Consider the following 57,671-nt stretch of genomic DNA (forward strand, 5'->3'; position numbering starts at 1 on the left):
AGAACGGATAGCTGGCGGCAGCGAGCTTCTTCGCCTTGTCGGCAGACACCAGCTTGTCGCGGAATTCGCCTTCCGGGTCCACCATGCCGATATGCACCGACCGGGCGCCGATTTCCTGCAGTCTGGCTTCAAAATTCACTGTCGTATCACTTGTATTAGGCATAGCTCTCTATCTCGGTAATCAACGAAGGTTAGGCGCGCTTCCCAGGCAATAAAATATCCCGTTTGGGATAGACGCAGATGCGCAAATCTGCTCACCTGATCGCGACCTGATTGCAGGAAAGGGAAGTCTTGAGCAGGGGATTTGCGGCATGGAACAGCGCGATCGCTGACGCGATCGAGGCCTTGGGAAAGAGCGACTTTCCAAGAAGGATCGAAGCCGCGCTGAGAACCATCGTGGATTTCGACATCCTGATGGTGTTTGCCTATGCCGGGGCAGCAAAACCCGTCTGCTGCCACCACAACATTGATCAGCAACGCGCCGCGACGGTCATCGATGCCTACTCCAGAGGGCCTTATCTGCTGGATCCCTTTTTTGGCGCAGCAACCGACCCCAAGGTCACCGGCGTGAGACGGCTCCGCGACATGGCGCCGGACCAGTTCTACAGTTCGGAATACTTCCGCCAGCATTACGGTCTGACAGGAATTCGCGACGAAGTGGGCATCGTCTGCCGCCCGGTCAACTGGACGGGCCTCGTCATCAGCTTCACCCGCCCCGTCACGGCACCCGCCTTCGGCCGGCGGGATCTCACGGCAATCCGGGAAGCGGAGCCGCTCATCCGAACCCTCGCAGAACGTCACTGGGGTCACGAAAGCCCCGCACCGGCGCCTGCGGAAACTGGAAAGATGTCGCGCAACCCGATAAACGATTCGCTGAACCGCATGACGGACGGGATCCTGACGCCGCGGGAAATCGAGATCACCGCCCTGATCCTCAGGGGCCATTCCAACGTCTCGATCTCCCATCGCCTTGGCATCACCGAAGGTACGGTGAAGATCCACCGTAAGAACATCTACCAGAAGCTGGACGTGTCGAGCCAATCAGAGCTTTTTGCGATGTTCATCATGCAGTTGTCCTCGGCGTCCGAACCGGCTTGACCGATCCCACCGTGGCCTGTCAGGCAACGGCCTGCAACAACGCACCATTGGCGATCTGCCGCAGCCTGCGGCAACGCAACGCCTCGTGCATCAGCACCTCGTCGGCGAAGGCCCGTGCATTCTCCCGCGCCTTTTCCAGGTTGCTGACCCGCCCGGAAGCGAGGGTGTGCAGCGTCCCGCCGCAATCGAAGACGTCGCGGAATGCGGAACGCTCGATGATCGGTGTATCCATCACGTGAACACTCCGCTCGGCGAGGAGCGCCTTGACGGTCTGCAGCGCGCGGGTGGTCACCATCGAATTGACCCGCGTCAGCACGACCGAATACGGAATGTGAATATCGCCCTTCTCGGCGAGATACTGCATCAACTCGATGACATGGGCACCGCCCTGGGCGTCCATCGAGCAACCCTGGATCGGGATGAGGACGTGGTTCGAATAGCCGATCGCCTTGGCGAGCAAAGGCGTCCGGGCGCCCGGCAGGTCGACCAGAACATAATCGGTCTCGGCACGGGCTTCCTGGATATGCTTCTCCAGCGAGGTGGCCGTCACGTAGGGGATGACCTTGACCGCGGTCCTGTCTCCCGAATTCTGCCGCCAGCGGCTGATCCAGTATTGCGGGTCGGCATCGAGCACGGCGACCCTGAAACCCATTCTCTCGAGCTCGGTAGCCAGCAGCAGCACCGCGGTGGTCTTTCCTGCGCCGCCCTTGGTATTGGCAAAGGTGATGACGGGCATTGTCGATCCTCCGGATCTGAAAACGAATCGTAGCCCTTTGAAAATCAGGACTTTTTCCTGACCGGATGTTCGACCGTTATGGTTAACGATTTCTGAACGCGGGGCGCGAATTGTCGGCGCGCGAAAGTCTAGCGGCTGCGGTCGGCGGCCAGGATCTCGTGGGCGATCTGGTCAAGCGGAACGACCTTGTCGACCCCGCCCCGCGCTACGGCTTCTTTCGGCATCCCGTAGACGACGGACGTCGCCTCGTCCTGGGCGACCGTGAAGGCTCCGGCCTCGTGCATCTCGGCCATGCCGCGCGCGCCGTCGTCGCCCATGCCGGTCATGATGACGCCCATGGCATTGGCGCCCGCCGCCCGCGCCGCGGAACGGAAGAGGACGTCGACCGACGGCCTGTGCCGCGAAACGAGCGGACCCGAGCGGACGGAAACGTGATAGCGGGCGCCCTGCCGTTCCAGCAGCATGTGATGATCGCCGGGCGCGATGAGCACATGCCCGCGAAGCACCGGATCGCCGTCGACCGCCTCCTTGACCTCGACGGCACAGAGCGTGTTCAGGCGCTTGGCGAAGGCTGCCGTAAAGCGTTCCGGCATGTGCTGGACGATCACGATACCCGGCGCATTGGCCGGGAGCTGCTCGAGGAAATCGCGAAGGGCCTCGGTTCCCCCGGTCGATGCCCCGACACAGACCACCATCTCGGTCGTCTTGGCCATGGCCCTGCCACTCGGCGGCGGCAGCACGGCATCTGCCGTGAGTTTTGCCGACGGACCGCTCTGGGCCGCGCTGCGTCGAGGTCGGCCGGCGACACGCGCATGGGCCGCACTTTTCACCACCTCGCAAATCCGCATGCCCGCCTCGGCCAGATGGTCGGCCGCACCGATCTTCGGCTTGAGGATGACGTCGACAGCCCCTGCCTCCAGCGCCTGCAGCAGCGTCTCCGATCCCTGCTCCGTCAGCGAGGAGCACATCACCACCGGAATGGGACGCTGCGCCATCAGCTTGCGTAGAAAGGTGATGCCGTCCATGCGCGGCATCTCGACGTCGAGCGTGATGACGTCCGGGATCTCGTCCTGGATCTTGCGCGCCGCCATGAAGGGATCGGACGCCGTGCCGATCACCTCGATCTCCGGGTCCGCTTCGAGAACGCGGCTCAGCGTCTGCCGGACACTGGCTGAATCGTCGATGATGAGAACGCGGACCTTCTTGGCCATCAGGATGCGTTACACCTTCTGGAAGACGGTATTGGCAACCTGACGGATCGGCAGGTCGAAGCCGGAAACCGTCTCGGAATGGCCGATGAACAGATATCCCCCCGGTACTAGGCAGTCGACCAGTCGCGAAAGCACCCGTTGCTGCGTCGGCTTGTCGAAGTAGATCAGCACGTTGCGGCAAAAGACGATGTGCATCGGATCGCCGACCGTGTAGTTCGCATCCATGAGGTTCATGCGCGCGAAGCCGACCTTCGACCGCAAGCGGGGATGGATACGCACCTCGCGCCGGCTGGCGTCGATCGCCTGCATCACGTAGCGCTCGCGAAACTCCGGCGGGACGGGCGCCACCATGTCTGCGTTGTAGATGCCGCGGCACGCCGTCTGGAGCACGTCGGTGCTGAGATCCGTGGCAAGAATGGCATAGTCCTGGGACCCGTTCTCGCCGACGAAGTCATCGAGCACCATGGCGATCGTATAGGGCTCGGCGCCCGTGGAGCAGGCCGAACTCCAGACCCGGATGCGGCGAATGTCGCGTGCCGCAAGCTTCGGCAGCGCCTGGTCCCGCAGATAGGTGAAGTGGTTCGGCTCCCGGAAGAAATCCGTCTTGTTGGTGGTCACCGCATCGATCAGGAAGACCTTCTCCGCCTCAAGCCCGCCATGCTTGAAGAGATAGTCGCAATAGTCGTCGAAGCTGGAAATACGGGTCGCCCGTAACCGGCGGCGCAGCCGGCCTTCCAGCATGGTGAGCTTGGTTGGCGGCATCTTTATGCCGCTGTAATCGTAGATGAAACGCGCGAGCTGGTCGAAGTTCCGCTTGCTGATGTGGTCTTCGACGCAGGCAACGGTGGCGACTGCAGACATTCCCTCGGGCTCCGGTCTGATCAGGCGGCGTTGCGCGACAGGAGCGCAGTGTCACCGCTCGAAAGCAGACGGGCGAGGTCGACGATGACCACGAAGCCCTCGTCACGGCGAACGACGCCGGCGATGTATTCGGAACTCCACCGCACGCCGATCTCCGGAGCCGCCTCGATCTGGTTGCGCCGGAATGGAATAACCTCGAATACCCGGTCCGCCACCATTCCAAGCGACAGCATCCGGTCCGCGAGCGGAATGTCGAGCACGAGAACGCGGGTGTTCGGGGTGGGCTCGGTCCTGGACAGACCGAGCTTGAGACGAAGATCGATGGTCGGCACACCCTGCCCGCGCACATCGCGCAGGCCGATCAGGTAGTCGGGACCGTTGGGGATGCGGAACAGTTCCTCGTAGTCGAGGATTTCGCGCACGACCTCGACCGGAACGGCAAAGACTTCCTTTCCGAGGGCGAAGGTGACGAACTGTGCCTCGTCGGACATGCCGGCCATCATGCGCTCTCCTTGAATTCGCTGTCGGACGCATCCGGTCCGCCCATGTTGAGGTCGAGGGCAAAACCCTTGACCCGCGCCTGCTGGGCCGCAACCGTCGGAGCGACCTTGGCGGTCGAACGGACCGGAGCCTTGGCGGCCGGTGCCGGACGGTTTGCGGAGACAGCAGCCTTCGGCTGGGTGCCGCGGGTTGCCGCGTCCACCCGGAAGAAGGCGATCGAGCTCTGCAGCTCCTCTGCCTGGGCCGCCAGTTCTTCCGACGTCGCCGACATCTCTTCCGATGCACCGGCATTCTGCTGGGTCACCTTGTCGAGCTGCTGGATCGCCTCGTTGATCTGCGAGGCGCCGATATCCTGCTCGCGGCAGGCGGCAGAAATCTCGGCAACCAGTTCGGCGGTCTTGCGGATGTCCGGAACCAGGCGGTTCAGCATCTCGCCGGCATCCTGCGCCGACTGCACCGTTTCGCCGGACATTGCACTGATTTCGGCGGCGGCAGACTGCGAGCGCTCGGCAAGCTTGCGCACTTCGGAGGCGACCACCGCAAAGCCCTTGCCATGTTCGCCGGCACGGGCAGCCTCGACCGCCGCGTTGAGCGCGAGAAGGTCGGTCTGGCGGGCGATTTCCTGGACGATCGAGATCTTCTCGGCAATCGTCCGCATCGCGGCAACCGCGCGGTTCACCGCATCGCCGGAGGTCTCGGCGTCCTTGGCCGACTGGCGGGCGATCTTTTCCGTCTGGGCGGCGTTGTCGGCGTTCTGCTTGATGTTGGCGGCCATCTGCTCCATCGAGGCAGACGCTTCCTCGGCCGAGGCCGCCTGTTCGGTCGCACCCTGGCTCAGCTGCTCCGAGCTTGCCGACAGCTCCTGGCTACCCGACGACACGTTGTCCGATGCCGAAAGCGCATCCGCGACCACTCCACGCAGGCGCTCCACCATGCTTGCCAGCGCGAGGCCGAGCGTATCCTTTTCGGACTGCGGCTTCGGCGTCACCATCAGATCGCCCTCGGCAATCTTCTCGGCAACGTTCGCCATTGCCTTCAGGTTGGACGTCATGCGGTTGATCGTGTCGACGAGGTCCTTGATCTCGTCATTGGTTTTCATCTCGACATTCTGGTCGAGGTCGCCAATGGCAACAGCATCGGCCACGGCCATGATCTTGCGCAGGCCGGCGCTGATGCCGAGCGCAATCCACAATGCGGTTGCGGCTGCGACCAGGGTGGCGATCACGGACAGAGAGACGAGCAACGTGCGGGTCGAATTGTAGTCGGCATCGGTCGTGGCCTTTGCCTCCTGCAGGCGGTCCCGGTTGATCTGCACGCCCTCTTCCAGCTTCTTCGTCAAGGCATTGGCGTCGTCACGACCTTCGTTCGACGACAGCTGCGAGGCAGCGGCCGTGTTCCCGTTGCGAACGAATTCGTGGACGCGGCTGTCGCTGGCCTCGAACTTGTCGACGATCGCACGGAGCTCCTGCCAGAAGTCGCGCGTCGCAACACTTGCGGTCGACGCCATCTCTTCGAAGATCTGACGGAAGTGGGCGCGACTTTCGGCGCTCGCTTCGGCGAAGCGCTGTACTTCCTGCGGGGAGGTCGCAAGGATTGCATTCTTCTGGGCGCGAACGGTCGACAGCGAGATGGCGTTCAGCTGCTGCATCCGGTCAAGGCGGGCAACGGTCACATCGATGACCTCGTCCATGCCCGACTTGGAATTGGCGAGACTGAAGATGCCGTAACCGGCAGTACCGACCAGCATGAGGATGAGAAACCCGAAGGCGATGGCCAGTTTGAGTTTGATCGTGAAGCGCATGTTGCTATGTCCCGCGTGTATCTGTGAAGGCTTTAGGCGACGGCTGTTCCGTTGCCTGCTGGTGGCAAGCCGGCGCTTCAGCGAAACAAGGCGATCCATTCACCTTCATCTTCGTTGGCTTTCCGGCACTTGCGGTCCCAGCGCATACACACGCGGGTCCTGTATGCCGCGCCCGTCCCCCTGGGCGCGACAGCAGTTCAGGCTCCTCCCGAAATCAGGCACTCTCCTTGAACTGGGCGTCGGCCGCATCCGGCCCGCCCATGTTGAGGTCGAGGGCAAAACCCTTGACCCGCGCCTGCTGGGCCGCAACCGTCGGAGCGGCCTTGGCGGCCGAACGGACCGGAGCCTTGGCGGCCGGTGCCGGACGGTTTGCAGGGGCAGCAGCCTTCGGCTGGGTGCCGCGGGTTGCCGCGTCCACCCGGAAGAAGGCGATCGAGCTCTGCAGCTCCTCTGCCTGGGCCGCCAGTTCTTCCGACGTCGCCGACATCTCTTCCGATGCACCGGCATTCTGCTGGGTCACCTTGTCGAGCTGCTGGATCGCCTCGTTGATCTGCGAGGCGCCGATATCCTGCTCGCGGCAGGCGGCCGAGATTTCAGCCACCAGTTCGGCCGTCTTGCGGATGTCCGGAACCAGGCGGTTCAGCATCTCGCCGGCATCCTGCGCCGACTGCACCGTTTCGCCGGACATCGCGCTGATTTCGGCGGCTGCCGACTGCGAGCGCTCGGCAAGCTTGCGCACTTCGGAGGCGACCACCGCAAAGCCCTTGCCGTGTTCGCCGGCACGGGCGGCCTCGACCGCCGCGTTGAGCGCGAGAAGGTCGGTCTGGCGGGCGATTTCCTGGACGATCGAGATCTTCTCGGCAATCGTCCGCATCGCGGCAACCGCGCGGTTCACCGCATCGCCGGAGGTCTCGGCGTCCTTGGCCGACTGGCGGGCAATCTTTTCCGTCTGGGCGGCGTTGTCGGCGTTCTGCTTGATGTTGGCCGCCATCTGCTCCATCGAGGCGGATGCCTCTTCCGCCGAGGCCGCCTGTTCGGTCGCACCCTGGCTCAGCTGTTCCGAGCTTGCCGACAGCTCCTGGCTACCCGACGACACGTTGTCCGATGCCGAAAGCGCATCCGCAACCACTCCACGCAGGCGCTCCACCATGCTGTTCACATAGCTCAAGAGCTCGCCGATTTCGTCACGGCTGGTAATCTCCGCCATCTTGGTGAGATCCCCTTCTGCAACGTCCCGAACCACCGAGACCGCACGTCCGAGGCCGCGGCTGATACCGTAAGCGATCCAGAAGGCCGTGACTGCACCGATCAGGAGAGCTGCAACGGAGACGACGATCATCACCATGCGGGTTTGCAGATATTCCTCGTCCGTGCGGGTCTTGGCTTCCTGCAGGCGGTCACGATTGATCTGCACACCTTCTTCGAGCTTCTTGGTCAGCGCATTGGCGTCGTCACGTCCGCCCTCGGAAGATAGCGCGGTTGCTTCGGCGACGCTGCCGACCCGCACCAGGTTCTGGATGCGCTCGTCGCTTTCCTCGAACTTTTTGAGGACTACACCGAGCTCGTTCCAGTAGGCCTTGGTGGCGGCACTCGCAGACGAAGACATCTCCGAATAGAGGGCGTTAAAATCCGCCTTGGTCGATTTGCTCTGCTCAAGGAAGCCGCTCATCTCGGCCGGTGTGCGGGCAAGGAGAATGTTCTTCTGCGCGCGCACCGTGACCAGCATCAGGGATTTCAGTTGCTGGATCTTGTCGAGACGAACGACCGTAACGTCGATGACCTCGTCGGAGCTGTCCTTGGAGTGACCAAGGCTGACAAGACCGTAACTGGCGACGCCGATGAGCATCGCGATCAGGAAGGCAAAAGCCAGCGACAATTTCAGTTTGATGGAAAGCCGCATTTCAAAAATCCCCCACCCGCGGCCGTTCAAGCAGAGGCTTGAACGTCTCTCTTCGCGGAAAAAATTGTTTTCAGGTTCGGTAAAATCACAAAGTCCGCACCCCGCTTGACGAGGCAGTCGATATAGTCCGCACGCCAGCGCATGCCGACGCTCGGTGGATTTTCCCGCGACGCTCGGCTGAGTGTCGTGACTTCATGGACCTTGTCCGTCCGGACGCCGACAAGCGTCGGCTCCCCCTCGATGTCCAGTTCGACGACGATGATGCGGCTGTCGATGGTCGTTCCCGTCGCTTCCATTCCGAAGGCAAGGCGAATGTCGGCAAGTGGAATGACTTTGCCGCGAAAATTGATGACGCTGCCGACGAAGGGCCTTGCCCCCGGCACCGCAGTTTCGGGCAGGAGATCGAGGATTTCCTGAACCATGGTGGCGTCGAAGGCGAAAGTCTCGCCGGCGAGGTCGAAGGTCAGGACCTCGCGGTCGTCATTGTCGCCCCACTGGTCGACGGTCTGCTGAGCCACTGATTTCATCCGGCCGCGCGCAACTGCGCCTCCTGTTGTTGTCCGGCTGCCACCAGATGGGCGACGTCCAGGATAAGCGCCACGTTGCCGTCGCCGAGAATGGTCGCGCCCGAGAAGGTTGCGACGTCATGATGAAGCTTGGAGAGGGACTTGATCACGGTCTGGTGGTCGCCGATGATCTGGTCGACGACGAGGCCGACGCGCTCAGCGCCTGTCGAGATGACGACGATCTTCTGGAACGGATCCGGTTGAGTCCGCGTAAAGAACAGTTCCCGCAACCGGATGAACGGCACGAGGTTGTCGCGCAGCGAAATGAAGCTGCGGCCACGCGAACGCATGTCGTCTTCCGGCGACAGCTCCAGGCATTCTTCGACGGCAGACAGCGGGATGACATAGGCGCCTGTACCGACGCGAACCAGAAGCCCGTCGATGATCGCGAGCGTCAGAGGGATCCGGAGGGAGATTTCCGAGCCGTTGCCCGGCGTGCTGATGACTTCGATCGCCCCGCGCAGCGCCTCGACCGTCTTCTTCACCACGTCCATCCCGACGCCGCGGCCGGAAAGATTGGTGATCTGCTGGGCAGTCGAGAAGCCGGGCTGGAAGATCAGCTGCAACAATTCCTGATCGGTGAGAGCGGCCCCCGGCTGAATGAGGCCCGAGGCCTCCGCCTTGGCGCGGACCCTTTCGCGATTGATTCCGCGACCGTCGTCCTTGACGGTGATGATGACTTCACCGCCCGACTGGCGTGCCGACAGAAGCACGCGCCCCGCTTCCGGCTTGCCGGCGGCCCGGCGTTCGTCGGGCGTCTCGAGACCATGGTCGATCGAATTGCGCACGAGGTGGACCAGCGGATCGGCCAGGCGGTCGATCACGGTCTTGTCGACTTCGGTCGTCTCGCCCTCGGTTTCGAGCTCGATGACCTTGCCCGTCTCGCGGGAGAGGTCGTGGACGAGGCGGCGGAAACGGCCGAACAGGCTCGCGACCGGCATCATGCGCAGGACCATCATCGTGTCGCGCAATTCGCCGGAAAGCCGTTCGATGTCTTCCGAGACGGCCCGAAGCTGGATCTCGATGCTGGCATCGGCAAGCTGCGACAGCCGCGACTGGGCGATCACCAGTTCGCCGACGCGGTCCATGAGCTCGTCGAGACGCTCTGCCGGGACGCGGACGTTTTCCGAAGCCTTGGCCTGTTTCTGTTCGGCGGCGGCCGGCTGCGATACCGGGGCGGCTGCAACGGATGGCTGCCTTGCCGGCGCAACCTCTGCGACCGGCGCAGGCGGCATGACAGTCGGTTCGATCACCTGGGCGGCCGGCGCCGCAGCGCGAAGGATCGGTTCGATCGACAGCTCCATATCGTCCATGACGAAGATGAAGACGTCCTCTACCGCGGCGCGATCCGCGTCCGTCATCACCTCGACGGTCCAGCCCAGATGAATGTCGGAGGGGTTCAGCGCCTCGAGCGGAGGAAGCTTGCTCTTGTCGACGGTCACGCGGCAGGCGCCGAGATCGCGCAATTCGTCGAGCAGTCCAAGCGGATTGGTTCCGTTGGCCATCGCATTGGCCGGCAGGCGGAAGCGCACGATCCACCCGGCCCTGTCTTCCTCGCGCTTCGTTGGAGCCGCGGCGGACTTGGTCTCGGGGACGGCAGATGTGGAAACCTGGGCGCCACCGTTGACTGCGGCATGAAGCGCATCGAGCAGGGCGCTGCTCTTGTCGTCGTGCTCACCGAGCGGCGTCTCGATCAGGGCCCTCATGTGGTCCTGCGCGGCCAGCACCGCCGCAACCAGTTCCTGGCTTGCGGGGACATCACCCTTGCGGACGCGGTCGAAGGCGGTTTCGCAGTGATGGGTGAAGGCAGCCAGAGCATCGAAGCCGAACATGGCGCCCGAACCCTTGAGCGTGTGAAGGCCGCGGAAGACCGCGTCGATCTGTTCCTTGTCGTCGAGCCTGTGGGTCAGGTCGAGGAGGCCGATCTCGATCTGCTCGAGCAGTTCGGCAGCCTCCGTGAGAAAGACGGCAATCGGATCGGTTCCACTCATTTGCCGAGGACTTTCCTGGTGATCTTGACGAGGTTCTCAGGATCGAAGGGCTTGGTCAGCCATCCCGTCGCGCCCGCTGCCTTGGCTTGGGCCTTGATCTCGCCGTCGGACTCGGTGGTAAGGAAGATGACCGGCACGCCCGTATGCGCCGGCATCTTGCGCAACTCCCGGATCATCGTCAGCCCGTCCATGTTCGGCATGTTGAGATCGGTGACGATCAGGTCGAACGTCCCGGACGAGAGCTTGGCAATCCCGTCGGCTCCATCGACCGCTTCCGTCACCGTGTAGCCGGCATTCGCCAGCGCAATCTTCGTCGTCATCCGGATACTGGCGGAATCGTCGACGGTCAGGATATGTGCACTCATTGGGCGGTTTCCTTGTGAAGCCAGAACAGTGCGTCCTCCTCGAACGCGGTCTCGATGAAGCCACCGCGTTCGAGCACATCGAGCAGCGCTCCGCTGGCAGGCCGAGACATGGAAAGCGACCTGCCGTTCGCCCCGGCATGAAGGCGCGCAGACTCGACGAGTTGCACGAAACTGAGGTCGACCTCGACTGCGTCGGCGACATCGATCTCAACCGATCGGCCGGAAGAAAACGCAGAAATCACATCAGAAAAGAAACTGGATATATTTCGTATATTTGTAGTTTTTTCTAATTTTACTACAATACAATTTTGATTGTTGCCAGACATTACTTCGAATCATCCAACAGAGGATCGATATTTGTCAAAATCTTGGCGGTCGCCGGTTAACGAGATGTGAATGTCGTATGCGACTTTTCAGACCCCAAAACGTGCATGCGAAAACAATGCACGACCCAAGGGTGTTTCATTAACCAAGGCGTTCGTTATTTTCCCATTTTTATCATGATGTTAATTCACGTGGGCGGATGCTGCATCACAGGTTCGTTCAACGGGAAAGCGGCGCCAAATCCTTAACGATAGGGAAGCGGCGCACCAATCACCCTTAAGAATCTATAGTAAAACAAAGCGACCGTTAAATTAGAAAAACAAAAAAGACTATTGCCGCGGAGAAGAAGAAGTGCCGATCATCCAGAAAGTGGCTCTAGCCACAAGCGTCGAATTCGCCACAGACCTCTCCGCAGAGCTGGAGAACGCCCGATCCCGGATCGAAACCCGCTTCCTCGAAGGTGGCACGGTCCTTCTTACCGTACTCGACACTGTGTCCAAGATGATCGACACGCTCGACGCGATGATGGGCCAGTTGAGCGGAGAGGCGGCGGACCGGACCAGGGACGATCTTGCCAGCATCATGAAGAGACTCACCGAGCTCCCGAGACTGGAAGAGAACCGCCAGCGGAGCCTCGCGCGGATTGGCGAAATCGAGCGTGACCTCGCAAACGAAGTGGGACGCATGCGCGAGACGCTGCGTTATCTCCGGACCTTTGCCGTCACAGCCAAGATCACCGGCGCCGGGATCAGCGAATTTGCCGGTTTTGCCGAAGAGATAATCGAACGCATCCGCTACGGCAGCGAACAGGTCGAAGGCTTCTCCGCCAACCTGGTCGAGCTCTCGCAACAGTTGAAGCCGGCCGCAAGCCGTGGCCAGCAGATCCTCAGGAGCTACCGCGACCTTGTACCGAGCATCGCCGCTGATCTCGGACGCGGTTCGGGGCAGCTCGCGGAACACCACAGGCAGCTCGCCGTGGCCGCACAATCGGTACGCAGGCTCGCCGGCGCCGTCCAGGGAAAACTGGCGACCGTTCTGTCCGCAATGCAGATCGGCGACATCACCCGCCAGCGGATCGAACACTGCCAGTCGAGCCTCACCATTATCGATGAATATCTTGATGGTGACGGTGGCCGGGCGCTTTCCGGGGATCAGAAGGCAAGGCTCCGGGCAAGCGTCTTCACTCTCGTGCAGCGGCAGCTCGATCAGACCCGCGCCGATTTTGCCCGCGACACAGCAAAGATTGTCTCGACCGTCGGCAGCTTCAACGCCGACATCGCCTCGATCCTTTCGTTCCACGCGGGTATGAACGACGATGAGGGCACCGGCAACAGCCTGATCCGTCAGCTCGAAGCCGGCGTTGCCAGCGCCCAGGACGTCGTCCGGACCGTCACGTCATCAGCCTTGGAATCCGACGAGTTGAGCCGCAGCACCAGCCAGATCGTCCGCGAACTGCTCGAAGGCATCGAAATCGTCCGCGTCGTACGCACCGATATCCAGTACATGGCGCTCAACACCAATCTGCGCTGCAGCCGGATCGGCGAGGAGGGTCGCGCGATCAATGTCGTGACCGCGGAACTCCGCGCCTTTGCGGGTCAGATGGACGAAAGCGCGGAAAACATTCTCTCCCACCTCCAGGAACTCGGCACCTGCGCCGACGCGCTGTCCGGTGTGGCCGACGCTTCGAGCGAGCCAGAGACGGATCTCGATGCGCAACTCGGCGGCACGCTGGACAGCATTCGCGAGGCCGCCGAACGCATGGAATCAAGCCTCGCAATGGTCGACCAGCAAGGCCAGGGAGCGGCCGAGCAGATGCAGAACACCATCCGCAAGCTCGACTTCCGGGCAGAACTCGGCGAGATCCTCGATCGCTGCGCCGAACAGATCGCCGAGGAAGCGCCGGCGGCCCTCCCCGACACCTCGGATATCGAAGGCCCGATGATCGAAGTCGGCGCCGGCATCGGCCGGCTCTACACCATGGCTGCCGAGCGCGAATTGCATGCCGACATCTTCGGCGCGCCCCCTGCCGCCGCCATCAACCAGGCGACGGCCGTCACAGGCGTGCCTGCATCTGACGAGGAACTCTTCGAAGACGCTCTCTTTTGAGGCCGCCAGGCCGGACCGACTGCCAGGTTCCGCATGATGCGGCCTTTTTCGCCCGAAATGTCGATGTCCCTTCGGCGGACGAGCCATTCAGAAGAATTCATTGCGGAGACCCTCATGCGCGTTATTGCCATTGACGACAGCGCGGCCGTTCTGGCCCTGCTCCGTCATATCGTCGGGCAGATCGACGACTGCGACGTGCGTACCTTCCTGAAGCCGGAAGAAGCCCTGGACCACGTCGCCCGGGAAACGCCGGACCTGGTTCTGGTCGATTACACCATGCCGGTGCTGAACGGTGTCGACGTCATCCGGCGGATCCGAAGCCGGCCGTCGACCGCCGACGTGCCGATCATCATGATCACCTCCGAACGGGAAAATGTGATCAAGATCGCCGCGATCGAAGCCGGCGCGACCGAATTTCTCGGCAAGCCCTTCGACGCCGCCGAGCTGACGCTCCGTGTCAGGAACCAGCTGAATCTGCGTCGCGCCCAGCGCGCCCTTGCTGAACGGGCGCAATCGCTGGAACGCGATGTCGAGGCCGGTCTGAAGCGCATCGAGAGCCAGGAGAAGGAGATCATCTGGCGCCTGTCGAAAGCGATCGGCTGTCGTGACGGCGAGACCGGCAGTCACCTGGAACGGGTCGCCGCGGTCGCCCAGCTGATCGCCGAGGAACTCGGGCTCGGCGAGGAACGCTCCCGCATCATCTATCTCGCAAGCCCTTTGCATGACGTGGGCAAGATCGGCGTGCGGGACGGTGTCCTGCTGAAGCCGGGCACCTTCACACCGGAGGAACGGCTCGAGATGCAGCGCCACACGGAATACGGCGCCGAGATCCTTTCGGGCAGCCAGTCCGAATTGATCAGGACCGCGGAACGGATTGCCGCAAGCCATCACGAGAAGTGGGATGGCACCGGCTACCCGAAGGGGCTTACAGGCCCGGTCATTCCGCTCGAGGCCCGCATCGTTGCGGTGGCCGACGTCTTCGACGCCCTGAGCTCGGAACGCCCCTACAAGCCGGCCTGGCCGCTCGAAATCGCCCGCCACGAAATCGTCAACGGCTCGGGAAAGCACTTCGATCCCGCATGCGTCGAGGCCTTCTGCAATCGCTGGGATCAGATCCGCAGGCTTTATCTCTCGGATCGTCTGGAAGGCACCTCATCGCCTGCAGCAGCAGGTCCAGATGAAAGCTCAACAGAAGAACAGATTCAGATGCGCCGCTATGCCTCGAACTAACTGCCGGATCCGGCAATTCCGGCTCTGTGGCATCCTCTATCGGCAATAGCTGTGACTGTCGTCAAGTCACGGCGCCGACCTGCCACGGCACGAATTCGTTGTCGCCATATTCGAATTCCTCGCTCCGCGTCTTCTTTCCGGACGCCACCGCTATCACCTCCTCGAAGATCCGTTCGCCCGCCGCCTCGATCGTGTCCTCGCCCGAGACGATGTCGCCGCAGTTGAGGTCCATGTCTTCCTGCATGTGGCGGTACATTTCGGAATTCGTGGCGATCTTGATGCACGGCGCCGGCTTGAATCCCGAGACCGAGCCGCGACCGGTGGTGAAACAGATGACGTTGCAGCCGCCGGCCACCTGGCCGGTGACGGCGACCGGGTCGTATCCGGGCGTATCCATGAACACGAAGCCGGGTTCGGTAATCATTTCAGCATATTCGTAGACGGCCGAAAGCGGCATCGATCCGCCCTTGGCGACGGCGCCCAAGGATTTTTCGAGAATGGTGGTGAGCCCGCCGAGCTTGTTGCCGAAGGACGGGTTGTTGTTGAGTTCGTCGCCGTTGCGGGCGGTATACTGGCGCCACCACTCGATGCGATCGAGCAGCTTGCGCGCGACATCCGCATTGACCGCACGCCGTGTCAGCAGGTGTTCCGCCCCATAGATCTCCGGCGTTTCGGCCAGCACCGTCGTCGCACCGTTACGAACCAGCATGTCGGAAGCGAAGCCAAGCGCCGGATTGGCCGAAATTCCGGAATATCCGTCGGACCCGCCGCATTCGAGCGCGAGCTTGATGCCGGAAAGCGGCTGTGGCGTGCGCCCGACCGAATTGACGATCGGCAGCATTTCGTTGATCGCCTCGCAGGCGGCCTCGATGGTCTTGCGCGTGCCGCCCGTCTGCTGGATCGTCATCGTCCGCAGAAGCGTGCCTTCGGCCAGCTTGTAGTGTTCCAGGATCGGCGCGATCTGGTTGGTCTCGCAGCCGAGGCCGATCATCAGGATGCCGCCGAAATTCGGATGACGGGCATAGCCCTGGATGGTCCGGGTGAGGATCCTATAACCCTCGGACTTGGTGTTGATCGCGCAGCCGCTGCCATGGGTCAGCGCCACGACGCCGTCGACATTGGGGAAGCCATCGAGCCCGTGATGCCGGTTGAAATGCTCCGCCACATAGCGCGAGACGGTGGCGGAACAGTTCACCGACGAGATGATGCCGATATAGTTGCGGGTCCCGACGCCGCCCGGTCCGCGGTCGAAACCCATGAAGGTGCGCCGCTCGGCTTCGGGTAGAAGAGCGGGGCCTGCCACGCCGCCGAAATCGTAGTCGTGATGGGCGTCGATCATGTCCAGATTGTGCAGGTGGACATGGTCGCCCGCCTCGATGGGTGCGGAGGCGACCCCGATCACCTGGCCGAACTTCAGCACTTCCTGGCCCTTCGGGATCGCATGCAGCGCGATCTTGTGTCCGCGGCCGATCTGGCTTCTTGCGACAAGGCCTTCCGGTCCGGCTGCCGCGCCGGCCGGAATGACCTTGCGGGCCACACCGACATCGTCGGCAGCATTGAGAATCATGATCGGCGAAACGGCATCGGACATCGCCGGGCCTCCCTGAAATTCGAGAAATGAAGACATCGTAGCGCGATCCGTCGCGGTGTCATGCTTTACGGATGCTGGCCTTACGGATACTGGGCACCGGTCGCGGTCGTGTAGACGGCATAGAGCGACCGCGTCGCCGTGATGAAGAGGCGATTGCGCCGCGGCCCGCCGAAGGTCAGGTTGGCAACCGTCTGCGGCACGAGGATCTTGCCGAGCAACGTACCGTCGGATGCGAAGCAATGCACGCCGTCGCCGGCCGAGGTCCAGACATTGCCGGCGATATCGACGCGAAAACCGTCCGGAATGCCGTTGTCCAGATCGCAGAAGACGCGGCCGTTTTCGAGCCTGGTGCCGTCGACCACGTCGAAGACGCGGATATGGCTCGGAGCCGTCTCATCATGGCTTCGGGCGGAATCGGCCACATAGAGCTTGGTCTCGTCGGGCGAGAAGGCGAGCCCATTCGGCTGGCGAAAGTCGTCGACCACGACCGACAGCGCACCGGTCGCGGGATCGAGCCTGTAGACGTTGCGGGTCGGCTGTTCGGGCTCGGCCTGGTAGCCCTCGTAGTTGGAGAGGATGCCATAGGTCGGATCGGTGAACCACACGCTGCCATCGGTTTTCACCACGACATCGTTCGGAGCATTGAGGCGCCGGCCCTGATAGCTGTCGGCAAGCACGGTGATCCGCCCGTCGATTTCCGTGCGGGTGACGCGCCGACCGCCGTGTTCGCAGGTGACGAGCCTCCCCTCCCGGTCCCGTGTGTTGCCGTTCGCAAAGTTCGACGGCGCCCGGAAGACGGAAACACCGTGTCCGGGAACGTAGCGCAACATGCGCTGGTTCGGAATATCGCTGAAAACGAGGCAGTCGAGATCACCGAACCAGACCGGTCCCTCGGCCCAGCGGCAGTCGGAATAGAGTTCGTCGAGGCCGGCGCTTGCGACGATCAACTGCCTGAAGCGCGGGTCGCGGATCTCGTAGATCGAGGATTGGGCAGTCACCATGGCTTGATTTCCGAAAGGCTGGAGAAGGAATTGGAGTGCAATGTCAGGCTCCCCGCTGCGGCCGGCTGGCGACGAGGATGACGGTGAAGATGATCAGGCCGGTCAGGATCAGCCGGATGCCGGCGCCGAAACCGTAGGTGTTGAGCATTGAGACGACCAGGAACATGAAGAGCGACGCGCCCCATATGCCCGGCACGTTGGAATTTCCGCCGGCGACCGCTGAACCTCCGATGACCACCACGGCGATCGACATGAGCAGGTATTCCGAGCCCATGTTGAGTGCCGCACCGCCGGAGAAGCTCGCCAGGAGGTAGCCGCAGACCGCGGCCAGCACGGCGCACAGCACATAGGTAAGCAGCCGGCTTCCGTCGACCGGAATTCCGGCCATCCGGGCCGCAAAGCGGCTCTGGCCGATCGCCGAGATCCAGCGGCCGAAGACGGCACGGTCGAGCAACCACCAGACGATGACCGACAGCAGAAGCGCGACGAGCGCCATGTTGGGCACACCGAATGTCGTCGACGTGGTGAACTCCGCCAAAAGTTCCGGCGGCTTGATGCGCAGACCGCGATTGTACCAGATGGCAGAGGACTGCACGATGAAGCTCATCGACAGCGTCGCGATGATCGGCGGAATACGAAGGATCTTGATCAGCGCATAGTTGAGCATGCCGACCACGATGCCGATCAGGACTGCGACGAAAAGCCCGACGACGATCATCGCGTCCTGCCCGTCCATCAGCTTGAGTGCGATGGTGCCGGAAAGGGTCATTGTCGCCGGAACGGAGAGGTCGACATTGCCAGGTCCGAGCGTGATGACGAGCATCTGCCCGAGACCGACGATCACCGAAAACGCCGCAAAGGTCAGGGCCGCCTGCGACAGGCCGGCCGAACTCGCGCCGCCCGTGAAGAGAACGGTGACGATCCAGGTGGCAATAGCGGCGACGAAAGACCAGATCCAGGCCTTGCCGAAAAGCGCGGTAACGCGAGTCATGGCTGCTTCTCCTCCTGGCCGCGACGGTTGAGCACCAGCCGAAGCCCGAGCACGATGATGAGGATCGCTCCCTGCGCGCCGATCTGCCAGTCGGGAGAAATGCGCAGGAAGGACAGGAAGGAGCCGGCAAGCGTCAGCGTGAGCGCACCGATGACCGCCCCGACCGGCGAGACCCGGCCACCGACGAATTCACCGCCGCCGAGGATTACGCCGGCGATCGAAAGCAGCGTGTAGCGAAGGGCGATGTTGGCATCGGCCGAGGTGGTGAGCCCGACGAGCGCGATGCCGGAAAGCACCGCGAAGAAGCCGGCGGCGGCATAGGTCGCTCCCCTGAGCCACAGCACCGACCAGCCGGCGCGGGCAACCGACCGGGCATTGCCGCCCACCCCGCGCATCAGCACGCCGAAGGTGGTGCGCATCACCAGAAGATGGGCGCAGACGGCAATCAGGATGCTTGCGATGATCGCCATCGGCACGAAGGGCGGCTTGGACACCATGACCGCCCGCAGCCAGGCCGGCGCTTCCCCGCCCGGTGCCGGCAGGATGATCACGGCAAGCCCGCCCCAGACGAAGCTCATGCCAAGCGTCACGACGATCGACGGAAGGTCGCGCAGGTGGATGATCATGCCGAGCGCCGCATAGGTGGCAATTGCGGCTCCGAGGATCGCAATGGCGATGAAGGGCGAGGTCGGCATGTAGACGGCCGTCACGCAGGCGGCAAAGCTGACGAAGGTGCCGATCGACAGGTCGAGGTCGTTGACCGCGATGATCAGCATCTGCCCGATGGTCGCGAGCGCAATCGGCACCGCCAGATTGAAGAGCAGGTTGAGCCCGGTATAGCCCATGGCCCGCGGCTGGATGTAGAACACCGCCGCAAGCAGGACGGCGAGCGATACGGCCGGCAGCATCAGGCGCAGCGTATTGGCGGAAGGAGCCTTCATGCGGCCTCTCCCGAAAACGATGCGGCAAGCACGTTCTTCTCCTCGATCTCCGCCCCGGCGAGTTCGGCGACGATGGCTCCGTCGCGGAAGACATAGACGCGATCGCAAAGGCAGATCTCATCCATCTCGGTCGAATACCAGACGAATGTCCGGCCGGCCTCCGCCTCCGCACGCAGGATGGCGTAGACCTCCTGCTTGGTACCGATATCGACGCCGCGCATCGGATCGTCCATCAGCACGATCTCGGCGCGGGTCGCAAGCGCGCGCGCAAACAGCACCTTCTGCTGGTTGCCGCCGGAAAGCGAGAGGATGGGATTGCCCATGTCGGGCGTCCGGATTTCCATGCGGTTCTTCCAGTCCGTGCCGAGCGCCTGCTCGCCTCGTTCATCGATCGTCGACATCCGCGCGAGGTGCGGCAGACTGCCGATCGACAGGTTCTTCAGGATGCTCCACAGCGGAAAGGTGCCGTTGAGGGCACGGTCGCCTGCGACGAAGGCGATCGCATCGCCGTGACCGGGAAGCCAGTTGCTGCTGCGATCGCGAAAGAGGTCGAGCAGCATGTCCGTCTGGCCATGCCCTCCGAGGCCGGCCAGCCCGATGATCTCGCCCTTGCGCGCCTTGAAGGCGATCTGCGAGCCGAAGGCAGGTGCCCGCTCGATCGAAGGCGGCGCGTCGGCCAGGGCACGGGCGCCGCCCCGCGCACGCTCCTTGACCACGCTGCCCATCGCCTCGACGAGACTGTGGACAGTGAATTCTGCCGCCGGTCGCGAAGCCACGACCCGCCCGTCCTTCATCACGACGATGCGGCTCGAGGTCGACAGGATTTCGCCGAGGATGTGTGAAATCAGAAGAACCGCCCCGCCGGCCGCCACGTAGCGGCGCACATGAGCAAGCAGTTGTTCGGCAAGCCCCGCGTCGAGCGACGATGTCGGCTCGTCCAGGATGACAAGTTTCGGCGTGTCGGTGACCGCGGCAAAGGTGATGGCGATCTCGACCATCTGCCGCTCGGCGATCGAAAGCTCGCCGACGGTCGATGTGCAGTCGATGTGATTGCCGGGGAAGATTTCGTCGAGTTTGGCGCGAATGAGGGAAAGCGCCCGCTGGCGCCAGCCGAAGCCGGACAATCCGGCATGCATCACCCGGGTATTTTCGACGATCGTCAGGTTCGGGCAGAGCGACAACTCCTGGAACACGCAGCGCACGCCGTTCGCCCGCGCCGTCGCAATCCCGCCCGAGCCGGTCGTGCCGCCATAGCCGATCGTGCCCTGATGCGGCAGGAGCCCGCCGTTGATGACGTTGACGATGGTCGACTTGCCGGCGCCGTTATGGCCGACAAGACCAAGCGCCTCGCCGGGCATGATCGACAGATCGACGCCGTCCAAAGCCTTGACCGCGCCAAACTCGACCTTGATTCCGCGAGCGGAGACAACCGCCTGGTGATCGGCTTCGATACTCATGCCTTTAGCCACTGCCTGTCCGAAAGCTTCGTGAATTGACCACCCGGCGCCATCGAGACGGCGCCGGGTGGCGGGAGATCACGGCGTGAAGAGCACCGTGATGAAAAGGCTCACTTGCCGGCGATCACCGCCTGGGCGTCCTCGAGCGAGTACTCGACGTTCGCGACGCCGCCCTTCTCGGTGGTTTCGAGGTTCTTTTCGAGCGTGTCCTGGTCGATACGCAGGAACGGCACCACGAGATCCTTCTTGACGTCCTTGCCGTCGAGGATCTGCTGGGCGACCCAGAAGGCGAGCGTCGAGACGCCCGGCGCGATGGAGACGGACATGGTTTCGTAGCCGCTCGCATCCTTCTGCTTCTTCCACCACTGCAACTCGTCCTCGCGATTGCCCATCACGATGGTCGGCGTCGGACGCTTGGCAGCTTCGAAGGCCTGGGCAGCACCATAGCCGTCACCGCCCTGGGTCACGACGGCGGCGATTTCCGGCAGGCTGGGCAGGATGCCGGCGACGGCGCGCTGGGCGACGTCCTGTGCCCAGTCCCCATGCACCGATCCTGCGATCTTGAACTGCGGATACTGCTTCACGCCCTCGTGGATGCCGGCGGAGATCTCGTCATCGACGAAGACCCCGGCAAGGCCGCGGATTTCGAGCAGGTTGCCGCCGTTCGGCATCTTCTTGGACAGGTATTCGACCTGGCTGCGGCCCATTTCCTTGAAGTCGACGGCAATGCGCCAGGCGCATGGCTCGCTGACGATGCCGTCGAAGGAAACCACGACGATACCGGCGTCGCACGCTTCCTTGACGGCGCCGTTGAGCGCGGTCGGAGAAGCGGCGTTGACGACGATGGCGTCATAGCCTTCGAGGATCATGTTCTGGATCTGCGCGGCCTGTTCGGTCGCCTGGTTTTCCGCGGTCGTGAACGGATCGGCGGCGGCGACGATGCCGCTCTTGACGGCTTCCTTGGTCACCTTGTCCCAGCTGGTCAGCATGGCCTGGCGCCAGGAATTGCCGGCATAGTTGTTCGACAGCGCAATCTTCTTGCCGGAAGTATCGGCATGGGCAGTCATCGGCATGGCGGCGCAGACAAGCGCAGCCGACGCCAGGAATACGTTCCTGAAGGTCATCTCTCTCTCCCTAGAGCCGGTAAGGTCCGGCGGATTTCCGGGACCGCTCCTCAACGGCCGCTCCGGAAATGTTGCTCCCCTGAGGATTTCGGCCTCAGTGAATTCAGGATGGATGAAAGCGAAAAAGCTGTATAGACGAATTGAAGCAGGGAGCCTGCGGGATCCCGCAGGATATTTGCGGAATTCCGCAGGACGCCGTATGCGCTTTTTGCGCTAATGGCAACAGAATGGAGGAGGCTTCGCGAGCTCTGGAGGGAGCATGCCAAGCCGGGAGGTCATCATGCTCGAAGACGCCTCGGCATCGCTGCTGGGTCAGTACCTGGCGATTTCGCGCCTGCTGGCCGGGCAGCTCGAATTCCACTCCGCCATACGCGCGGTCGCCAAGGAAATCAACCTGATCATTCCGAACGACCATATGGACGTTTGCATCATCTCGCCCGACAACACCTATCATACAGCCTATGAGAGCGGCTTCGAGACCGACTGGGGCAAGATGCCCCCGGCCCTCGTCTCAAACAGCCCGATCCGCAAACTGCTGAAGGGCGAAGTGGAATGCATGCTGACTGCCGATGCAGGCGTCGATCCGGCCTTCAACTTCTCCGGCGCCTTCTCCCGGCCGATCTTCGAGCACGGGCTGCGCAGCCGCCTGCATGTGGCGCTCAAGGTGCAGGGCGAGACGATCGGCGCACTGTCCTGCTCCAGCCGTAAGCCCGACTTCTACACGCCCGCCGACGTCGCCCGCGCCCGGGCGATCGCCGACCTTCTGGCACCCTATTTCTTCGCGCTCAGGGCGGCCGAACAGGCCAAGCGCTCGGCGATCGTCGAAGCCGAGGCTCGCGCCCGGGAAGAGGGGCTGCGGCTCGGCGCCCTTCGCCTGACCGAAGCGCTCGAAGCCGAGCGCCAGCGGATCGGCATGGACCTGCACGACCAGACACTCGCCGACCTTACCCGCTTCGCCAAGCGCCTCGAGCGCCTGAGCCTGATGCCGACCATCAGCGGAGAAACCCTTGAGCCCCTGTTCCGCAGCCTGCAACATTCCATGCAGGATCTTCGGCAGATCATCGAGGAGGCGCGCCCCTCGGTCCTGCAGCTCTTCGGACTGACGGATGCGATCGAGAACCACCTCGAGCGCTCCGTCCGCGACAGCGGCCTGCCGATCGGACACACGCTGACCGACAGCACCGATGGCGCAACCGAACGTCTCGGCCATTCGGTTCGCGTCGCGTTGTTCCGCATCGCGCAAGAAGCGATCAACAACGCCATCCGCCATGCGCAGGGCGACTGCATCGCGGTCGGGCTGTCCTGTGCCGCGGGTCAGTTGCTGCTGGAGGTGCGGGACAATGGGATCGGCATCGGCAAGGTCGCGAGACGGCCCGGTAGCGGACTGGAAAACATGCGGACCCGAGCGCGGCTGATCTCTGCCGGGTTCAACTTTGGCCGCGAGCAGGACGAGACCTTTGTTCGGGTCAGCCTGCCCCTGCCGGACGAGGAGACTGAACAATGAAAGTCCTAATCGTCGAGGATGACGCACTGCACAGGGCGTATCTCAATGAAGCCGTCCGTTCCGCCTTGCCGGAATGCGACATGGTCTTCGAGGCGGAGAACGGGCTCGTCGGCGAAAAACTCGCGCGGGAACATCGCTCGGAGTTTATCGTCATGGACCTGCAGATGAGCCCGCGCAACGGCATCGAGGCGGCCCGCACCATCTGGAAGGAACGGCCGGAAACCAGCATCCTGTTCTGGTCGAACTATGCCGACGAAGCGAATGTCCGCGGCATTTCCCGGATCGTTCCGGAAGGCGCGGCTTACGGTTACGTGCTGAAGTCGGCGTCCGACGAGCGGCTGAGGCTGGCCTTGCGCTCGATCTTCATCGAGGGGCAGTGCGTCATCGACCGGGAAGTGCGGGGACTGCAGCAGAAAAGCCAGGGACATGCCCGCGGCTTCACCGATTCCGAATACGAGATCCTGATCGACATCGCTCTTGGCCTCACCGACCGGGCGATCGCGCGGCGGCGCAATCTCTCCCTGCGCAGCGTGCAGAACCGCCTCCAGCAGCTCTACGAAAAACTCGGCGTCTACCAGCCGATCGGCGAGGAACAGGAAGAAGGCCGTTTCAATCTGCGCGCCCGGGCCGTGACCGTCGCCCTGCTCCGCAAGCTTCTCAACCACAATGCACTCGAAAGGGCGGAAGCCGAGCTGGAACAGTGGCTCGATCGCAGGCCGGCAAGCACAGTAGCCCGCCGCTCGGCATCTGCCTGACGCTTTCCTGAGGCAGTTGGACCGGACAGCGACATCTTGTCGGCAAAAAGAGATTGCACGATCTCGCTGTCGACAATATGCATGCAGATAGAAATCCAGTCATCCCTAACCGGCTGCAGGCGACATCATGACAGACACGACGACAGACGACGGCAACGTCGATACCCCGCGGTCCCGTGGTTCAGGAACGCAGACGGTCTATAACACGCTCCGGCAGGAAATTCTCGCGATGAGCCTGCCGCCGGGAAGCCCGCTGGATGAGGTCCGGCTCTCCGAGCGCTTCGGCATGTCCCGCACCCCCGTGCGCGAGGCGCTGCTCCGGCTTTCCTCCGACGGACTGGTGACGACGCTACCGAACAGGAACACGATCGTCGCGACCATCGACTTCGCCAGCCTCCCCACCTATTTCGATGCGCTCACCTTGATGTATCGCGTCACCACGCGTGCCGCCGCCGGCAAGCGGAACCCTGCGGCGATGGCCGTCATTCGCCAGCGCCAGACGGAATTCGAGGCCGCGGTTCGCGCGCAAGATGCCTATGCGATGATCGAGGCCAATCGCGAATTCCATGTCGCGATCGCCGAACTCGGCGGCAACGGTTATTACACCACCTTCTTCGCGCGCCTGCTCGACGAGGGACGGCGCATCCTGCGCCTCTATTATTCCACCTTCGACGATCGCCTGCCGCTGCAATACGTGCGCGAGCACGAGGACATGATCGCCGCGATCGAAGCAGGCGACGTCGAGGGTGCCGACCGCCTGGCGATCGACCATGCCGCACAGATTGTCCGGCAGATCCAGGAATACGTGGCCCGCGACATGAACAATGCGCTGGCGATCGACAAGCTCTGATCGCGGCGAGACACAGACCACATCAACACGGAAGAACGACGGGAAGATTTCATGGCCGCTGAGACAAATGCCGACGTCATCGTCATCGGAGCCGGGATCGTGGGGGCAATGGCCGCTTTCCACCTCCAGAACGACGGGCGCAAGGTCACCATGATCGAGCGGGAAGAGGCCGCGGCGGGCGCCAGCGCCGGGAATGCGGGCATTCTCGCTTTTCCCGAGATCATTCCCATTCCGTCGCCCGGCGTGATGTTCAAGGCGCCGAAGTGGTTGATTGACCCGCTCGGCCCGCTGAGCATCCCGCCGGCCTATGCCTTGAAGATCGCACCCTGGCTGTGGCACTTCTGGCGCGCCAGTTCGCGCCGCGCCTTCGAACACGGGATAGCCGCGCAGACGACGATGATGCACCTCGCCTCGACGGCGATGCACGGCGTCAGGGAGACTGCCGCGCTGGCCTCCTTCTTCGACAACACCGGCACCCTCGACCTTTACGACAGCGAGGCGAGCTTCGATGCTGCGGCCGCCGACTGGCGCGCGAAGGAAAAGGCCGGCTTCGAGTTCAACCGCGTCGGTCGTGCCGAGATCGACGCGCTCCAGCCGGGGCTCGCTCCGCAGTTTCGCCATGCCATCTATGCCTCCGACGGCATTCAGGTGAACGACCCGAAAGGTCTGACGAAGGCCCTCGTCGATCTTGTCATGTCGCGCGGCGTGACCTTCCAGAAGGGCGAGGTGACGGCTGTCGCGCCGGCAGGAGCCGGAAATGTTGTGACACTCAGGGATGGCACGACGATCTCGGCCAACACGGTCGTTGTCGCCTGTGGGGCATGGTCGCGGAAACTGGCCGCAGGCCTCGGCGACCGGGTGCCGCTCGAAACCGAGCGCGGCTACAACACGACGCTGCCGCCCCAGACCTTCCGCCTCCAGCGACAGCTCTATTTCAACGATCACGCCTTCGTCGTCACCCCGCTCGCCGAAGGCATCCGCGTCGGTGGTGCTGTTGAACTCGGCGGCCTGGACCTTCCGCCGAACTACCAGCGCTCCAGGGCCCTGCTCGCCAAGGCCAAGCGTTTCCTGCCCGAACTCGAGACGACCGGCGGCCGCGAATGGATGGGCTTCCGTCCCTCCATGCCCGATTGCCTGCCGGTGATCGGACGCGCGAGCGGCAGCCGATCGGTCATCTACGCTTTCGGCCACGGCCACCTCGGCCTCACCCAGTCCGCCGGCACCGGCAGGTTGGTGGCAGAGCTCGCAGCCGACAGGCCGACCAGCATCGACATCACCCCCTTCCGGCCCGGTCGGTTCAACTGAACGCCGCCGAGACCGGACCCGGACCCTATTGAAAGGCGCCCCCCAATGAGCCTCCCCCACCCCAAGATCTCTGATCAGGAAAGATCGGCAAGGCTTTCGCGGCTGCGCAAAGCCATCGAGGAACAGAACCTCGGCGGTGTTCTGCTCGGCTCGACCGAGAGCCTGCGCTACTTTACCGGCCTTGTCTGGCATCAGAGCGAACGCCTGCTGGGCGCCGTCGTGACGCCGACGGCACGCCACTACATCGTGCCGGGCTTCGAACTCAGCCGCGTCGAGAGCCTTCGCCATCTTCCCGGCGAAATCCATGTCTGGCAGGAAGAGGAAAGCAGCGCTGCGCTCGTTGCCTCTCTTGTTCCGGATGGCGCCAAGCTCGCGCTGGACGATTCCCTGCCGCTCTTCGTCTATCATGCGCTGGCGCGCCAGCTTGGCGCGGAGCGCCTGCTCGACGGCGGCCCGCTCGTCCGCAGCCACCGCCTGCGCAAGTCGAAGACGGAAATCGACATCATCCAGTATGCGATGAACCTCACGCTCGAGGTACATCGGCGCGCCCATGCCATCCTGAAGCCCGGCATCCGCGCCTCGGAGGTCGTCCGCTACATCGACGAACAGCACCGCGCCTTGGGCGCCGAAGGCGGCTCCACCTTCTGCATCGTCTCCTTCGGAGAGGCGACGTCTCTGCCGCACGGCGCGGACGGCGATCAGGTCTATGCGCCAGGTGACGTCGTGCTCGTTGACACCGGCTGCCGCATCGACGGCTATCACTCCGACCTCACCCGCACCTACATGCTGGACGAGCCTTCCGCCGATTTTGCCCGGATCTGGGCGATCGAGCGGGAAGCCCAGCAGGCCGTGTTCGACGCGGCGCAGATCGGTGCCCCGTGCGAAAGCCTCGACGCCGCTGCACGCGCGGCCCTCGCCCGCCATGGCCTCGGACCGGACTACCGCCTGCCCGGCCTTCCGCACCGCGCCGGCCACGGCCTCGGCCTGGAAATCCACGAGGAACCCTACATCGTCCGCGGCAATCAGGTTCGGTTGGAGGAAGGCATGTGCTTCTCCAACGAACCGATGATCGTCGTGCCCGGCCAGTTCGGCATCCGTCTCGAGGACCACATCCACATGACGGCATCGGGTCCGCGATGGTTCACGACGCCGGCAAAAGGCCCGACGGAACCCTTCGCCTGACATCGCTTCCCGCGGCCGTCGACAGGCGTCGCGGATAGCTCTTCACCAGGCTCCGCGACGCGGCAGATAACACTTCCGCGTCCGTCTTTTCCCGGTGCCCGACCCGGAAGCCGATGCGTTCCACCGCGTTCCCAACTCTCGCAAACAGCGAAGTAGGGCAACCTTCCACAAGTCAAAAAAGATCAACGATTTGTAACAAACATTCAAAATAGCTTGACATTTCAAAGCCTGTTTTACGATAAAAGATAACAACAGGTTCTGAGGATTTGTCCATGCTGGCGATCATCGCCGACGACTTGACCGGCGCACTGGATACGGCTGCTCCGTTTGCTGGACGAGGGCTGCACACCGAAGTCGCGCTCCGGGTCGAAGCGGTTTCCGAGGCACTCGCCGAAAGACCCGAGGTCCTGACCATCAATACTGGCTCACGGGAGCTCGATGGCAACACCGCGCATCAGCTGGCGGCAGCAGCCGTCAGAGCTTTGCCCGCCGGTACGCGTCTTTTCAAGAAGATCGACTCGCGGCTGAAGGGCCATATCGTTGCCGAACTGGATGCGACACCATTTAAAACCGCGCTGGTGGCACCTGCCATTCCGGCCTTTGGACGCCTCGTCCGCGCCGGCCACATCGAAGGCTTCGGCGTCACAACGCCGATTTCGGTTTCAGAAAAGCTCGGTCCCCACGCCGCGCGTGCGACGATCCCCGACACCCTGACACCGGGCGACATGGAAGCGGCACTCGAGGCAGCGGAAAAGGCCGGCCTCGATCTCCTGATCGGTGCGCGAGGCCTCGCCGAAGCACTTGCGCGCCGGATGACCGGCCGCAGGGATGCAACCCCAGCGGACATTCCGGAAGGTCCGGTGCTGTTCGTGGTCGGCTCGCGCGATCCGATCACCCTGGCGCAGATCGATGAACTGAGGGCCGCGTACCCGTTGCGCTATCTGCCGGCGCCGAACGGTCACCTCCGTGACCTGCAGGCCGATACCAGCCCGATCACTCTCGTCCAGGCCACCCCGGGCGACACGGAGATCACGCCGCTGGCGGTATCACAAAACCTCGCTGAAGGTGTCTGTCCGGCCTTGACCGAGACCGCGACGACCCTGCTGCTTTCCGGTGGGGCAACAGCCGAAGCCGTGCTGGAGCGTATGGGCATCACGCGCTTCAGGCTGCTGGGCGATTGCCTGCCGGGTTTGGGTCTGGCTCACGCCGGCGGACAATGTATCATCGCGAAGTCCGGAGGATTCGGGCAACCCGACACGCTCCGGACGATCGCCGGCAATATCCTCCAGAAACTGGGATGACGAATGGGACTGGAGAACGGAACGACCCGCAAGAGCCTCGCCGACCTTGTCTTCGAACGGATGCACCGTGCGATCAAGTCGGGGGCCTATCAGCCGGATGAACGCCTGCCGACGGAACACGACCTCGCGGCCGAGTTCGAGGTGTCGCGGCCGATCATTCGCGAAGCGCTCCGCCGTCTGCGGGAACAGGGCCTGATCTACTCCCGTCGCGGCGCAGGCAGCTTCGTGCGAGCCCTCGGGATGAAGGAACCGCTCGGCTTCGGCCAGCTGGAAAACGTCGCGGACCTTCTCAATTGCTACGAATTCCGACTAACCCTGGAGCCGGCGGCGGCGGCCGCGGCGGCAGCCCGCCACGATGCGGTGAGCCTTGCCGCTATTCGCCAGGCGCTTGAGCTCATGCGTGACGCCACCAACCGCCAGTCCCACCGCGAAGATGCGGACTTCCAGTTTCACCTGGCCATCGCCCGCGCCGCGCAGAACAGCTACTTTTCCACCGCGATGGAGGCCCTGAAGGACCACATTGCCGTCGGCATGAAGTTCCACGGCGCCTCCGTCAAGCGCGAGACGGCCGGCCTCTCCCGCGTCTTTGCCGAGCACGAAGCGATCGCCGATGCCATCGCGGCCGGCGACGGCGCCGGCGCAAGACAGCTGATGCTCGACCACCTGACCGGATCGCGCGAACGTCTCTTCCAGACGACCCGCTAGAAATTCACGCCTGAACGCATGACGCCCCGGCCATCGACCGGGGTGTCATGCGTCTTGGGAGAAGCAATCTTCAGAAGGCCGCCTTGTAGATTGCGTGCACGTCCTCGACCTGCATGTCGATCGGGTTGTTGTCCATCAGGCGACGGTTGGCATGCGCCTCGCTCGCCCAGAGCGGCAGATCCGCCTCTTTCGCGCCATGGGCCGAGAGCGACATCTCGATGCCGAGATCCTTGCAAAAGCCGTGCGCCGCACTCAACAGGGCTTGCTGCGACAGCCCGCCGCCCAGGCCGAGCGCCTGCGCGACCTCGTCGGTCTTTCCGGCAGCAACCGGCTGATTGAAAGCCAGCACATGCGGAAAGATGACGGCATTCGCCAGACCATGCGGCAACCGCAGGCGGGTGCCGAGCGGATAGGCGATGGCGTGGCCCGCGGCGGTATTGACGGGCCCGAGGCAGATGCCGCCATAGAAGGATGCGAGCATCATGCCCTCGCGCGCCTCGGTGTCCGAACCGTCGCGAACGGCACGGGCGAGATACTTGCCGACCAGGCGGAAGCCCATCCGCGCGAAACCATCGATCATCGGATGCGCGCGCCGGTTCGTGAAGGCCTCGACACAATGGGCCATCGCATCGACACCCGTTGCAGCGGTCACTGCCGGGGGGACCGAGTAGGTGAGCTCCGGATCGAGTACGGCAAAGTCCGCGATCATGTACGGGCTTTCGACGGCGATCTTGCTTCCCTTCTCGGGATCGGTGATCAGCGAACGGATCCCGGCTTCCGATCCCGTTCCCGCCGTCGTCGCGACCTGGACGAGACGAGTGTTGCGCCCGGCGACCCTGTTCGGGCCGGCAACGTCGGCAAGCGTCTGCTGCGTATCCCAGAGTGCCGCCACGAGCTTGGCGACATCCAGCACCGAACCACCCCCAAGGCCGACGATCACGTCGGGCCTGCACTGTCGCGCGGCTTCGAGCGCCGCCTCGAGCGTTGCGATATCCGGCTCTCCCGGGATTGCGTCGAACACCGTGACTTTTCCGGAGAATCCGAGGCGTTCGACGAAACCTGCCGTGATCGGCGTCGCAATGACGAGCGCCGAACCTGCATCGCCAGCCCAGACGCCGACGTCGCCGATGGTGCCGGCGCCGACAGCCAGGCGACGCGGTTGATGAAGCGTGATGGAAGTGTTGGTCATGGCTTGGTCATCCTTGCTTGGCACGGCCAGCCACCAGCTTGCGGGCATAGGCGATGGCGGAGTTCATGTTGCCGTGGTTGGCAATCCCCTTCCCGGCGATGTCGAAGGCCGTGCCGTGATCGACCGAGGTGCGGTCGATCGGCAGCTCGACCGAGACATTGACGGCCGTATCGAAGGCAACGAGCTTGATCGGGATGTGGCCCTGGTCGTGATACTGGGCGACGACGAGATCGAAGGCACCCGAATAGGCACGGTGGAAGACGGTGTCCGCAGAGATCGGACCATAGGCGTCGATACCTTCGGCACGCGCCGCCGCAACGGCGGGGGCGATCTGGTCGTCGTCTTCGGTGCCAAACAGGCCGTTCTCCCCGCAATGCGGATTGATACCGGCGACGGCAATCTTCGGCGCGGCATAACCGATGCGCTTCAGATGATCGTTGCCGGCACGGATCGTCGCGAGAACCCGCTCGGTCGTCGCCCGGCGGATCGCCTCCTGGAGCGAGACGTGGGTCGACACGTGGATGACCTTCAGGCGCTCCGAGGCGAGCAGCATATAGGCCGCCTTCGAACCGGTGAGGCTGCGCAGCATGCCGGTATGGCCGTCATAGTGATGGCCGGCAAGGTTCAGCGCTTCCTTGTTGATCGGCGCGGTGACGATGCAGCCGATCTCGCCTGCCTCTGCGTCGCGGACCGCCTTTTCGATGAAGCGGAAAGCCGCGTCGCCGGCCACCGGGCTCAGTTGCCCCCAGGGGAGCGGCGCGCCTTCGACAGGCAGGTCGACCACGTAGGGCACGAGATCGATATCAACGCCGAGCGCTTCCCGGGCCGCCTCGAGCGTGGCGAGATTGCCGTAGATTCGGGTCTGCGCCCGGTCCGCTGCCGGCATTTCCGCCAGCGCACGAACGGAGATCTCGGGACCAACCCCGCACGGATCGCCCATGGTAATGCCGATAATGGTGCTCATTCCTCACTCCGTCCTGCCGCACTGTCCCAACCGGGGGCCAGGCGGACATATTTGATAGCGCGCCGATGATAGGTGCAGGCGATATGCATGGTTCCGTCCGGTCCTTCGAGCAGCCAGGGATAGGACATCTCCTTGTTGCGGCCGTCGGTCGAATCGTTCGAAAGACAGGTGCCCGGTCCATCCTCGATCAGCACGCGGACAGGGAAGGTCTTTCCCCCGTCCTGCGAAAGGCAGATCGAGACCGGCGCACGCGGCACGCCCCAGATCGGCACGCAGCCGCCCGTCGGATCCGCATCGGGCCGACTGTCGTCCTCGCCCAGCTCGTCGTAAAGCGATGCGCGGCGATCCGGCGACAGCGCCGCATTCACGGGATTGCAGATCATAGCGATCCGGCCGTCGCGCAGGCGCGTCGTCGCGATCGAGGAATTGTTGTTGGGCACGTCGGTCGCCTGCGGAACTGACCAGCTGCGCCCGGCATCCCCGCTCTCCGTGCGATAGACGAAGTCAGCCTGGCGGCGCCGGAAGAACGCGGCGAGACGCCCGCCATCGAGACGGACGGGGGCCATATGGACGCAGCCGGTGGACTGACCGAGGTCTTCGAGGCGCCACGTCTTGCCGCTGTCCTCGGACACGCCGACCGCGGCAGTGTCGTGACTACCGTTCCACTTCTGGCCGGGGCGCTGCACGCAGCGAAAGATGGGCAGCAGCCATGCGCCGTCGTCGCGAACCAGGAGCGGCGCCCGCACGAAACACCCGCGCGGCAGATCCAGATAGCGCCCGGCTTCGGCCGACAGGACCAAAGGGTCTGCCGCATCGCGACGGACTTCGGCCATGCGGATGCGGCATTCATCCTGATTGCCGGACGGCTGGGACGTGTGGAACAGCCACAACGTCCCGTCCGGCGCCGCAAAGAGCACCGGATTCTGCTCCGAATGCAGAGGGTCGAAGCTCAACCGCTGCGCCGGCCCCCATGCCGTCGCCCCTCGGGCAAGCACGGATGCGAAGATCGAAATATCGGACTTGCCTTCGAGCGTTCCGCCGAACCATGCGCAGACAAGCGCGCCGTCGTCCGCCAGATGCAGGAAGGCTGCATGGTTCTGCACCATCGGCGAGGGCAGCAGCGCCTCCTCGCGCCCAGGGGATACGACATGAAGGACGCCGCTCATGTTGCGGGCAATTTCATCAGGATGCATGAGACCCTCCTCTTGCGACGAGAAAAATCACCAAACAAGCAAAGTTGTCAAGTTTTTTGATGTCATCAAACCTCTAGAAATTCAAAAGTAAAGTGATTAAACATATGATTTAACTCATTTTTATTCAGAACAAAATTTCAAGATTATTTTACATTGCGAAATAATTTGACAAACTTATAGGAAAGATGGATGGTCATGCCGAGCCGGCAGGAGGATGCTGGACAGGGAGGTTTTCATGCAGGATGCCCGGAGCCGCCGGACGGCGACGATGGCCGTCGCCTTTGCAGCGGGCGCAGCGACGCTCGCCGCAGCGGACGCGGTGATCGTTCGCGCCCTGAGCGGCGCGGTTCATCCTTTCGTGATCGGCTTCTTCCGTGCTTTCTTCGGCGCGGTGATCCTCCTGCCCTGGATTGCCTTGCGCCCGGCTGTGCTGCAGTCGAACCACCGCCTACGCCAGCATGCGCTGCGTGCCGGCTTCAAGCTTCTCGCGATGATCGCCTTCTTTGCGGCATTCAGCTGGGGACCGCTCGCGGACGTCACTGCGATCGCCTTCATGTCACCGATTTTCGTTGTGCTGGGCGCAGCCCTGACCTTGGGCGAACGCCCCGGTCTCCCGATGTTGGCCGCGGTCGCCGTCGGCTTCGCCGGCGCCATGCTGGTCATCGGCCCCTCCGCCACCGGCTTCAGCCTTGCGGTCGGCCTGGCGCTCGTCGGCGCCGTCCTGCAGTCGGCGATCCAGCTGCTGCTGAAATCGATGTCGAAGGGTGACGCCACCTCGACGCTCGTCGTCTGGAACCTGTTGCTGACGGTTCCGATCGCCCTCGTTTTTGCCTTGCCCTTCTGGTCCACGCCGGGCTGGCGGGAGATCGGCCTGCTCGCACTTCAGGGCGCGGTCGGAACGGCATGCATGGGCATGATGACCCACGCCTTCTCTCTCGCCCCGGCGACGGTGGTGGCGCCGGTCGACTTTCTGCGCCTTCCGCTCGTGGCGCTCAGCGGCTTCGCCCTCTTCGGCGAAAGCGTCGCCCTGACGACCATCGCCGGCGGCGCGCTCATCTGTTCCGCAGCGCTGCTCGCAGCACGCGCGGGGAGCTTTAAATCCACATCGAACTGAACGACTTTACTAGGGAGGAGAATGAAATGAGAAAGACACTTATCCTGGGTGCCCTGATGTTGGGCTCGGCGCTGTCGCCGGCCTTTGCCGGATCAGGCCCGGTCAAGATCGTCCTCGCGGAAGAGGCCGATCTCCTGGAGCCCTGCATGGCGACCCGCTCGAACATCGGCCGCGTCATCATGCAGAACGTCTCCGAAACACTGACCGAGCTCGACGTCCGCAACGACAAGGGCCTGATGCCGCGTCTTGCTGAAAAATGGGAGCAGAATGCTGACGGAAGCTGGCGCTTCCATCTGCGCCAGGGGGTGAAGTTCTCGGACGGCAGCACCTTCGACGCCAAGGACGTCAAGCACAGCTTCGACCGCATCATGAGCGACAAGAACGCCTGCGAGTCACGTCGCTATTTCGGCGGCATGACGGTTGCCGCGAACGTAGTCGACGACCACACGATCGAATTCAAGGCCGATCCGGTTCAGCCGATCCTGCCGTTGCTGATGTCCCTCGTGACGATCGTGCCGGAAGAAACTCCGCTCGAATTCGTCCGCGAGCCGGTCGGTACCGGCCCCTTCAAGCTCACCAACTGGACCCCCGGCCAGCAGATCGTGCTGACGAGCCGCGACGACTATTGGGGCGACAAGCCACAGGTTACCGAAGCGACCTATCTCTTCCGTGCCGATCCGGCCGTGCGCGCCGCCATGGTCCAGGCAGGCGAAGCCGATCTGTCGCCGTCGATCTCGCAGCTCGATGCGACCAACCCTGCCACCGACTTCTCCTACCTCGACAGCGAGACCGTCTACCTGCGCATCGACCACAACATCGAGCCGCTTAACGACGTACGCGTCCGCCGCGCCCTGAACATGGCCATCGATCGCCAGGCATTCCTCGGCACGCTGGTCCCGGCCAGCGCCCTGCTCGCCACCGCGATCGTCCCGCCGCCGACCCTCGGCTGGAACCCGGACGTCAAGGTTCCCGCCTTCGACACCGAAGGCGCCAAGAAGCTTCTCGAGGAAGCCAAGGCGGATGGCGTCAAGGTCGACACCCCGATCACCATCATCGCGCGTTCGGCAAACTTCCCGAACGTCACGGAGATCATGGAAGCCATCCAGGCACAGTTGCAGGAAGCCGGCTTCAAGATCGAACTGAAGTTCGTCGAAGTCGCGGAGCATGAAGGCTACTACTCCAAGCCGTTCAAGGAAGGCCGAGGCCCGCAGATCGTCGCCGCCATGCACGACAACTCCAAGGGCGACCCGTCTTTCTCGATGTTCTTCAAATACGCATCGGAAGGCACCCAGTCCGGCTTCTCCGACCCGAAGGTCGATGATCTGATCAAGCGCGCTTCCGCAGCCGTCGGCGACGAACGTGCCAAGCTGTGGTCCGAGCTGATCGCCTACCTGCACGACGACGTGGTCGCCGACGTTCTGCTCTTCCACATGGTCGGCTTCTCGCGCGTTTCCGAACGCCTGGAATTCAAGCCGACCATGGCAACGAACTCAATGCTCCAGCTGTCGGAGATCACCATCAAGTAACCCGTGCTGGCGGGCTTCTGCATCGCCAGTCAGAAAGGCAATCAAGGCGGCGGGATGATCCCGCCGCCCGATGCAATAGAGAGGCGCCATGCTGAGCTTCATCCGAAAACGCGCCGTGGCCAGTCTGATTTCACTCGTCGGACTGATCGTCATGGTCTTCTTTCTCTCGCGCTTGACGGGCGATCCGGCCGCGCTGTTCCTGCCTGTCGAGGCTTCGGCCGAAATGAAGGAACAGTTCCGCGAGATCCACGGCCTCAACGACCCCTTGCTGGTGCAGTTCACCCGCTATGTCGGGGATGTGGCCACCGGTGATTTCGGTGAATCCCTGCGCAAGGCGCGCCCGGCGCTCGACGTGGTGATCGAGGCCTTCATGTGGACCCTGTGGCTCGCGGTCATCACCATGACGCTGGTCACCGCCGCCGCCATCGTTGTCGGTTCGCTCGCGGCCTTTCGTGCGGGCGGCTTCTTCGACCGCCTCTCCTCCGTGATTTCCCTGATCGGCGCATCCGTGCCGGACTTCTGGCTCGCAATTGTCGCGATCGTCGTCTTCGCCGTGAACCTCGCCTGGCTGCCGACCTCCGGAACCGGCTCCTTGCTGCACTGGATCCTGCCGATCTGCGTGCTGTTCGTGCGCCCCTTCGGCATCATCGTCCAGGTCGTCCGCGGCTCGATGATCGGCGCGCTCTCGTCGGCTTATGTGAAAACGGCCCGCGCCAAGGGCGTAAGATCCGGCCCGATCATCTTCGTCCATGCGCTCCGCAACGCCATGCTTCCGGTCATCACCGTGATCGGCGACCAGGCGGCCAGCCTTCTGAACGGCGCGGTCATCGTCGAGACCATCTTCGGCTTTCCCGGCGTCGGCAAGCTGATGATCGATTCCATTCTCCAGCGTGACTTCAACGTCGTCCTGGCCGCCATCCTCGTCACGGCCCTGGCAATCTTCCTGATGAACCTCCTGATCGACCTCGCCTATGCGCTGCTCGATCCGCGCATCCGTCATTGAGGAGGCCGACGATGACCCTTCAAACGACAGAGACCTCGATCCCCGCCGAGCCACGTTTTGTGGTGCGCATGGCGCGGATGCTCTGGGCCGACAAGTTCGCGCTCTGCGCCGCGATCTTCCTCGTCACCATCCTCGTTCTCGCCATCGTCGGGCCGAGCTGGCTCGGCGATCTCGCCACCAAGCAGAACCTGCGCGGCCGCAATGCCGCCCCCTTTGAATGGGAGCGCGGCTGGGTCTGGTGGATGGGCGCCGATGCGCTCGGCCGGCCGCTGCTCGCCCGTATCATCGTCGCGACGCAGAACACCCTGATGGTCGCCGCCGGCGCGGTCGCCATCTCGGCGATCATCGGCACCGTCCTCGGCCTGATCGCCGGCTTTTCCTCGCCGCGCATCAACCAGGTGATCATGCGCCTCGCCGACGTCATCATGTCGTTTCCCTCGCTGCTGATCGCGGTCATCGTGCTCTACGTGCTTGGCTCGTCGATCCTCAACCTGATGCTGGTCCTGTCGATCACCCGCATCCCGGTCTATCTCCGGACCACCCGTGCCGAGGTACTGGAAATACGAGAACGCATGTTCGTCCAGGCCGCCCGCGTCATGGGCGCCTCCAGCAAACGCATCCTCTTCCGCCACATCCTGCCGGTCGTCCTGCCCACGCTGACGACGCTGGCAACGCTCGACTTCGCTTATGTGATGCTTGCCGAAAGCGCGCTTTCCTTCCTCGGCATCGGCATCCAGCCTCCGGAAATCACGTGGGGCCTGATGATCTCCCAGGGACGGCAGTACCTCACCAATGCCTGGTGGCTGTCCTTCTGGCCGGGTCTCGCAATCATCCTGACCACAATGTCGCTGAACCTGTTGTCGAACTGGATGCGCATCGCGCTCGATCCGGTCCAGCGCTGGCGGCTCGAAATGAAAGGTCGCAACAATGGCTGACCATCTGCTGGAAGTGCGCAATCTGTCGGTCGAGTTCCACACCGCCATGGGCGTGGTCAAGGCGGTGCGTGACATCTCCTACCACCTGGACCGCGGCGAGACGCTGGCCATCCTCGGTGAAAGCGGTTCGGGCAAATCCGTCTCCTCGTCGGCGATCATGAACCTCATCGACATGCCGCCCGGCCGGATCAGCTCGGGCGAGATCCTGCTCGACGGCGTCGACCTCCTGAAAATGCCGGCGCATCAGCGTCGCGAGGTGAACGGCCGGCGCATCGCCATGATCTTCCAGGATCCCCTCAGCCACCTGAACCCGGTCTACACTGTAGGCTGGCAGATCCGCGAAGCCCTGACCACCCACGGAACGGACGCAACCAAGGCGCAGGCCGAAGCCCTTCGTCTGCTGGGCCGCGTCGGAATTCCTGATCCGGAACACTCGCTCGACAAGTATCCGCACGAGTTTTCCGGCGGCCAGCGCCAGCGCGTGATGATCGCCATGGCTCTAGCCCTGCGTCCCGATCTCCTGATCGCCGACGAGCCGACGACGGCACTCGACGTGACCGTGCAGGCCGAAGTGCTGGCACTCCTGGAGGAGCTGCAGGAAGAGACCGGCATGGCGGTGCTGATCATCACCCATGACCTCGGCGTCGTCGCCGAGGTCGCCGACCGCGTCGTCGTGATGGAAAAAGGCGTGTTGGTCGAGGCCGGCACCGTGCGGGACGTCTACAAGAACCCCCAGCATCCCTATACGCGCAAACTGATCGCGGCGGCCCCCGGCAAGGGGGAGATGCATGCGCCCGCCGCCCGCGGCGAGCCGGTCCTTTCCGTCCGTGATGTCCGCAAGCACTACGGCGCCTTCGAGGCACTGAAAGGCGTCTCCTTCGATCTGATGCCCGGCGAGACGATGGCCGTGGTCGGAGAAAGCGGATCCGGCAAGTCGACGCTCGCCCGGATCCTGCTACGCCTCGACGAGCCGGACGGCGGCAGCGCCTTGTGGAAGGGACGCGACCTCTTCAAGCTCTCGCCGGCCGAACTCTACAAACTGCGCCGTGATCTGCAGATGGTATTCCAGGATCCGACCCAATCGCTCAACCCGCGCATGACCGTCTACCAGCTGATCTCCGAAGCCTGGGTGATCCACCCGGATATCCTGCCCCGGTCCAAGTGGCGGGAGCGCGTCGCCGAACTCCTGGTTCAGGTCGGGCTCGGCCCGGAACATATGGGACGCTACCCCCACCAGTTTTCCGGCGGCCAGCGCCAACGCATCGCGATTGCCCGCGCCCTCGCCCTCGAACCGCAGCTCATCATCTGCGACGAGGCAGTCTCCGCCCTCGACGTCTCGGTCCAGGCGCAGGTCATCGCCCTTCTCGACCGGCTGCGCCGCGAAATGGGTCTTGCCTTCATCTTCATCGCTCACGACCTCCCCGTCGTCCGCGATTTCGCGGACCATGTGATGGTCATGCAGAAAGGCAATGTCGTGGAACTCGGCACCGTCCGTGAGGTCTTCGAAACGCCACGCGAGGAATACACGCGCGCCCTTCTCTCCGCCGGCCTCGACCCCGATCCCGATGTGCAGGCCGCCCACCGGGCCGCCCGCCTTGCGCGCGCCTCCTGAGGCGCCGTCACCCCGTTCACAGGAGACTGCCATGTCCAGACAAGCCTTCGTCGCGCTCGTGACCTGCTTCAACGAAGACGAAACCATCAACTACCAGGCAACCCGCGCCCAGGTGCGCCGCCAGGTCGAGGCCGGAAACAACATCATGTGCGCCGGCACCAACGGCGACTTCACCGCCCTCACCTTCGAAGAAAAGGTTCGCCTGACGGAAGAAGTCGTCGACGAGGTGGCAGGGCGGGTCAGGGTCATCGTCAACGCCGGCATGCCGGCCACCTTCGAAACGCTGAAACTGGCACGCGAATTCGACCGTATCGGCGTCGACGGCATTGCCGTCATCACTCCCTTTTTCATCGCCTGCACCCAGGACGGCCTGATCCGTCACTTCTCGACCGTCGCCGACGCGGTGAAGACACCGGTCTATCTCTACGACATCCCGGCCCGCACCCAGAACCACATCGAACCCGAAACGGCGCGCCTTCTGGCAGGCCACGGCAACATTGCCGGGATCAAGGATTCAGGCGGCGCCAAGGAGACGCTAGAGGCCTATCTCGAGGTCGCCCGGGACATCGACGGCTTTGAAGTCTATTCCGGGCCGGACCATCTGGTGCTCTGGGCGCTGCAGAATGGAGCGGCCGGCTGCATATCCGGTCTCGGCAATGCGATGCCGCACGTCCTCTCGGGCATCCTCAGCGCCTTCAATGCCGGCGATATAGCCGAGGCAGAACGGCAGCAGGCGACCTTCGCCGCCTTCCGCACCGACCTCTACGCGCTCGGCTTCGCCCCCGCCATGGTCAAGCGCTCGCTCTATCTCCAGGACGCCTCGGTCGGCGCCAGCCGCCAGCCGGCTCTCCTGCCGAACGCCGAACAGGATGAGAAGATCGCCGAGATCCTTCGCAGCTATAATCTTCTCTGAATCGCGCTGCTCAGCGCGCCAGCCGGCAGCCATCGGCCGACAAGATGTCCTTCCCAATGAGCGCCGTGGGTATTCCCGCGGCGCTTCGATATTATTGGTCGCGACGTCGCCGGGGCAATCGCATTGACGTTGACGCCTCTGGCCGCCCATTCCCAACCAGAAGTCTCGTCACCCCGGCGGCACCACTTTCGACGCTCGACGCTTGAACAGGCAGGACGGCCCTGCCAGGCCCGCACGCGACCGAAAACCCGGCAAGGCGAGGGAAGTGTGCTCTGCTTCAAGGCTCGTCATTTTCTCCGCGACCTTGAGACTTTGCCGCTTCATTCCGATTGACTCGGCGACTCTCTGCGTTCTAATGGAAAATTGGTAAGACCACCTTACCAAAGCGCGTGAGAGGACCTGCGCACAGGGAGGATGACGATGTTTGTGGCCTTGGAGCCGCGCCGCCTCTATCGGCAGGTCGCGGACCAGATACGCACACTGATCGAAGCGGGCGAACTGCGCGTCGGCGAACGCCTGCCCGCCGAGCGCGACCTTGCAGACCGGTTCGGCGTGTCCCGCCCGACCGTGCGAGAGGCGCTGATCGTGCTCGAGGTCGAGGGCCTTATTCAGATCCGCATGGGTTCGGGCGTCTACATCGCGCGGAAACCCGCCACGGCGCCTGCTATCCGGCCCCTTGCCGACGGCGACGGTCCGTTCGAAATTCTTGAGGCCCGCCGCATCGTCGAGAGTGCCATTGCCGAAGAGGCCGCGCGTCGGCCCTCGCCGGAAGGCATTGCACGCCTCGACGAGATGCTCGGGCGCATGGAGCAATCGCTCGATGCGCCGGAACGCGCCATCGCGGCCGACCTCGGCTTCCACGCCGCGATCGTCGACATGGTCGGCAATACCGCCCTCCGTCATGTCATTGGACTCGTGAGCGACAACCGCACGTCGCCCTACTTCGAGAAATTGGCAAGCTATTTCGAAGGCCCCCACACCTGGAAGCGGGCGGTCGAGGAGCACCGGCATATTCGCGACGCCATTGCCGCCGGTGATCCGGCTGCCGCTCGCGAGGCGATGCGCCGACATCTGACCCTCGCACAACAGAGATTTTCGGAAAGCTTCGGGGAGGAGCCGGGAGGAGAAGACGGATCGGGCAGCAATGCAGGCGCGAGCTGAGCCTCGATCAAACGACGGGAGGCGGAGGACAAGACGATGAAGCACACATGGCGCTGGTTTGGCCCGGTTGACAAAGTGACGGTGCGCGACGCCGCGCAGGCCGGCGCAGAAGGCATTGTCAGCGCGCTGCATCATGTACCGACCGGCGTCGCCTGGACCATCGACGGCATTCGCCAGCGCCAGGACGAGATCAAGGCCGGCGGCCTCTACTGGGACGTGGTCGAGAGCGTGCCCGTTTCGGAAGACATCAAGACCCAGACCGGGGAATGGCGCACCCATCTCGCCAAATGGCAGGAGACGCTGCGCCGCCTGTCGGCCTGCGGCATCCGCACCGTCTGCTACAATTTCATGCCGGTGCTCGACTGGACCCGCACCGACCTGCGCTGGGAAACCCGCCATGGCGCGCGGGCCATGCGCTTCGATCTTACTGATTTCGCCGCCTTCGACATCCATATCCTCAAGCGCCCTGACGCCGCCGGCGATTATCCCGACTGGCTGGTCGAGGATGCGGCCAGGCGCTTTTCCGAAATGGCCGACGGCAAGATCGCCGCGCTTGGCCGCAACATCTGCGCCGGGCTGCCGGGTTCCGCCGACGGCTACACGCTTGACCAGTTGCTCGAAAAGCTGCGTTCCTACCAGGGCATCGATCGCGCCCGGCTGCAGCAGAACCTCGTCGACTTCCTCTCCGAGGTGACGCCAGTGGCGGAACAGGTCGGCATCAACATCTGCGCCCACGGCGACGATCCGCCGTGGCCGCTGCTAGGCCTGCCGCGCATTCTTTCGACTGAAGCCGATTATGCCCACATGCTGTCCCAGATCGACAGCCGCGCCAATGGCGTGACGCTCTGCACCGGCTCACTCGGCGCCCGCTCCGACAACGACCTGCCCTTCTTCGCCAGCCGCTTCGCCGACCGCATCCATTTCGTGCACCTGCGCAACGTCACCCGCGATACCGATACAGTGCCCTGCTCCTTCTTCGAGGACGAACATCTGGAGGGCGGCACCGACATGGTCGCGGTACTCGCCGCGCTGCTGACCGAGGAAAAGCGCCGCCGCGACGAGGGCCGGGAAGACCATCGCATCGCCATGCGCCCCGATCACGGCCAGGAAATCCTCGACGACCTGACGCGCAGCGCACAACCCGGCTATCCGGCGATCGGCCGCCTCAAGGGGCTGGCCGAGTTGCGCGGCATCGAACGCACCCTGCTTCACTCCCGATACGGACTGGCCTGACACCGATGGAACGCCTTTCAACCTCGACCAACCTGCCCGCCGGCGTTCTTCGCCCAACCTATGACCGCGCGGCACTGCGCCCCGGCATCGTTCACTTCGGTCTCGGCGCGTTCCACCGGGCGCATCAGGCCGTCTACACGCAACGCGCCCTCGCATCGGCCTTCGGCCCTTGGGGGATCGTGGCTGTCAACCTGCGTTCCCCGGAACCGGTGGATGCCCTGGGCGAACAGTACGGCCTCTATTCGATCATCGTGCGCGGTTCGGGCGAAGACACCGCCGAAATCATCGGCGCGACGGTGGACTGGGTCTGCGCGGCGCAAGACAGGCAGAAGGTCCTCGACTATCTGGCACACCCCGGCATTCGCGTGGTGACCCTGACGGTTTCGGAAAAGGCCTATGGCCTCCACCCTGCGACCGGTGGCCTCGATGTCGATCATCCCGCCGTCGCGGCGGACCTCGCCAACCCGCACGCACCCGTCGGCGCACTCGGATTTCTGGTCGAGGGGCTGGCACTGCGCCGCGACCGGGGCGTTGCGCCCTACACCGTGCTCTGCTGCGACAATCTTCCCTCCAACGGCACGATCGTCCGCCGTCTCGTGCTGGAAATGGCCGAGCGCCGAGACGCGGACCTTGCCCGCTGGATCGCCGGCAACGGCGCCTTCCCCTGCAGCATGGTGGACCGTATCGTACCCGCCGCGACCGCCGACACCAGGGCACGCGCGGCCGACCTGCTCGGCGTCGAGGACAGGCTCGCCCTCGAGACGGAACCTTTCCTGCAATGGGTCATCGAGGATCGCTTCGTCTCCGGCCGTCCCGCCTGGGAAGCCGGCGGCGCGATCTTCGCAAGCCATGTCGAACCCTATGAGAAGATGAAGCTCAGGCTTCTCAACGGCTCGCACACCCTGATCGCCCATCTTGGTCTGCTCCACGGACTGGAATTCGTGCGCGACGTCATGGCCGTCCCGGAACTGGTCGAGGAGGTCCACCGCCACATGAAGGCGGTCGTGCCGACGCTTGACCCCGTTCCCGGCATCGACCTCGAACAATACCAGCGGCAGTTGATCGAGCGCTTTGCCAACAGGGCGATCGCCCACCGCAACATCCAGATCGCCATGGACTGCAGCCAGAAGCTGCCGCAGCGCATCTTCGCGGCCGCGGTCGAAGCGCTGGCAACCGGCGACAGGGCTACGGAATTCGCCCATGTCGTCGCCCTGTGGATCGCCGTCCTTCGCAGGCGCATGGATTGCGACGACCCGCGCCGCGACGAAATTCTCGAAGCCGCCCGGACCGTCGATGCGACGGACCCCTCCGCCCCGTTCTTCGCCATCTCCGGTCTCTTCCCGCCGGAACTGGTCTCGGGGCGCGCGTGGCGCGACCACGTCAATGCCGACCTTCAAGTCATCGCTGCCAAGACAGACAGGAATACCCAATGAAAGCGCTCGTTTGCGACGAACCCGGCCGCCTCTCTCTCGTCTCCCGCCCCGATCCCGTCCGCGGTGACGGCGAGGTCCTGGTCCGCATCCGCCATGTCGGCATCTGCGGCACGGATTTCCACATCTTCGCCGGCAAGCATCCCTTCCTCGAATATCCGCGCGTCATGGGACACGAACTGTCCGGTACGGTCGAGGAGGCGCCGTCCGGCAGCGCTCTCCGCAAGGGCGACCCGGTCTACATCGTGCCATACCTGTCCTGCGGCGGCTGCCAGGCCTGTCGCAAGGGCCTGACCAATGCCTGCTGCAACATTCGCGTGCTCGGCGTCCATTGCGACGGCGGCATGGCCGACTATGTCTCGGTACCGGAACGGAATGTCGTGCCGACCGGCGGCATCGCGCTCGAAGACGCGGCCATGATCGAGTTCCTCGCGATCGGTGCCCATGGCGTGAAGCGCGGCAACATCAGCGCGGCGAATCGCGTCCTGGTGACCGGCTCGGGCCCGATCGGCATGTCTGCGATCATCTTCGCCAAGGCCCGCGGCGCCCATGTGACGGTCATGGACACCCGCGAATATCGCCTTGCCTTTGCCGTGGATCGGCTGGGCGCCGATGCGGTCCTGATCGCCGACGACCGGGCGGAAGCGAGTGCCGAAAGACAGACCGGCGGCGAATGGTTCGACGTGGTCGTCGATGCCACCGGAAACGCGGTGCCCATGCAGCGCGGCTTCAACTTCCTGAACCACGGCGCCCGCTACGTGCTGCTTTCGGTGGTGCGCCAGGACATCGCCTTTTCCGATCCGGAATTCCACAAGCGCGAGGCGACACTTCTTGCCAGCCGCAACGCCCAGCCCGACGATTTCGCCGAGGTGGTGCGGCAGATCGAGGCGGGCCGGGTGCCGACCCGCGCGCTCAACACCCACCGCGGCAGACTGGAAGACGCGGTAGGCCTTTTCTCCGAATGGTCGCGCCCCGAGGCCGGCGTCATCAAGGCCATCTTGGAAGTCTGATCCCATTTCCACCGGCCCTCGCCCCGAAACGAAATTCGGGCGGTAAGAGCTGGACAAGCCCTGCGAACCCTGCGGCGCCAAAGGCCCCTCGCAAAAGCCGGGTATCAGGTTCAGGCAAGCTTATGCCCTCATAAATTGTCCCGTGCATGGGAATGCCGGGATGCCGTCCTGCGTCTTCGATTCGCGAGGACAGGCCGATTTCGGCAATTTTTCCGCGCGCATAGAGGCTTGCGGCAACCGCATGGGGCACGTCTTCCGGGGATCGGCAGCAGGGCGAAATGATTTGAGCAATGGATAACATCAAAGGGCTTCTCTTATGACCACGACCATTCCTACGCTTAGCGTGAGCCAAATCAGGAGCCTCTCGACCTCTCAGGTCGCGGCGTGGACGACGGAAGATGCGGCCGCCCTGTCGACCACCCAGATCAAGGCCCTTTCATCGGCCCAGATCGCCGCACTCGAAACCGAAGACCTCGCCGTATTCTCGACGACCCAGGTCAGCGCGATCTCCGCATCGGTCATCGTCGGCCTCACCCTCGACCAGCTCGCCATACTCACCACCGACAAGATCGAAAACCTGAACACGGCACAGGTCGCGGCTCTGAGCACCAAGCAGGTGAACGCCTTCGACTCGTCTCAGGTCGAAGCCCTGACCTCCACCCAGGTGGCAGCCCTCACCTCCGCTCAATTGGCGACGCTGACGACCGATGAAATCGCCACTTTCTCGACGGCCGACATCGCGGCGATCACGGCCAAGGCCCTGCCCGGCCTCTCGACGACCAACATCGCGACGCTGAGCTCGGACCAGATCGCGGCGTTGAAGACCACCCAGATTGCAGCCCTGACGACGGCCCAGATCGCCGCCCTGACATCGGATCAGGTGACCGCGCTCTCGACACTTCAGTTCGCCGCCTTGACCTCGGCGCAGGTCAGGGCCTTGTCCACCGACAACATTGCCGCCCTCTCGACGGCGCAGATGGCAGCTCTGAGCACGAAGGCCGTTCCGGGCCTGACAGCCACCCAGATCGACGCCCTGTCCTCGGGACAGGTTGACATCCTGTCCTCCCTTCAGATCGCCGCGCTGACGTCCACCCAGATCGCCGCGCTGACCACCGAAGATGTCGCGACCTTCTCGACCGCCGAAATCGCGGCGATCAGCTCGGCGGCAATTACCGGCCTGTCGAGCGAAACCATTGCCGTGCTGGGCACCGGTCAACTGGCCGCGCTGAAGACCAATCAGATCGTCGCGCTGAAGACCAGCCAGGTCGCGGTGCTGACGTCCGATCAGATTGCCGCACTGACAACGGCACAACTGGGAGCCTTGACATCGCTCCAGGTCAAGGCCCTGTCCAGCACCAGCGTTCCGGCCTTGTCCTCCACCCAGATCGCCGCCCTCAGCACCAAGGCGGTCTCCGGCCTGACCTCCGCGCAGATCAGGGCGCTGACGTCCGACCAGATCGATGTCCTGTCGACCGCACAGATTGCCGCGCTGAGCTCGATCCAGATTGCGGCGCTGACCTCGGAAGATCTCGCGACTTTCTCGAGTGCTGATATCGCCGCGATCAGCTCGTCCGCCGTGATGGGTCTGACCACGAGCAATGTTGCCGGCCTCACCTCGGAGCAGATCGGCGCGCTGAAGACGACCCAGGTCGCGGCGCTGACCACCGCCCAGATCGCCGCCCTCACATCGACCCAGATCGTTCTTCTGTCATCGACGCAGATCGGTGCGCTGACCTCACTGCAGATCAAGGCTCTGTCGAGCACCAGCATTCCCGCGCTGACGACCGACCAGATAGCCGCGCTCGGCACCAAGGCGATCCCCGGTCTCACCTCGACCCAGATCGATGCCCTGACAAGCGCTCAGATTGACGTTCTGACCTCGGCCCAGATCGCCGCCCTGACCTCGACCCAGGTCGCCGCCTTGTCCTCCGAGGACATCGCGACCTTCTCGACCGCCGAAATTGCGGCGATCAGCGCCTCGGCGATCGGCGGGCTTTCGACCGCAAACATCGCCGGACTGACCACCGAACAAGCCGCGGCCCTCAAGACCGCGCAGGTCGCAGTCCTGAAAACCACCCAGATCGCGGCGCTGACGACCGACCAGCTCGCAGCCCTGACCACGCTGCAGGTCGCCGCCCTGAACTCCGCCCAGATCCGGGCGATTTCCTCGGACAGCATCCCCGCCCTCTCGACCGGCCAGATTGCCGCCTTGAGCTCGAGGGCTGTTCCCGGCCTGACATCCGCCCAGATCGACGCCTTCTCCACCAGTCAATCTGAAGCACTGACCTCCGTTCTGGTCGGAGCAATGAGCTCGGCACAGATCGCCGCCCTGACGGACCAGGATATCGCGACCTTCTCGACGGCGGACATTGCCGCGATCGCAGCCAAGTCCGTGGTTGGACTGACCACCTTGAACATTGCCGCTCTGAGCCCCGACCAGATAGCGGCGCTGAAGACGACCCAGATCGCGGCTCTGACCACGGTTCAGGTCGCCGCTCTTACACCGTCGCAGATTTCGAACCTGAGCACGTCCCAGATTGCCTCACTCACCCAGGCGCAGGTCGCAGCACTGACGGACGACAATATCGCGGCTCTTTCGACCGCACAGGTGGCAGCCCTCAGCACCAAGGGTGTTACCGGCTTCACCAGCGCGCAGATCGACGCCCTCTCCGTCATCCAGGTCGAAGCCCTGACCTCCGCCCAGATCGCCTATCTGACATCGGCGCAGATCGCAGCCCTGAGCACCGCGGATCTTGCCAGCTTCACGACCACCGAAATCGCCTCGATCAGCACGCTCGGGATTGGTGGCCTCTCGTCCGACAACCTCGCGGCTTTGAGCTCGAACCACACGGCGGCACTGAAGACCAGCCAGATCGCGGCGCTGAAGACCGGCCAGATCGCTGCACTCACCTCAAGCCAGATCGCGGCCCTGACGGCGACCCAGTTCGGCGCCCTGACTTCAACGCAGATCAAGGCTCTTTCCACCAGCAGCATCGCCGCTCTTTCGACCGACAAGGTCGCGGCACTTAGCACGACAGCGGTTGCCGGCCTGACCGCCGCCCAGGTCGAGGCTCTGTCACCCGAGCAGGTCGACGTCCTGTCGTCCGCTCAGATCGCGGCTCTCGGATCCGTTCAGTCCGCCGCACTGACGGCAGAGGACCTCGCGACCTTCTCGGCGGACGAAATCGCGGCCCTCTCCTCGGCCGCAGTTTCCGCTCTTTCGACGAGCAACATCGCTTCGCTCAGCAATGAGCAGATCTCTGCGATGACGACCAACCAGTTCGCCGCCCTGTCGTCGGGTCAGGTCGAAGCCTTGAGCTCCACCCAGATCGGCAACCTCTCCACCTCGCAGATTGCCGCCTTGAGCTCGGCCGGCATTTCGGGCCTGTCGACGGCCAAGATCTCCGCGCTCTCTGCCGATCAGATTGCCGCCATCAGCACCAAGGCGATCACCGGACTGAGCTCCGCCCAGATCGAAGCCCTGTCGACGGGGCAGGCCGCCGCCCTGACCTCTGCCCTTGTCGGCGCGATGACCTCGGTCCAGATCGCCGCGCTGTCGACCGAGGATATCGCTACCTTCTCGACCGACGACATCGCAGCAATCAGCTCGACGGCGATTGCCGCCCTCGCGACCGAGACGATTGCCGCCCTCAGCCCCGACCAGGTTTCCGCGCTCAAGACCACCCAGCTCGCTGCGCTGTCTTCGAGCCAGGTCGATGCATTCGGCTCCGAACAGCTCGAGGCGTTCTCCACCCTCCAGATTGCCGCATTGAGCTCCGGCGGCATCTCCGGTCTGTCGACGGCGAGCATCGCATCGCTGACGACCGAACAGGTCGCAGCGCTGAGCGCCAAGACGATCGCCGGTCTGACCTCGGCACAGGTCGAGGCCCTGACGACCGCGCAGGTCGAGTCGCTGACCTCGGTGCAGATCGCGGCCATGAGCTCGGCGCAGATCTCCGCGCTGAGCACCGCCGATCTCGCGACCTTCACGACCGAGGAGATTGCCGCCGTCGGTTCCGCGGCTATTACCGGCCTGTCGACCGAAACCCTCGCATCGCTGAACACCGACCAGATCGCGGCACTGTCGACAACCCAGGTCGCCGCCCTTACCGCGAGCCAGGTCGGCGCACTCGGTTCAGGACAGGTCGCCGCCCTGACGACGGCCCAGATCGCCGCGCTGACCGCGACCCAGATCAAGACCGTATCCACCGCGAATATTGCGGCACTCTCCACGGACCAGGTCGCAGCCCTGAGTGCCAAGGCGATTGCCGGCCTCACGGCAGGGCAGATCGAGGCACTCAGCACCGATCAGATCGACACCCTGTCCTCCACCCAGATCGCCGCGCTGACATCGACGCAGATCGCGGCCCTCAGCGCCGACGATCTTGAGACCTTCTCGTCTTCCGACATTGCGGCCATCGGCTCTGCGGCCCTTGCCGGATTGTCGACCGGCAACATCGCCGCCCTCAGCCAGGAACAGGTCGCGGCGCTCACCACGGCACAGATCGCGTCGCTGACCTCCGGACAGGCCGCCGCCCTGACATCGACGCAGGTCTCCGGCCTGACGGCGGCCCAGGTCGGCGCTCTGAGCTCCACTGCCGTCGCCGGACTGACGACTGCAAGCGTCGCCATTCTTTCCTCGGAACAAATGGCGGCCCTGAGCTCGAAGGCGATCCCGGGCCTGAATGCCGCCCAGATTACCGCGCTTTCGAGCATGCAGATCGAGGTGCTCTCCTCGGCTCAGATCGCCGCCCTCAGTTCCGACCAGATCGCGGCCCTTTCCGTCGCCGATCTGTCGACCTTCACCACCAGTGAAATCGCCGCGATCAGTTCGTCCGCCATCCCGGGCCTTTCGGCCGCGAACATCTCTGCGCTCACTGTCGAGCGTGTTGCGGTACTGACCAGCGGCCAGATCGCCGCACTGTCTGCCGCCCAGGTCGAAGCCCTGAGCTCGATGCAGGTCGGCAGCCTGACGACGGCGCAGATCGGCGCACTGAGCTCTGCCGGTATCTCCGGTCTGTCGACCGGCACGATCGCCGCGCTCTCGTCGGAACAGATTGCAGCGCTGAGCACCAAGGCCCTGCCGGGCCTGACATCCGGCCAGATCGGCGCGCTGTCGACTGCTCAGTTCGACACGCTGTCCTCGGCGCAGCTCGGAGCCCTTGGCTCAACCCAGGTTGCCGCCTTGTCGACGGGCCACCTCGCGACGCTCTCGACCGATGATCTCAATGCAATCAGTGCATCGGCGATCGCAGGTCTGTCGACGGCCAACATTGCCGCTCTGAGCACGGAAAAGGTCGCAGCCCTCTCGACCGCGCAGATGGCGGCCCTGAGCTTCAGCCAGATCCGCAGCCTGACCTCCACCCAGATCGCCGCGCTGACCACCGGGCAGATCGGCGCGCTGAATGCGGTCCAGGTGGCTGCGCTCGGCGCCGGCAACATCGCGGCACTGACCACGACTCAGGTGGTCGCCTTGAGTTCCAAGGCGCTCGCCGGCTTGACGACGGCGCAGGTCGCGGCCCTCTCGACCGTACAGGTCGAGGCTCTGACGGCATCCCAGGTCAGCGGTTTGAGTTCCATCCAGATCGCTGCCTTCGGCACCGAGGATTTTGCCACCTTCTCGACCGCCGACATCGCCTCGATCAGCACATCGGCACTTGCCGGCCTGTCAACCGAGGATATCCACAACCTGTCGAGCGAGCAGTTGCAGGCGATCACCACCGACCAGATGGCCGCCCTCAACGCCGAGCAGATCGCAGCAATCGTCGAAGCCTACCAGTCCGTCTGACAAGCGCCGCGGCGACGTCAGGAATGACAACGACCACAGCAACGGCCCCACCCTGTGGGGCCGTTGTTCCGTGGCTCTTGCCCAGACACAGCGTTTCTGCCTTCAAACCAGTGTCACGACCGCCAGCTACCTGATCGCGATCACCCGGGTTCGACCCGTGCTTCACGATCGGGGACATCGCGACAATGCCGACGCTGGAAGAAATTGCTCTGAGGGCCGGTTGCTCCATGGCAACCGTCAGCCGCGTCCTCAATCGCGGCGGACCGGCCAGCGAGGGCATGGTCCGCCGGGTGCGCAAGGCCGCCTCGGACCTCGGCTACCATCGCGCCGACCGTCCGAACCCGGGGACACGCCGCCGCCCCGTCGTCGGGGTCCTCATTCCGAGCATCACCAATCCCGTGTTCGCCGCCTCCCTCTCCGGCATTCAGAACCGGATGCGGGTTGCCGGCCATGGCGTGCTGATCGCCCAATCCGACTATGATCCGGCCCGCGAGATCGACGCGGTCGAGTACCTGCTGGCGGAAAAGCCGACGGGGTTGATCCTGACGGTCTGCGACCCGGTTCGGAGCCAACACGCCCTGCCGGTCCAGCTGCCGCCGACCGTCCTGCTCAACAATCTGCCCAATGCCCGCTTTCCCGCGGCCGTGACCGTGGACAACCGCTTCGCCGGCCGCGAGATTGCCGAACATCTGATCGAGCACGGGCATCGCGACATTCTCTTCGTCTCTGGCCATTTCGAGGCTTCCGACCGCGCACGCCTGCGGTACGACGGTTATTGCGAAGCCATGCTTGCTGCCGGATTGCCGGTGCTCGACGCGCTGCAGATCCCCTTCGTCACCGGCTATGACGGCCTCGATCTCGGCCTTGCCATGCATCGCCCGCGGCCGACCGCGATCATCGCCTCGAACGACCTCCTGGCCCTCGGCGTAATCGGCGCGCTGCGCCGGGAAGGGCTCTCGGTGCCGGACCACGTTTCGGTTACAGGCTTCGACGGCATCCCGATCGGCCGGCTGATGCATCCACAGCTGACGACGATCGAAATGGCCGATGCCAGCATGGGCGCGACGGCCGCCTCTCTTCTGCTCGACATGGCCGAGAATTCCGCCGCTCCCCGTCACCTCCGGCTCGCCCACAAGCTGAACCCCGGCGGGACGGTCCGCCGGATTTCCACGGCAAACTGATAAAATAGAATGCGCCGCCTTGTGAGCGGCGCATCCGTTTCAGGAGAGCGAAGTCTCTCGTGTCAGCTGCGAGGCAGCAGGGCCTCGACTTCGGCAGCGGCATCGTCGAGCGCTTCCTTCGGCTCGGCCGACTGCTCGACCACGCGCGACAGGTTCTCGACGATCGTCTGGGTGACCTTCACGCCGTTCGAGCCGGGGAAGGCATACCAGGGCTGCATCAGCGGCATCTGTTCGAGGCCGGCGCGGAACAGCGGGTTTTCCTTGTAGAAGTTGCCGAGATAGTCCGGCGACTTGGCGGCGAGTTCGTTGTTCGGCACGTAGCCGGTGCCGGGAACGACGACCGAGGCGCCGAACGGGCCGGATGCGAACTTGATGAACTTCCAGGCAGCGTCCTGCTTTTCGGCATCACGGGTCAGCATGACGGCCGCGTTGCCGCCGGTCGGAAGCTTGCCGTTGGCCGGGTCGATCAGCGGGATATGACCGGTGCGCAGCTCGAACTTGTCGCCGACATTCTTGATGGTGTTGCGAAGCGCACCGGTCGTCATGAAGGCAAAGCCGACCTTGCCGGCAACGAAGGCCTGTTCGCCGGCCTGCTTGGTGAACACCGGAAGGCCGCCTTCCTTGACCAGGCGGTCGACCAGTTCGAAGGCCTTCTGACCTTCCGGACCGTTGAACGCCACGCCGCTTTCGTCATCCTTCAGCATCTGGCCACCGGCGCCGAACAGCAGCGCGGAGAACATCCAGTCGTCGCCCTGCCAGCGGAAGTCGATGCCTTCATTGCCGTCACCGAGCGCCTTGATCTTGGACGACAGCGCGATCACTTCGTCCCAGGTCTTCGGCGGCTGATCCGGGTTGCCGCCGACTTTGCGGACGAGATCGGCGTTGTAGTACATGATCGGGTTGGAGGTGGCGAAGGCGAGGCCGACCTGCTTGCCCTTGACCTGGGCGAGCTTTAGGATGTTGTCGGAAAAGCCCTGCTCGGCCATGTTGCCGTCCTTGGCCATGAAGGGAGCGAGGTCGACCGGGATGTCGCGCTCGTTGACCATGCGCAGGCGGTTGAGGCCGATGAAGGTGACATCCGGCATTTCGGCCGTGCCGGCCTGGCGCATGATGGTCTGGATGCCTTCTTCATAGGTCGCCGAAGGATTGGCGAAGGTGATCTTGATGTCCGGGTTTTCTTCCATGAACTTCTTCGAGATCGTGTCCATCACGTCCTTGAAGAAGCCGGGCATCGGATAGTGCACATTGAGCGTGGTCTCGGCATGGGCAGGCATGCTGACGGCGAGCGTCACAGCTGCCGCAGCCAGCGCCTTCTTGAGATAGGTCATCGCAGGTCTCCTTGGGTTGCGACCGATCAGCCTTTCAGACCGGTCATGGTGATGCCCTCGACGAAACGCTTCTGCGCGAGCAGGAAGGCGAGCACGAGGGGAAGGGTGATGATGAGGGTGGCCGCCATCAGCGCGCCGTAGTCGTCGCCTGCTTCCGCCGCGCGGAAGTAGAGAAGGCCGAGCGGCGGCGTTGCATAGGCCTGGTTGGTGACGACGATCAGCGGCCAGAACAGGTCGTTCCAGTGCGCCACGACCGAAAAGATCGAAAAGGCGGTGATCGCCGGCCAGGCATTCGGCACGATGACACGCGCGACGATGCCGACCTCGGACATGCCGTCGAGCCGCGCCGCATGGATCAGGTCGTCGGGAATGCCCCGAAAGAACTGCAGGAACAGGAAGATCGCGAAGACCGAGATCGAGAACGGCGCGACCAGCGCGAAATAGCTGTTGAGCACAGCCAAGCGATCGAAGGCGACATAGAGCGGCAAGGCCGTGGCATGGATCGGCACCAGCAGACCGAGCATGACCAGCGCCATCATCACCCGCGCCGCCCGGAAGGACAGCTTGGCCATGGCATAGGCGCACGGAATGGCGACGATCACCTGAACGACCAGGATGAGGCCGGAAACGATAACACCGTTGACGAGCAGCCCGCCCATGGAAACCCGGCCGAACGCCTTGGCGAAATTCTCCGCATAGGACCAGGTCTGCGGGATCAGCGACAGGGACGAGGAGAAGATCTCGCTCTGGGCCTTGCCGGCGGTCGAAATCATGAAGATGTAGGGCGCGAGAAAGATAATGGCCCCGAGGGTCAGCAGGCCCAGACGCAGCGCCCGCGCCGGTGTGAAGCGGTCGGTCGTGGTCATGCGTAGTGCACCTTCCGGTCCATGACGCGGTATTGGAGGAACATCAGGGAGACGAGGATCGCCAGGAAGATGACGGTCATGGCCGAGGCGTAGCCGACCTTCAGATAGACAAATCCCTCCTGGTAGATGGTGAAGAGCAGGACCTCGGAGGCCTTGTTGGGGCCGCCTTCGGTCAGCGTTTTCACGGTCTCGAACACCTTGACCGAATTGATGATGCTGATCGTCGTGACGAACAGTGTGGTCGGCCCGAGCATAGGCCAAGTGACGAGGCGGAAGCGGGAGAGCGCCGAGCGCGCGCCGTCGACTTCCGCCGCCTGGTAGAGCTCGCGCGGAATGGCGGAGAGGCCGGCGAGGAACAGCACCATGTTGAAGCCGGTCGCCTGCCAGATGCCGATGATCGACAGGCTGGTCATCACCGTGCTGGAGGCGCCGAGCCAGTTGGGGCCCTCGACGCCGATCATCGCCGAAGCCGCGTTGATCGGCCCGATGGTCGGGTGAAAGAGATATTGCCAAACAGTGGCCATGGCGACGAGCAAAGAGGCGACCGGCAGGAAATAGACGGTCCGGAACAGGCTCTTGCCCCATCCCTCCGCCTCGATCAGCAGCGCGATGCCGAGACCGAGGGCCATCGAGACCGGCGCGACGATCGCCGCATAGACCGTGGTGTTCCACAGCGATCTCTTGAAGGTGCGATCGTTCAGCAGTTCGGCATAGTTCTCGAAGCCGACGAAATTGAAACTGCCGTAGCCCAGCTCGAAATCGGTAAAGCCAAGGAAGAGCACCGCGATCGTCGGCAGGATGATGAAGAGCAGAAGCAGCACCAGCGCCGGAGCCGAAAGCATCATCGCCAGCCTAGCCTCGCGGCGGCCTGCGACTTCGGCCGCCGAAGGTGCGGGCCGGGCAGTAGCCGGGAAAGACACGACGCTAGCCATGCAGGACTTCCTCCTGCCCGGCAGAGACCGTGGCAACGCTGGCGGCAAGTCGCTCGCCGTGTTCGTCGAACAGCAGGATCGTCCTCGGGTCGAGTTTCAGCTCGACGCGCTGCCCAGCCTCGAGCCCGATCGCCGCGGACGGCGCGAGCTTGGCGACGACCACGCCGTCCATCGCCGCGAGCTTGGTGAACACCACCACTTCCGAGCCGAGGAATTCGAGCCGCTCGATACGAGCCGGCATGCCGCCCTCGCCGGCACCGGCAAGCCGAACGAATTCCGGACGGAAGGCGACCGTCACCGCGGTTGCGGATTTCAGATGGCTGCGCGGTGCGAGGCGAACGTCGCCCGCCTGCACGAGCCCGCGATTGTCGACCACCGTCTGCAGCACGTTGATCCGCGGTTGCCCGAGGAACTTGGCGACCTCCAGATGGGCCGGATCGTCGTAGATCCTGCGCGGGCTGTCGAGCTGCAGGAGCCGGCCGCCGATCATCACCGCGACGCGGTCGGCCATCGATAGCGCTTCCGACTGGTCATGCGTGACATAGAGTGTCGGAACGCCGGCCTTGCGATGCAGTTCGACGATTTCGCCCCGCGCATGGACGCGAAGGTTGGCGTCGAGGTTGGAAAGCGGCTCGTCCATCAGGAAGACGTTGGGGTGGCGCACCATGGCACGGGCGAGCGCCACACGCTGGCGCTGGCCGCCCGACATCTGCCCGGGCTTGCGGTCGAGCAGATGGTCGATCTTCAGCGATGCCGCCATTTCCTGGACCTGCCGCTGGATGTCGGCGCGAACCCGGCGTTGCTCCGCCAGCATCGCCCCGATCAGAGGCAGGCGCCCGGCCGTCGACAGGCGCCGCATGGCAAGCGGTACCGCGATGTTCTGCCCCGCCGTCAGATGCGGATAGAGCGCGTAGGACTGGAACACCATGGCGATGTTGCGATCACCGGCCGCCTTGCCGGAAACCTCTTCGCCACCGATGACGATCTCGCCGCGGTCGGCATGGTCGAGGCCGGCGACGATACGCAGAAGCGTGCTCTTGCCGCAGCCGGAGGGACCGACCAGCGCGATGAACTCGCCCGGCTCTGCCTCAAGGCTCACGCCCTTCAGGATGCTGTTGCCTGCATAGGACTTGTTGATGTCGCGAAGGCTGAAGACGCTCATTCCGCCGCCTCCGTGGGAACCGCGGTGATGTTGCGCGGATAGACCTCGTCGATCACGTCGTCGAGAACATGAGCGGTCATTCCTGGAACGCGAACGATCTCGCTCTTCACGTCATCGGCGAAATGATGCACCACCGCGCCGACCAGCCGCTCGCCGGGCATCAGTCGCTCCAGCTTGTCGAGGATGAAGGAGGTGGGCGGTGCCCAGACGAGCTGCGTGTTCCCGACAGCGCCCTGCCAGGTCCAGTGCAGGTGGCCGCTGGCATAGAGCGCCACGTCGTGAGCCGCCAGAAGGCCTAGCAGGCGCTGGCGTTCGCTCGGACGCGCACCCCAGTAGCCGGTGTCGCCTTCGTCCGCATCGTCGACGAACAGCGGCTTGTGCGCGAAGATCGCGATCCGACGTGCTTCGCGCGTTTCGAGCATTTCGGTCAGCCAGACGAACTGCTCTTCTTCCTCAGGGTGGCCCGATCCGACGAGCAGGCTGTTCAGCCCGATCAGGCGCCAGTTGCCGACATCCTTGGCAAAACGGTCAGGACCGGCAAGCCGGCGCCAGCGCTCGAGCCGCAGGTCGTCGATCGGCTGGTGCGAACCCGGCATGTGGCCGACGTCGTGATTGCCCGGGACGATCAGGACCGGCACGCCGAGTTCGTTCATCAGCCCCATCGAAAACAGGATGTCGTCCTCGCGGTCCGCTCCATCGATGGTCAGGTCACCGGTATGCACGACGAGATCGGGCGCGATCTCGTCGATCCAGCGCCGGATGGGATCCCAGTTGCCGTTGAAATGCGACTTGGTGGGACTGAAATGGGTATCGCTGATCTGGACGATCTTCATGGTCGGGCACCTTCTGAACACAGGGCCGCACAGGTCCTCTGGAAACCGCGGCGCGCTGCCGAACTCTCTTAGGTGCTCTCCGTGTCAGCTGCGTAAGGCGTCTTTCAGCGTTCTTTCAAAACCGTCATCAATCCGTCAGCAACGGCTTTCTGCCCGGCTTTCAAGGGGCCCCGCACAACGGATTGCGGCAGGCGGTCGAGGCCACCTCCTGCACTCGCCCACTGATCGGGAAACGACCGCATTCGGAATTTATTTGACACATGTATGATAAGTGACATATTTTGCATTCAAACACGCAGAGCACCGCTGCAGGCGACTTGGGGACAGCAGGCGAAAAGCGCTTGAACATCCGCCGCCAAACGCAGGAATAATCTGACATCGCAGCCTTTCCAAACTGGGGAACAACATGGCGAACAGCGCGCCACGCAACTGCCGCGTCGGGGTCGACATCGGTGGAACTTTCACGGACATCGCCCTGGATCTCGACGGAACCCTCCACTCCACCAAGATCCTCACCGACTACACCGCCCCCGAGCGCGCCATCCTCGCCGGCGTGAAGTCGGTCGCCACGACGGCAGGCATCGCCCTCTCGGACATCGACATCCTGATCCATGGCACCACCCTTGCCACGAATGCGCTGATCGAACGGCGCGGCGCAAAAACCGCCTTCATCACCACCGAGGGCTTTCGCGACGTGCTGGAGATGCGCACCGAGAACCGGTTCGAACAATACGACCTGAACATCGCCTTGCCTCCGGCCCTCATCGCCCGAGCCGACCGCCATGTCGTTCGCGAACGCATCGACGCCACCGGAAAGGTCCTGCTGCCGCTCGACGAGGCATCCGTCGCGGCAGTCGTCGAGCAGATCGCCGCCGGCGGCTACGAGAGCGTCGCGATCGGC

At 63.8% G+C, this 57,671-nt stretch carries 48 protein-coding genes (2 of these 48 only partly in view); 23 read left to right on the forward strand and 25 right to left on the reverse strand.

Features of this window, described 5'->3' with window-relative positions:
- Positions 1 to 139: the 5' end (the start) of a glutamine synthetase family protein gene (locus HHL25_RS18365; protein WP_205927918.1), read on the reverse strand. 1,181 nt of this gene lie to the left of the window's left edge; the window shows 139 of its 1,320 coding nt (coding positions 1-139); it begins with the start codon at positions 137 to 139; its stop codon lies beyond the left edge, outside the window.
- Positions 140 to 291: 152 nt separating this feature from the next.
- On the opposite strand from HHL25_RS18365, the gene HHL25_RS18370 reads away from it, so the two are divergent.
- A complete protein-coding gene (locus tag HHL25_RS18370; protein WP_169594370.1) occupies positions 292 to 1,098 on the forward strand; it encodes a helix-turn-helix transcriptional regulator in 807 nt (268 codons plus the stop codon).
- Between the two features lie 19 nt (positions 1,099 to 1,117).
- Here HHL25_RS18370 and HHL25_RS18375 read toward each other — a convergent pair whose 3' ends face one another.
- The 10 genes from HHL25_RS18375 to HHL25_RS18420 form a co-directional block, all read right to left on the reverse strand.
- Complete coding sequence (locus HHL25_RS18375; RefSeq protein WP_169594372.1) at positions 1,118 to 1,834, reverse strand: ParA family protein; 717 nt, start codon at positions 1,832 to 1,834, stop codon at positions 1,118 to 1,120.
- 128 nt (positions 1,835 to 1,962) lie between these two features.
- Positions 1,963 to 3,045 (reverse strand): protein-glutamate methylesterase/protein-glutamine glutaminase, encoded by a 1,083-nt coding sequence (locus tag HHL25_RS18380; protein WP_169594374.1) that lies wholly within the window; start codon positions 3,043 to 3,045, stop codon positions 1,963 to 1,965.
- 9 nt (positions 3,046 to 3,054) lie between these two features.
- Positions 3,055 to 3,906, reverse strand: a complete 852-nt coding sequence (locus HHL25_RS18385) for a CheR family methyltransferase (protein WP_169594375.1) — start codon at positions 3,904 to 3,906, stop codon at positions 3,055 to 3,057.
- 20 nt (positions 3,907 to 3,926) lie between these two features.
- Entirely contained in the window at positions 3,927 to 4,406 is a 480-nt protein-coding gene (locus HHL25_RS18390) for a chemotaxis protein CheW (protein ID WP_169594376.1), read from the reverse strand.
- Positions 4,406 to 6,208 carry a methyl-accepting chemotaxis protein gene (locus tag HHL25_RS18395; RefSeq protein WP_169594377.1) on the reverse strand — a complete coding sequence of 601 codons (1,803 nt, stop codon included), beginning with the start codon at positions 6,206 to 6,208 and terminating at the stop codon, positions 4,406 to 4,408. Before HHL25_RS18395 ends, HHL25_RS18390 begins: the two co-directional genes overlap by 1 nt.
- Before the next feature lie 214 nt (positions 6,209 to 6,422).
- Entirely contained in the window at positions 6,423 to 8,108 is a 1,686-nt protein-coding gene (locus tag HHL25_RS18400) for a methyl-accepting chemotaxis protein (protein WP_169594378.1), read from the reverse strand.
- Between the two features lie 26 nt (positions 8,109 to 8,134).
- Complete coding sequence (locus HHL25_RS18405; RefSeq protein WP_169594379.1) at positions 8,135 to 8,635, reverse strand: chemotaxis protein CheW; 501 nt, start codon at positions 8,633 to 8,635, stop codon at positions 8,135 to 8,137.
- Positions 8,632 to 10,665, reverse strand: a complete 2,034-nt coding sequence (locus tag HHL25_RS18410) for a chemotaxis protein CheA (RefSeq protein ID WP_169594380.1) — start codon at positions 10,663 to 10,665, stop codon at positions 8,632 to 8,634. The genes HHL25_RS18405 and HHL25_RS18410 overlap by 4 nt, the downstream gene beginning before the upstream one ends.
- Positions 10,662 to 11,030, reverse strand: coding sequence for a response regulator (locus HHL25_RS18415; RefSeq protein WP_169594383.1), 369 nt, complete (start codon positions 11,028 to 11,030; stop codon positions 10,662 to 10,664). The genes HHL25_RS18410 and HHL25_RS18415 overlap by 4 nt, the downstream gene beginning before the upstream one ends.
- Positions 11,027 to 11,356: an STAS domain-containing protein gene (locus HHL25_RS18420; RefSeq protein WP_169594385.1), complete on the reverse strand. Its 330-nt coding sequence runs from the start codon at positions 11,354 to 11,356 to the stop codon at positions 11,027 to 11,029. The genes HHL25_RS18415 and HHL25_RS18420 overlap by 4 nt, the downstream gene beginning before the upstream one ends.
- A gap of 349 nt (positions 11,357 to 11,705) precedes the next feature.
- Here HHL25_RS18420 and HHL25_RS18425 point away from each other — a divergent pair, with 349 nt between their 5' ends.
- Complete coding sequence (locus HHL25_RS18425; protein WP_169594387.1) at positions 11,706 to 13,460, forward strand: methyl-accepting chemotaxis sensory transducer; 1,755 nt, start codon at positions 11,706 to 11,708, stop codon at positions 13,458 to 13,460.
- 114 nt (positions 13,461 to 13,574) lie between these two features.
- Entirely contained in the window at positions 13,575 to 14,690 is a 1,116-nt protein-coding gene (locus HHL25_RS18430; RefSeq protein WP_169594390.1) for an HD-GYP domain-containing protein, read from the forward strand.
- A gap of 61 nt (positions 14,691 to 14,751) precedes the next feature.
- Here the strand turns inward: HHL25_RS18430 and HHL25_RS18435 are convergent, their stop codons facing one another.
- The 6 genes from HHL25_RS18435 to HHL25_RS18460 form a co-directional block, all read right to left on the reverse strand.
- The gene (locus HHL25_RS18435; RefSeq protein WP_169594392.1) at positions 14,752 to 16,281 is read right to left on the reverse strand and encodes a UxaA family hydrolase; all 1,530 of its coding nucleotides are present in this window, start codon (positions 16,279 to 16,281) and stop codon (positions 14,752 to 14,754) included.
- A gap of 80 nt (positions 16,282 to 16,361) precedes the next feature.
- Positions 16,362 to 17,282: an SMP-30/gluconolactonase/LRE family protein gene (locus tag HHL25_RS18440; protein ID WP_169594394.1), complete on the reverse strand. Its 921-nt coding sequence runs from the start codon at positions 17,280 to 17,282 to the stop codon at positions 16,362 to 16,364.
- A 43-nt stretch (positions 17,283 to 17,325) separates the two neighbouring features.
- A complete protein-coding gene (locus tag HHL25_RS18445; RefSeq protein ID WP_169594396.1) occupies positions 17,326 to 18,273 on the reverse strand; it encodes an ABC transporter permease in 948 nt (315 codons plus the stop codon).
- Complete coding sequence (locus tag HHL25_RS18450) at positions 18,270 to 19,214, reverse strand: ABC transporter permease (RefSeq protein WP_169594397.1); 945 nt, start codon at positions 19,212 to 19,214, stop codon at positions 18,270 to 18,272. The genes HHL25_RS18445 and HHL25_RS18450 overlap by 4 nt, the downstream gene beginning before the upstream one ends.
- The gene (locus HHL25_RS18455) at positions 19,211 to 20,671 is read right to left on the reverse strand and encodes an ATP-binding cassette domain-containing protein (RefSeq protein ID WP_169594399.1); all 1,461 of its coding nucleotides are present in this window, start codon (positions 20,669 to 20,671) and stop codon (positions 19,211 to 19,213) included. The genes HHL25_RS18450 and HHL25_RS18455 overlap by 4 nt, the downstream gene beginning before the upstream one ends.
- Positions 20,672 to 20,781: 110 nt before the next feature.
- Entirely contained in the window at positions 20,782 to 21,795 is a 1,014-nt protein-coding gene (locus HHL25_RS18460) for an ABC transporter substrate-binding protein (RefSeq protein WP_169594401.1), read from the reverse strand.
- Between the two features lie 280 nt (positions 21,796 to 22,075).
- Here HHL25_RS18460 and HHL25_RS18465 point away from each other — a divergent pair, with 280 nt between their 5' ends.
- The 7 genes from HHL25_RS18465 (at position 22,076) to HHL25_RS18495 (ending at position 29,397) form a co-directional block, all read left to right on the forward strand.
- On the forward strand, positions 22,076 to 23,299 hold the full coding sequence (locus HHL25_RS18465) for a sensor histidine kinase (protein WP_169594404.1): 1,224 nt from the start codon (positions 22,076 to 22,078) through the stop codon (positions 23,297 to 23,299).
- Complete coding sequence (locus HHL25_RS18470; RefSeq protein WP_169594406.1) at positions 23,296 to 24,054, forward strand: response regulator transcription factor; 759 nt, start codon at positions 23,296 to 23,298, stop codon at positions 24,052 to 24,054. Before HHL25_RS18465 ends, HHL25_RS18470 begins: the two co-directional genes overlap by 4 nt.
- Positions 24,055 to 24,181: 127 nt before the next feature.
- Positions 24,182 to 24,904: a GntR family transcriptional regulator gene (locus HHL25_RS18475; protein ID WP_169594408.1), complete on the forward strand. Its 723-nt coding sequence runs from the start codon at positions 24,182 to 24,184 to the stop codon at positions 24,902 to 24,904.
- Between the two features lie 51 nt (positions 24,905 to 24,955).
- On the forward strand, positions 24,956 to 26,209 hold the full coding sequence (locus tag HHL25_RS18480) for an NAD(P)/FAD-dependent oxidoreductase (protein WP_169594410.1): 1,254 nt from the start codon (positions 24,956 to 24,958) through the stop codon (positions 26,207 to 26,209).
- 45 nt (positions 26,210 to 26,254) lie between these two features.
- Positions 26,255 to 27,391: a M24 family metallopeptidase gene (locus HHL25_RS18485; RefSeq protein WP_169594412.1), complete on the forward strand. Its 1,137-nt coding sequence runs from the start codon at positions 26,255 to 26,257 to the stop codon at positions 27,389 to 27,391.
- Positions 27,392 to 27,663: 272 nt separating this feature from the next.
- Positions 27,664 to 28,692 carry a four-carbon acid sugar kinase family protein gene (locus HHL25_RS18490; RefSeq protein WP_169594414.1) on the forward strand — a complete coding sequence of 343 codons (1,029 nt, stop codon included), beginning with the start codon at positions 27,664 to 27,666 and terminating at the stop codon, positions 28,690 to 28,692.
- Between the two features lie 3 nt (positions 28,693 to 28,695).
- Positions 28,696 to 29,397 carry a FadR/GntR family transcriptional regulator gene (locus HHL25_RS18495; RefSeq protein WP_169594416.1) on the forward strand — a complete coding sequence of 234 codons (702 nt, stop codon included), beginning with the start codon at positions 28,696 to 28,698 and terminating at the stop codon, positions 29,395 to 29,397.
- A gap of 70 nt (positions 29,398 to 29,467) precedes the next feature.
- On the opposite strand, the gene HHL25_RS18500 is transcribed toward HHL25_RS18495, so the two are convergent.
- Genes HHL25_RS18500 through HHL25_RS18510 form a run of 3 tightly spaced genes read right to left on the reverse strand, consistent with a single transcriptional unit; the run spans position 29,468 to position 32,743 of the window.
- Complete coding sequence (locus HHL25_RS18500) at positions 29,468 to 30,586, reverse strand: iron-containing alcohol dehydrogenase (protein ID WP_169594418.1); 1,119 nt, start codon at positions 30,584 to 30,586, stop codon at positions 29,468 to 29,470.
- A gap of 7 nt (positions 30,587 to 30,593) precedes the next feature.
- Positions 30,594 to 31,550 carry a 4-hydroxythreonine-4-phosphate dehydrogenase PdxA gene (gene pdxA / locus HHL25_RS18505; RefSeq protein WP_169594420.1) on the reverse strand — a complete coding sequence of 319 codons (957 nt, stop codon included), beginning with the start codon at positions 31,548 to 31,550 and terminating at the stop codon, positions 30,594 to 30,596.
- Positions 31,547 to 32,743, reverse strand: coding sequence for a sialidase family protein (locus tag HHL25_RS18510; protein ID WP_169594422.1), 1,197 nt, complete (start codon positions 32,741 to 32,743; stop codon positions 31,547 to 31,549). The genes pdxA and HHL25_RS18510 overlap by 4 nt, the downstream gene beginning before the upstream one ends.
- A gap of 235 nt (positions 32,744 to 32,978) precedes the next feature.
- Here HHL25_RS18510 and HHL25_RS18515 point away from each other — a divergent pair, with 235 nt between their 5' ends.
- From HHL25_RS18515 to HHL25_RS18570, 12 genes are all read left to right on the forward strand, one after another.
- Entirely contained in the window at positions 32,979 to 33,857 is an 879-nt protein-coding gene (locus tag HHL25_RS18515; RefSeq protein ID WP_169594424.1) for a DMT family transporter, read from the forward strand.
- A 26-nt stretch (positions 33,858 to 33,883) separates the two neighbouring features.
- Positions 33,884 to 35,383 (forward strand): ABC transporter substrate-binding protein, encoded by a 1,500-nt coding sequence (locus HHL25_RS18520; RefSeq protein WP_169594426.1) that lies wholly within the window; start codon positions 33,884 to 33,886, stop codon positions 35,381 to 35,383.
- An 88-nt stretch (positions 35,384 to 35,471) separates the two neighbouring features.
- Positions 35,472 to 36,386, forward strand: coding sequence for an ABC transporter permease (locus HHL25_RS18525; RefSeq protein ID WP_169594429.1), 915 nt, complete (start codon positions 35,472 to 35,474; stop codon positions 36,384 to 36,386).
- Positions 36,387 to 36,397: 11 nt separating this feature from the next.
- Positions 36,398 to 37,321, forward strand: a complete 924-nt coding sequence (locus HHL25_RS18530; protein ID WP_169594431.1) for an ABC transporter permease — start codon at positions 36,398 to 36,400, stop codon at positions 37,319 to 37,321.
- Positions 37,314 to 38,933, forward strand: a complete 1,620-nt coding sequence (locus HHL25_RS18535) for a dipeptide ABC transporter ATP-binding protein (protein ID WP_169594433.1) — start codon at positions 37,314 to 37,316, stop codon at positions 38,931 to 38,933. Before HHL25_RS18530 ends, HHL25_RS18535 begins: the two co-directional genes overlap by 8 nt.
- A 31-nt stretch (positions 38,934 to 38,964) precedes the next feature.
- Positions 38,965 to 39,846: a dihydrodipicolinate synthase family protein gene (locus HHL25_RS18540; RefSeq protein ID WP_169594435.1), complete on the forward strand. Its 882-nt coding sequence runs from the start codon at positions 38,965 to 38,967 to the stop codon at positions 39,844 to 39,846.
- A 420-nt stretch (positions 39,847 to 40,266) separates the two neighbouring features.
- Positions 40,267 to 41,007, forward strand: coding sequence for a FadR/GntR family transcriptional regulator (locus HHL25_RS18545; protein WP_169594438.1), 741 nt, complete (start codon positions 40,267 to 40,269; stop codon positions 41,005 to 41,007).
- A gap of 36 nt (positions 41,008 to 41,043) precedes the next feature.
- Positions 41,044 to 42,240, forward strand: coding sequence for a mannonate dehydratase (gene uxuA / locus HHL25_RS18550; protein ID WP_169594441.1), 1,197 nt, complete (start codon positions 41,044 to 41,046; stop codon positions 42,238 to 42,240).
- A 5-nt stretch (positions 42,241 to 42,245) separates the two neighbouring features.
- Positions 42,246 to 43,673, forward strand: coding sequence for a mannitol dehydrogenase family protein (locus HHL25_RS18555; protein WP_169594444.1), 1,428 nt, complete (start codon positions 42,246 to 42,248; stop codon positions 43,671 to 43,673).
- Positions 43,670 to 44,680, forward strand: a complete 1,011-nt coding sequence (locus HHL25_RS18560) for a zinc-binding alcohol dehydrogenase family protein (protein WP_169594447.1) — start codon at positions 43,670 to 43,672, stop codon at positions 44,678 to 44,680. The genes HHL25_RS18555 and HHL25_RS18560 overlap by 4 nt, the downstream gene beginning before the upstream one ends.
- Positions 44,681 to 44,996: 316 nt before the next feature.
- Positions 44,997 to 50,468 carry a beta strand repeat-containing protein gene (locus tag HHL25_RS18565; RefSeq protein WP_169594450.1) on the forward strand — a complete coding sequence of 1,824 codons (5,472 nt, stop codon included), beginning with the start codon at positions 44,997 to 44,999 and terminating at the stop codon, positions 50,466 to 50,468.
- 185 nt (positions 50,469 to 50,653) lie between these two features.
- Positions 50,654 to 51,649: a substrate-binding domain-containing protein gene (locus tag HHL25_RS18570; RefSeq protein ID WP_169594452.1), complete on the forward strand. Its 996-nt coding sequence runs from the start codon at positions 50,654 to 50,656 to the stop codon at positions 51,647 to 51,649.
- A gap of 62 nt (positions 51,650 to 51,711) precedes the next feature.
- Here the strand turns inward: HHL25_RS18570 and HHL25_RS18575 are convergent, their stop codons facing one another.
- Genes HHL25_RS18575 through HHL25_RS18595 form a run of 5 tightly spaced genes read right to left on the reverse strand, consistent with a single transcriptional unit; the run spans position 51,712 to position 56,770 of the window.
- Positions 51,712 to 52,977: an ABC transporter substrate-binding protein gene (locus tag HHL25_RS18575; RefSeq protein ID WP_169594455.1), complete on the reverse strand. Its 1,266-nt coding sequence runs from the start codon at positions 52,975 to 52,977 to the stop codon at positions 51,712 to 51,714.
- Positions 52,978 to 53,003: 26 nt separating this feature from the next.
- Positions 53,004 to 53,843: a carbohydrate ABC transporter permease gene (locus HHL25_RS18580; RefSeq protein WP_169594458.1), complete on the reverse strand. Its 840-nt coding sequence runs from the start codon at positions 53,841 to 53,843 to the stop codon at positions 53,004 to 53,006.
- Positions 53,840 to 54,775: a carbohydrate ABC transporter permease gene (locus tag HHL25_RS18585; protein ID WP_169594461.1), complete on the reverse strand. Its 936-nt coding sequence runs from the start codon at positions 54,773 to 54,775 to the stop codon at positions 53,840 to 53,842. The genes HHL25_RS18580 and HHL25_RS18585 overlap by 4 nt, the downstream gene beginning before the upstream one ends.
- Positions 54,768 to 55,937: an ABC transporter ATP-binding protein gene (locus HHL25_RS18590; RefSeq protein WP_169594464.1), complete on the reverse strand. Its 1,170-nt coding sequence runs from the start codon at positions 55,935 to 55,937 to the stop codon at positions 54,768 to 54,770. The genes HHL25_RS18585 and HHL25_RS18590 overlap by 8 nt, the downstream gene beginning before the upstream one ends.
- The gene (locus HHL25_RS18595; RefSeq protein ID WP_169594466.1) at positions 55,934 to 56,770 is read right to left on the reverse strand and encodes a metallophosphoesterase family protein; all 837 of its coding nucleotides are present in this window, start codon (positions 56,768 to 56,770) and stop codon (positions 55,934 to 55,936) included. Before HHL25_RS18595 ends, HHL25_RS18590 begins: the two co-directional genes overlap by 4 nt.
- Positions 56,771 to 57,176: 406 nt before the next feature.
- Between HHL25_RS18595 and HHL25_RS18600 the strand changes: the two genes are divergently transcribed.
- Positions 57,177 to 57,671, forward strand: partial view of a hydantoinase/oxoprolinase family protein gene (locus tag HHL25_RS18600; RefSeq protein WP_169594468.1) — the start only. 1,590 nt of this gene lie beyond the right edge of the window; 495 of the gene's 2,085 nt are visible here — the first part of the coding sequence; its start codon is at positions 57,177 to 57,179; its stop codon lies beyond the right edge, outside the window.

It is taken from the genome of Rhizobium terricola (assembly GCF_012927355.1).
Taxonomy (GTDB): domain Bacteria; phylum Pseudomonadota; class Alphaproteobacteria; order Rhizobiales; family Rhizobiaceae; genus Allorhizobium; species Allorhizobium terricola.

What these genes read in the sequence shown, in the direction of transcription:
- HHL25_RS18475 (WP_169594408.1), top strand. Translation starts at nt 24,182, where the DNA reads ATGACAGACACGACGACAGACGACGGCAACGTCGATACCCCGCGGTCC.
- HHL25_RS18450 (WP_169594397.1), bottom strand. Translation starts at nt 19,214, where the DNA reads ATGAAGGCTCCTTCCGCCAATACGCTGCGCCTGATGCTGCCGGCCGTA.
- HHL25_RS18515 (WP_169594424.1), top strand. Translation starts at nt 32,979, where the DNA reads ATGCAGGATGCCCGGAGCCGCCGGACGGCGACGATGGCCGTCGCCTTT.
- HHL25_RS18380 (WP_169594374.1), bottom strand. Translation starts at nt 3,045, where the DNA reads ATGGCCAAGAAGGTCCGCGTTCTCATCATCGACGATTCAGCCAGTGTC.
- HHL25_RS18555 (WP_169594444.1), top strand. Translation starts at nt 42,246, where the DNA reads ATGGAACGCCTTTCAACCTCGACCAACCTGCCCGCCGGCGTTCTTCGC.
- HHL25_RS18560 (WP_169594447.1), top strand. Translation starts at nt 43,670, where the DNA reads ATGAAAGCGCTCGTTTGCGACGAACCCGGCCGCCTCTCTCTCGTCTCC.
- HHL25_RS18580 (WP_169594458.1), bottom strand. Translation starts at nt 53,843, where the DNA reads ATGACCACGACCGACCGCTTCACACCGGCGCGGGCGCTGCGTCTGGGC.
- HHL25_RS18420 (WP_169594385.1), bottom strand. Translation starts at nt 11,356, where the DNA reads ATGTCTGGCAACAATCAAAATTGTATTGTAGTAAAATTAGAAAAAACT.
- HHL25_RS18570 (WP_169594452.1), top strand. Translation starts at nt 50,654, where the DNA reads ATGCCGACGCTGGAAGAAATTGCTCTGAGGGCCGGTTGCTCCATGGCA.
- HHL25_RS18395 (WP_169594377.1), bottom strand. Translation starts at nt 6,208, where the DNA reads ATGCGCTTCACGATCAAACTCAAACTGGCCATCGCCTTCGGGTTTCTC.
- HHL25_RS18590 (WP_169594464.1), bottom strand. Translation starts at nt 55,937, where the DNA reads ATGAGCGTCTTCAGCCTTCGCGACATCAACAAGTCCTATGCAGGCAAC.
- uxuA (WP_169594441.1), top strand. Translation starts at nt 41,044, where the DNA reads ATGAAGCACACATGGCGCTGGTTTGGCCCGGTTGACAAAGTGACGGTG.
- HHL25_RS18390 (WP_169594376.1), bottom strand. Translation starts at nt 4,406, where the DNA reads ATGGCCGGCATGTCCGACGAGGCACAGTTCGTCACCTTCGCCCTCGGA.
- HHL25_RS18480 (WP_169594410.1), top strand. Translation starts at nt 24,956, where the DNA reads ATGGCCGCTGAGACAAATGCCGACGTCATCGTCATCGGAGCCGGGATC.
- HHL25_RS18410 (WP_169594380.1), bottom strand. Translation starts at nt 10,665, where the DNA reads ATGAGTGGAACCGATCCGATTGCCGTCTTTCTCACGGAGGCTGCCGAA.
- HHL25_RS18575 (WP_169594455.1), bottom strand. Translation starts at nt 52,977, where the DNA reads ATGACCTATCTCAAGAAGGCGCTGGCTGCGGCAGCTGTGACGCTCGCC.
- HHL25_RS18595 (WP_169594466.1), bottom strand. Translation starts at nt 56,770, where the DNA reads ATGAAGATCGTCCAGATCAGCGATACCCATTTCAGTCCCACCAAGTCG.
- HHL25_RS18435 (WP_169594392.1), bottom strand. Translation starts at nt 16,281, where the DNA reads ATGTCCGATGCCGTTTCGCCGATCATGATTCTCAATGCTGCCGACGAT.
- HHL25_RS18445 (WP_169594396.1), bottom strand. Translation starts at nt 18,273, where the DNA reads ATGACTCGCGTTACCGCGCTTTTCGGCAAGGCCTGGATCTGGTCTTTC.
- HHL25_RS18565 (WP_169594450.1), top strand. Translation starts at nt 44,997, where the DNA reads ATGACCACGACCATTCCTACGCTTAGCGTGAGCCAAATCAGGAGCCTC.
- HHL25_RS18490 (WP_169594414.1), top strand. Translation starts at nt 27,664, where the DNA reads ATGCTGGCGATCATCGCCGACGACTTGACCGGCGCACTGGATACGGCT.
- HHL25_RS18440 (WP_169594394.1), bottom strand. Translation starts at nt 17,282, where the DNA reads ATGGTGACTGCCCAATCCTCGATCTACGAGATCCGCGACCCGCGCTTC.
- HHL25_RS18510 (WP_169594422.1), bottom strand. Translation starts at nt 32,743, where the DNA reads ATGCATCCTGATGAAATTGCCCGCAACATGAGCGGCGTCCTTCATGTC.
- HHL25_RS18495 (WP_169594416.1), top strand. Translation starts at nt 28,696, where the DNA reads ATGGGACTGGAGAACGGAACGACCCGCAAGAGCCTCGCCGACCTTGTC.
- HHL25_RS18485 (WP_169594412.1), top strand. Translation starts at nt 26,255, where the DNA reads ATGAGCCTCCCCCACCCCAAGATCTCTGATCAGGAAAGATCGGCAAGG.
- HHL25_RS18525 (WP_169594429.1), top strand. Translation starts at nt 35,472, where the DNA reads ATGCTGAGCTTCATCCGAAAACGCGCCGTGGCCAGTCTGATTTCACTC.
- HHL25_RS18400 (WP_169594378.1), bottom strand. Translation starts at nt 8,108, where the DNA reads ATGCGGCTTTCCATCAAACTGAAATTGTCGCTGGCTTTTGCCTTCCTG.
- pdxA (WP_169594420.1), bottom strand. Translation starts at nt 31,550, where the DNA reads ATGAGCACCATTATCGGCATTACCATGGGCGATCCGTGCGGGGTTGGT.
- HHL25_RS18375 (WP_169594372.1), bottom strand. Translation starts at nt 1,834, where the DNA reads ATGCCCGTCATCACCTTTGCCAATACCAAGGGCGGCGCAGGAAAGACC.
- HHL25_RS18500 (WP_169594418.1), bottom strand. Translation starts at nt 30,586, where the DNA reads ATGACCAACACTTCCATCACGCTTCATCAACCGCGTCGCCTGGCTGTC.
- HHL25_RS18465 (WP_169594404.1), top strand. Translation starts at nt 22,076, where the DNA reads ATGCTCGAAGACGCCTCGGCATCGCTGCTGGGTCAGTACCTGGCGATT.
- HHL25_RS18405 (WP_169594379.1), bottom strand. Translation starts at nt 8,635, where the DNA reads ATGAAATCAGTGGCTCAGCAGACCGTCGACCAGTGGGGCGACAATGAC.
- HHL25_RS18530 (WP_169594431.1), top strand. Translation starts at nt 36,398, where the DNA reads ATGACCCTTCAAACGACAGAGACCTCGATCCCCGCCGAGCCACGTTTT.
- HHL25_RS18585 (WP_169594461.1), bottom strand. Translation starts at nt 54,775, where the DNA reads ATGGCTAGCGTCGTGTCTTTCCCGGCTACTGCCCGGCCCGCACCTTCG.
- HHL25_RS18430 (WP_169594390.1), top strand. Translation starts at nt 13,575, where the DNA reads ATGCGCGTTATTGCCATTGACGACAGCGCGGCCGTTCTGGCCCTGCTC.
- HHL25_RS18385 (WP_169594375.1), bottom strand. Translation starts at nt 3,906, where the DNA reads ATGTCTGCAGTCGCCACCGTTGCCTGCGTCGAAGACCACATCAGCAAG.
- HHL25_RS18545 (WP_169594438.1), top strand. Translation starts at nt 40,267, where the DNA reads ATGTTTGTGGCCTTGGAGCCGCGCCGCCTCTATCGGCAGGTCGCGGAC.
- HHL25_RS18460 (WP_169594401.1), bottom strand. Translation starts at nt 21,795, where the DNA reads ATGACCTTCAGGAACGTATTCCTGGCGTCGGCTGCGCTTGTCTGCGCC.
- HHL25_RS18535 (WP_169594433.1), top strand. Translation starts at nt 37,314, where the DNA reads ATGGCTGACCATCTGCTGGAAGTGCGCAATCTGTCGGTCGAGTTCCAC.
- HHL25_RS18540 (WP_169594435.1), top strand. Translation starts at nt 38,965, where the DNA reads ATGTCCAGACAAGCCTTCGTCGCGCTCGTGACCTGCTTCAACGAAGAC.
- HHL25_RS18520 (WP_169594426.1), top strand. Translation starts at nt 33,884, where the DNA reads ATGAGAAAGACACTTATCCTGGGTGCCCTGATGTTGGGCTCGGCGCTG.
- HHL25_RS18455 (WP_169594399.1), bottom strand. Translation starts at nt 20,671, where the DNA reads ATGAGTATCGAAGCCGATCACCAGGCGGTTGTCTCCGCTCGCGGAATC.
- HHL25_RS18415 (WP_169594383.1), bottom strand. Translation starts at nt 11,030, where the DNA reads ATGAGTGCACATATCCTGACCGTCGACGATTCCGCCAGTATCCGGATG.
- HHL25_RS18470 (WP_169594406.1), top strand. Translation starts at nt 23,296, where the DNA reads ATGAAAGTCCTAATCGTCGAGGATGACGCACTGCACAGGGCGTATCTC.